Origin of the sequence: Olleya sp. ITB9, from assembly GCF_001315805.1 — a bacterium.
Taxonomy (GTDB): Bacteria; Bacteroidota; Bacteroidia; order Flavobacteriales; family Flavobacteriaceae; genus Olleya; species Olleya sediminilitoris.
In genome coordinates this window covers 1-40,846 of the sequence record NZ_BCBW01000047.1, presented here as the reverse complement: position 1 = coordinate 40,846, position 40,846 = coordinate 1, and the positions used below count along the sequence as shown (strand labels likewise).

General features: G+C 32.4%; 29 protein-coding genes. 1 reads left to right on the top strand and 28 read right to left on the bottom strand.

Annotated elements, in window-relative coordinates; all coding sequences use genetic code 11:
- Positions 1-46 precede the first annotated feature (46 nt).
- Together ITB9_RS15875 and ITB9_RS15870 are read right to left on the bottom strand one after the other, a co-directional pair.
- The gene (locus tag ITB9_RS15875) at positions 47-2,785 is read right to left on the bottom strand and encodes a T9SS type B sorting domain-containing protein (RefSeq protein WP_054852648.1); all 2,739 of its coding nucleotides are present in this window, start codon (positions 2,783-2,785) and stop codon (positions 47-49) included.
- Positions 2,758-6,519, bottom strand: a complete 3,762-nt coding sequence (locus ITB9_RS15870) for a choice-of-anchor L domain-containing protein (protein WP_261975670.1) — start codon at positions 6,517-6,519, stop codon at positions 2,758-2,760. Before ITB9_RS15870 ends, ITB9_RS15875 begins: the two co-directional genes overlap by 28 nt.
- Before the next feature lie 253 nt (positions 6,520-6,772).
- On the opposite strand from ITB9_RS15870, the gene ITB9_RS13475 reads away from it, so the two are divergent.
- Complete coding sequence (locus ITB9_RS13475; protein WP_054852646.1) at positions 6,773-7,585, top strand: mechanosensitive ion channel family protein; 813 nt, start codon at positions 6,773-6,775, stop codon at positions 7,583-7,585.
- Here the strand turns inward: ITB9_RS13475 and tsaB are convergent, their stop codons facing one another.
- From tsaB to ITB9_RS13345, 26 genes are all read right to left on the bottom strand, one after another.
- Positions 7,586-8,263 (bottom strand): tRNA (adenosine(37)-N6)-threonylcarbamoyltransferase complex dimerization subunit type 1 TsaB, encoded by a 678-nt coding sequence (gene tsaB, locus ITB9_RS13470; protein WP_054852645.1) that lies wholly within the window; start codon positions 8,261-8,263, stop codon positions 7,586-7,588.
- A gap of 2 nt (positions 8,264-8,265) precedes the next feature.
- Positions 8,266-9,654: a TolC family protein gene (locus ITB9_RS13465; protein ID WP_261975669.1), complete on the bottom strand. Its 1,389-nt coding sequence runs from the start codon at positions 9,652-9,654 to the stop codon at positions 8,266-8,268.
- Positions 9,644-10,762: an efflux RND transporter periplasmic adaptor subunit gene (locus ITB9_RS13460; RefSeq protein WP_054852643.1), complete on the bottom strand. Its 1,119-nt coding sequence runs from the start codon at positions 10,760-10,762 to the stop codon at positions 9,644-9,646. Before ITB9_RS13460 ends, ITB9_RS13465 begins: the two co-directional genes overlap by 11 nt.
- Positions 10,763-10,818: 56 nt before the next feature.
- Positions 10,819-12,060: an ABC transporter permease gene (locus ITB9_RS13455; protein ID WP_054852642.1), complete on the bottom strand. Its 1,242-nt coding sequence runs from the start codon at positions 12,058-12,060 to the stop codon at positions 10,819-10,821.
- A 3-nt stretch (positions 12,061-12,063) separates the two neighbouring features.
- Positions 12,064-13,293: an ABC transporter permease gene (locus ITB9_RS13450; protein ID WP_054852641.1), complete on the bottom strand. Its 1,230-nt coding sequence runs from the start codon at positions 13,291-13,293 to the stop codon at positions 12,064-12,066.
- Positions 13,286-13,987, bottom strand: coding sequence for an ABC transporter ATP-binding protein (locus ITB9_RS13445; protein WP_028289308.1), 702 nt, complete (start codon positions 13,985-13,987; stop codon positions 13,286-13,288). Before ITB9_RS13445 ends, ITB9_RS13450 begins: the two co-directional genes overlap by 8 nt.
- A 105-nt stretch (positions 13,988-14,092) precedes the next feature.
- Positions 14,093-14,323 (bottom strand): hypothetical protein, encoded by a 231-nt coding sequence (locus ITB9_RS13440; RefSeq protein WP_028606831.1) that lies wholly within the window; start codon positions 14,321-14,323, stop codon positions 14,093-14,095.
- 2 nt (positions 14,324-14,325) lie between these two features.
- A complete protein-coding gene (locus tag ITB9_RS13435; RefSeq protein ID WP_054852640.1) occupies positions 14,326-14,871 on the bottom strand; it encodes a DUF420 domain-containing protein in 546 nt (181 codons plus the stop codon).
- Positions 14,872-14,915: 44 nt separating this feature from the next.
- On the bottom strand, positions 14,916-15,662 hold the full coding sequence (locus ITB9_RS13430) for an SCO family protein (protein ID WP_054852639.1): 747 nt from the start codon (positions 15,660-15,662) through the stop codon (positions 14,916-14,918).
- Between the two features lie 8 nt (positions 15,663-15,670).
- On the bottom strand, positions 15,671-16,387 hold the full coding sequence (locus ITB9_RS13425; RefSeq protein WP_054852638.1) for a hypothetical protein: 717 nt from the start codon (positions 16,385-16,387) through the stop codon (positions 15,671-15,673).
- Positions 16,388-16,475: 88 nt separating this feature from the next.
- Positions 16,476-16,856 (bottom strand): cytochrome C oxidase subunit IV family protein, encoded by a 381-nt coding sequence (locus ITB9_RS13420; protein WP_028289313.1) that lies wholly within the window; start codon positions 16,854-16,856, stop codon positions 16,476-16,478.
- A 23-nt stretch (positions 16,857-16,879) separates the two neighbouring features.
- The gene (locus ITB9_RS13415) at positions 16,880-17,857 is read right to left on the bottom strand and encodes a cytochrome c oxidase subunit 3 (RefSeq protein ID WP_028289314.1); all 978 of its coding nucleotides are present in this window, start codon (positions 17,855-17,857) and stop codon (positions 16,880-16,882) included.
- Between the two features lie 120 nt (positions 17,858-17,977).
- The gene (locus ITB9_RS13410; protein ID WP_054852637.1) at positions 17,978-18,562 is read right to left on the bottom strand and encodes a cytochrome c oxidase subunit 3; all 585 of its coding nucleotides are present in this window, start codon (positions 18,560-18,562) and stop codon (positions 17,978-17,980) included.
- 1 nt (position 18,563) lies between these two features.
- Positions 18,564-19,511 carry a heme o synthase gene (gene cyoE, locus ITB9_RS13405; RefSeq protein ID WP_082396238.1) on the bottom strand — a complete coding sequence of 316 codons (948 nt, stop codon included), beginning with the start codon at positions 19,509-19,511 and terminating at the stop codon, positions 18,564-18,566.
- 43 nt (positions 19,512-19,554) lie between these two features.
- Positions 19,555-21,693: a hypothetical protein gene (locus ITB9_RS13400; RefSeq protein ID WP_054852636.1), complete on the bottom strand. Its 2,139-nt coding sequence runs from the start codon at positions 21,691-21,693 to the stop codon at positions 19,555-19,557.
- Positions 21,694-21,808: 115 nt separating this feature from the next.
- The gene (locus tag ITB9_RS13395) at positions 21,809-22,615 is read right to left on the bottom strand and encodes an energy transducer TonB (RefSeq protein ID WP_054852635.1); all 807 of its coding nucleotides are present in this window, start codon (positions 22,613-22,615) and stop codon (positions 21,809-21,811) included.
- A gap of 110 nt (positions 22,616-22,725) precedes the next feature.
- The gene (locus tag ITB9_RS13390) at positions 22,726-23,454 is read right to left on the bottom strand and encodes an energy transducer TonB (RefSeq protein WP_028289318.1); all 729 of its coding nucleotides are present in this window, start codon (positions 23,452-23,454) and stop codon (positions 22,726-22,728) included.
- A gap of 58 nt (positions 23,455-23,512) precedes the next feature.
- Positions 23,513-23,884, bottom strand: coding sequence for a VanZ family protein (locus ITB9_RS13385; RefSeq protein WP_054852634.1), 372 nt, complete (start codon positions 23,882-23,884; stop codon positions 23,513-23,515).
- Positions 23,877-24,257, bottom strand: coding sequence for a glycine cleavage system protein GcvH (gene gcvH / locus ITB9_RS13380; protein ID WP_054852633.1), 381 nt, complete (start codon positions 24,255-24,257; stop codon positions 23,877-23,879). Before gcvH ends, ITB9_RS13385 begins: the two co-directional genes overlap by 8 nt.
- 60 nt (positions 24,258-24,317) lie before the next feature.
- A complete protein-coding gene (sprA, locus tag ITB9_RS13375; protein ID WP_054852632.1) occupies positions 24,318-31,526 on the bottom strand; it encodes a cell surface protein SprA in 7,209 nt (2,402 codons plus the stop codon).
- Between the two features lie 6 nt (positions 31,527-31,532).
- Positions 31,533-32,114, bottom strand: a complete 582-nt coding sequence (gene ruvA / locus ITB9_RS13370; RefSeq protein WP_028289322.1) for a Holliday junction branch migration protein RuvA — start codon at positions 32,112-32,114, stop codon at positions 31,533-31,535.
- A gap of 48 nt (positions 32,115-32,162) precedes the next feature.
- Positions 32,163-34,460 (bottom strand): NADP-dependent malic enzyme, encoded by a 2,298-nt coding sequence (locus ITB9_RS13365; RefSeq protein WP_054852631.1) that lies wholly within the window; start codon positions 34,458-34,460, stop codon positions 32,163-32,165.
- A gap of 123 nt (positions 34,461-34,583) precedes the next feature.
- Positions 34,584-35,516, bottom strand: a complete 933-nt coding sequence (locus ITB9_RS13360) for a carbohydrate kinase family protein (RefSeq protein ID WP_054852630.1) — start codon at positions 35,514-35,516, stop codon at positions 34,584-34,586.
- A 1-nt stretch (position 35,517) separates the two neighbouring features.
- Positions 35,518-36,693, bottom strand: a complete 1,176-nt coding sequence (locus tag ITB9_RS13355; protein ID WP_054852629.1) for a glycoside hydrolase 100 family protein — start codon at positions 36,691-36,693, stop codon at positions 35,518-35,520.
- Between the two features lie 2 nt (positions 36,694-36,695).
- Positions 36,696-37,994 carry an MFS transporter gene (locus ITB9_RS13350; protein WP_054852628.1) on the bottom strand — a complete coding sequence of 433 codons (1,299 nt, stop codon included), beginning with the start codon at positions 37,992-37,994 and terminating at the stop codon, positions 36,696-36,698.
- A 97-nt stretch (positions 37,995-38,091) separates the two neighbouring features.
- Positions 38,092-40,722 carry a TonB-dependent receptor gene (locus tag ITB9_RS13345; RefSeq protein ID WP_054852627.1) on the bottom strand — a complete coding sequence of 877 codons (2,631 nt, stop codon included), beginning with the start codon at positions 40,720-40,722 and terminating at the stop codon, positions 38,092-38,094.
- Between the last annotated feature and the right edge of the window lie 124 nt (positions 40,723-40,846).

The following is a 40,846-nucleotide window of genomic DNA, read 5'->3' as shown; positions in this document are numbered from 1 at the left end:
CATAACGTTCAGGCTTTTTTTGTATCACTATTAGTTTTAAAGCGTCTTATCGTTTTAAGGTAAAGTGGGCTTTAAATTGTTTTCTGGTGTTATTAGTGTCATTTGGTTCTCTGTAATCTACAGTAAACCAATAATCACTGGTTGGCATTGGGTTACCATTGTAGGTTCCATCCCATCCTGATCCGGTTGGACTTAACTGTTTTATTAGCTTTCCGTAACGATCAAATATGTAAATAACTGCATCTGGTTGATCTGAGATTCCGTAGATGTTCCATGTGTCATTAAACCCATCGTCGTTTGGTGTAAAGAAGTGTGGATAGTCCATGATTGATACTGGTACACTTCGCTCTCCACATCCGTTTATATCTCTTACTGTTATTATATGATCGCCTGCTCCTACATCTGTAAAGGTAAAGCTTCCGTTGTTTGGGATATTACTTTCCCATGGTCCATCGTCTAAACTAAATTCATATAGTGCTACCGTTCCGTTTCCTGTGGCTGTAACTTCTATGTTGTGAACATCTGCAAAGGCTTCTGTTAATAATTCATAGGTTACTGTTGGTGGCTCACTTTCTTCGACTATAGTCGTATCTGAGTTATTACATGTTGTGGTTACATTTGTTACTATAACTTCATAAGTACCTGCTTGGGTTGGCTCTAAACTGCTTCCTGTTTCTCCCGAAAGGGTTACTCCGTCTAATGACCACTCAAAGGTATATTGGGTTTCATCTAATCCTGTGTCTATGATTGGTGCGCTGACTACCTCTGATCCATTGGTATTGATACATAGTAAATAACTATCTTCTAAATCAAATTCTGGTAATGGATCGACTTCCAAGGTGATTTCAGCTGTATCGTAACAGATTGAACTGTCTACCATGGTTCCGGTTCCATCGTCTACCATGGTGTCGTTATCTACTCTTACATAAATTACCTGTGGGTTAACGATGTTTTCATACAATAATGGTAATGGATTGATTCCTGCATCTGCATCTGATTGTGACTCATAATAACTTACAATGTAGTTTAATGGATCTTGTCCGTCTAATACTTCTTCGTTTAAACTTTCTAAATCAAATTGTACACTATCATTGGTGGTGTCTCCATCGGTTTCCATATTATCATCACATTCTGAATAATCTAAGCTTTCCATGTCTGGATTGACTTGTGCTGCTTCTTGAACTTCTATCACAAACGTTGTTGTGGTATCACAACCAGTGATGGTATTAGTGATGTTTACATAAATGGTTTGTGGATTACTAGTATTAGTGTATGGACTAACTAAGTCATTCATTGATTGGTCTGCTTCTGCTTGTGTCTCATGATAAGTGACTGTAAAGAGGGTTGGATCTTGTCCGTTTAGGATTTCGTCCGTTTTACTCTCTAAATCAAATCCATATTGTCCGTCATTAAATAACTCGCAATAAATATAATCTGATATTGGCACTACTGCTGGTAATGGGTTGACCATGATATCAAAACTTACAATAGTGAAACATCCTGTTCCGCCTGTTCCTAAAGCATCTGATCCATTTGTTACACGTACATATATAGTTTGTGGTGTAATGGCTATGCCTGGATTGTTTGGATCTTCATTACTATGCATGGTTGGATCTACAATCTGATTGCTTCCCATTAAGGCATCGTCTAAGTCTGTGTAGTAACTTGCACTAACGTTAGCTTCGCCATTTATGGTTGCTACCTCGTTTGTGGTTAGATCAAAGATTTCAATTAAATCGTTTGGTCCGACTACATCTACATCATCACACAACACGATATTATCTGGGTTTGGTGCTGGTGTTGGGTTGGGTAATACACGTATGGTTAAGGTTGTGAATGAGAAACAACCTGTGTCGCCATCGGTAACACGTACATACACTGTTTGTGGATTGGCTGGATTGGTACCGACCATCATGTTAGTGTATTGCGTTGGGTCTGCTATAGCATTACTGTCTGCGGTAGCATCGGCTTGTGTTTCGTAATACGTCACGATCCAACTAGCATCTCCTGCTGTGATTTCATCATTTTTAACGGTTAAATCAAAAGTGGCTATCTCATCATTGTTTTCGTAATAATTAGCGTCTAACTCATCACAAATTGTTAATGGTGTTGGTTGTACGATTACTGGTGGAAATTCTACACTGATTATAAATTCGCCTGTGCTAACACATCCATTGGTATTGCTTACTAAACGTATATAAATAGTTTGTGGGTTGGTCGCGTTGGTATAGTTACCTGTGTTGACTATTGGACTACTTCCAGTGTCTGCATTGGCTTGTGTGGTGTGGTATGTTAGTGTGAAATCTGATGGGTTTTGAGTCCCTAAGATTTGAGGTGTCATTACCGTATCAAAATCAAATTGATTGAATCCATCGTCATTATCATCACAGACTACGTAATCGTCGATTGCTACTGGTACTACTGGTGAGGGTTGTACGTCTAATGGTAGTATAACGATAGTAAAACATCCTGTATTGTCGTTTTCTGCACGTACATAAACCATTTGGGTATTGGCTACAATGTTGGTGTATGGACTTATTAAAACATTAATGTCGTTGATGGCATCTGATTCTGTTTCGTGGTAGCTAATAGTGACATCTGGTTCTCCGTTTAAAATTGCTGTGGTTTGACTGTCTAAGTCAAAACTTGAGAATCCGTCATTGTCATCGTCACATACTACTAATGTTGCTGGTGTGGCTTGTGGTGATGGTGTTGGGTTTACTCGTAAATCTAAAGTAATGGTACTAACGCAATTAGTTACATTGTCTTCGGCTCTGATATACACGGTTTGTGCATTGGCAACATTGGTGTAAGGACTAAAATTTGGTCTGCTGCTGTTGCATTATCGGCTCCGAATTGTGTGAAGTAGTACGTTAACGTAATACCACTTTGTCCGTTTAAAATCTGTGCATTGGCATCTTCTAAAGTAAATTCTTCTTGGGCTAAAGCGCTAGTTTCTCCTGGTAAATCGGTAGCGTTACATAACTCTAATGCATCAGGTTGTACTAATACTGGTAATGGATTAACTACTAAATCCATTGTTGTTATTGTTGAACATCCATTAGCGTTATCGTCTACTCTTACCCAAATGGTTTGTAAATCTGGTGTGGTGTTTACGTAAGCATTTGGGGTTGCTATTGCATTTTGTGGCACTTCTGCATTGGCTAGAGTCTCGTAAAATGTAATTGTGTAATCTGCTGTTGCTAGATCGTTACTGGTATCTGAATCTAACTGGTTTAAAATCTCTGCATTATTTAATTCTAAATCAAAAACCGCAATACCATCTGTATCGTTATCACAAACTTCTAATGGGCTTGGGTCTGTGATTTGTGGGGTTGGGTAGACGATTAGGGTTAACGTTTCATAACTAGCACAAGCAGTTGATATGGTTGTACTTTCTACTCGTACATAAATAAATTGAGTGTTTTCTACAATGTTATTATATGGACTAGTTAGTGGGTTAACATTTAATTGAGCATCACTTGACGTTTCATGATAGGTTACCGTTAGTCCTGGTGCGCCTGCTGTGATTTCGGCATCTGCATCTGTTAGTGTAAATACTCCAAAACCATCACTATCTGGATCACAAAATGTTAGATCTGATGGAGGAAAGGTTACTGGTGCTTGCTCTACTTCTAATTGTAATGTTGTTGTCGTATAACATGTCGTGTTTACATCTTCTACTCGTACAAATATAATTTGTGGATTACTGACGTTATCATAAGGTATTGGTAATGGATTAACCTCTAAATCTGCGTCTGACTGCGTCAAATAATATGTCACTGAATACGCTGGGTTACCTCCACTAATCTCGTTGTTTTTGATACTTAAATCTATACTGGTTAATCCATCTGGTGTACCATCATCACATACTGATAATGCTGTTGGTGTGACTGCTGTGGGTAATGGATTTACAATTAAATCAAAAGTAGTGCTACCAAAACATGTTGGATTAGCATTTTCGTTTACACGAACATAAATAGTTTGTTGAGATACGACTGTATTTTGATATGCTGTTGGATTTGTAATTGGATTCATTTCTGATGACAAATCAGCCATATTTTCATAAAAAGAAACAGTGTAATCATTAGGATCTTGAACTCCTAAAATTGTCAACTCTTGTGAGGTTAGGTCAAAAACCTCAAATCCATCCTCTGATAGATCATCACATACTATCATATCCATTGGTTGTGTTGCTTCAGCTACAGCATTAACAACTAAAGTAAATTCTCCATTTGGGTCTTGACTAACAGCATAACAAGTTGAGTCTAAAATATTTTCTACTCTAACAAAAATAAATTCACCGTTGCTTCCGTTATACGGACTTGTTAAAGCGTTAGTATTTGAATCTGCATCTGTAAAAGAAGTATGATAAGTTACATCAAAATCCGTAGCAGATTGTGTCCCTAGTATAGAAAGTGTTTGAGATTCTAGATCAAAAAGCTCAAATCCATCATTTGAAGCATCATCACATACTTCCATATCCATAACAGGATTAATACCTGTTATGATAACGTCCAGATTAAATGAGTCTGTATCAAAACAAGTTTGAGACGCAGTATCATCAATTCTAACGTATATTGTTTCAGGATAAGTACCACTACCTATGTAATTTGAAGCATCTACAATTTCATTCACACCATTTTCAGCGTCAGTTAAAAGAGTATAATAACTAACATTTACTTCAGTTGGATCTTGAGTACCTATCACTTCAACATCGTTTAGGGTGAGATCAAATACCTCGTCTCCGGTAGGATTATCACAAACATTTATATCTATAGTATTTTGTATTATGGCGCCTGGAATAAATTCTACAACAACAGAATCAGAAGTTTGACAAGTTCCAGAAAAGACAACATCTACACTGTAAACTCCATCCTCAGTAGCATCTAATGTGGACCCTGTTTCTCCTGCTATAATATTACCATCCAAATACCAAACATGAGTAGCTGAAGGAACATTTGTATCAAGAGGAATTACACCTCCACTACAAATTGCTGTACCTTGAGCTATCGTTACATCTTCACCTAAATCACCACCTAAATCGAAAGAGCCAGCGTCTAAAAACACAGCTGCGTTATATGCTGAATCTCCATCATCAGCTATAACTAATTTTATCTTATAATTATTATTAGGTATGACATTTGCAAAAGCTGTCATTGGACGAGTATAACCTCTAAAATCAATTGGAGAATTTATTGTAGGTTCTCCTCCTGCACCATAATATGAATCAAAGTATCCTGGATTAGCTGAGGCACAAGAGGCATTATAAGCATTATCTCTTACTGTAAAAACAGACACAACATCTGTTGTTCCTGGCACAATTGCTAAATTAGTTACATTTCCAGTGGTAAGATCTGTTAATAAAAAGGCAAATGCATCAGTATAACTACACTGAAAACCTCCATATTCTTCTGAAGCAAATAAGAAATCAAAACTTATGGAATTAGCAATTGGAGCAAAATTAAATTCAATGTAAGTTGCATCGTTAGTATCCCCTAAGTTTAAACCAGGAATTGCGGTTTCTAAATCAGCATCACCTGCCCATCCTCCACTACTTTGGATTCCAGTTTCAGGTCCTTCAGCTTCCATAGCATCACCAGAATTTAAAACAATTCCAGATTCAAAAGCAAAAGCACCAGGAATTGCTGTAAAATATCCTATACCGTTTTCTTGTCCAAAATTAATACCAGTACTAGATCCAATAGAAGAAACAGTAGCACAAGGACTATTAATTAAAACATCCTCTACTAACTCATCTACAGTATATGTTGTTTGATCAACATCAATATATGGGCTTAAAACTTCAACTTCAACAGTGACTGACTCTGAGCATCCTGTTGGATTAATGTCACTTGCAGTAAATGTCACAGTGTAAGTCCCAGTATTATTATAGTCGTGACTAACAGACTGTCCTGTTGCTGTGGTACCATCACCAAAATTCCAACTATAAATAGCACCTATATCATCATCTCCAAAAACAGCACTACCATCAAAACTAACAGTTCCACCCAAAGCAATCTGAATTACTCCTGTACCATCGGCTACTGGATTTGTAGAGTCAATTGTCGGCGTAATATCTTGACAAGACTGTAAACAAGACACGTTTGCAGCCCATCCTAAAGTATTGATACTAGCATCTGATACAAACTCGATTGTTAGGCAACCTGAAGGACTGGTAGAAGACGCAGCAATTGTCCCTGGATTATTAGCTGCTCCTCCTCCTGAAAAAACACCAATAATATTTGCTGTAACATCATCACCATCATAAATAGTCATTACATCAGTACTTAATTGAGTACTAAATAAAGTAAACTGTAATTGGACAAACTGATCAGGTCCATCAGGGCAAATAGTCATTACATAGTTTTCATCATCATTATAATTTGATGTTGTTCCTCCAGAATCATAAAACACCCCAGAACATTGGTTAACTGTTCCGTTTTGCATAATAATATCTTGTGATTTTGCAGTTAGAACAATACTGAGGAAGGTTATAACTAGTAGAAGTTTTTTCATTTTTTATTATAAAAGGGATTAATATAATTACGATTTACAATTATACTAAAATTATGATTAATAAATTTAGCAAAAACACCATTATACGTGTTAAAATCAACAAAATAACTTTCGCTATTTGTAAGAAAAATATAGGTTATTTAAATTAACAACTCATTCTTTTTTAATAAAACAATTTTAATCTATTTATTCCTACCCTAAGAAAAAGATTAGCATTAATAATTATATTTGTTCAAAACAAAAAATATTTATTATGGATTTACAAAAATGGATTGATAAAGGCACTGAGTTAATTATTGAATATACGCCTAAATTAGTAGCTGCTATTGCTATTTGGATTATCGGTAATTTTATAATTAAGCAATTAGTTAAAGGCTTAAAAAAATTAATGGCAACTAGAAGTTATGATGAAAGTCTTCAGAAGTTTTTACTAAACCTTATCAATTGGGTTTTAAAAATTGTTTTAATAATTGTAGTACTAGGTACTTTAGGTGTTGAAACAACTTCTTTTGCTGCGATTATTGCTGCTGCTGGTTTAGCAATTGGTCTAGCATTACAAGGTTCTTTAGGTAATTTTGCTGGTGGAGTTTTAATAATGCTATTTAAACCTTTTAAAATAGGAGATTTAATTGAAGCTCAAGGAGAAGTTGGCGTTGTAAAAGAAATTCAAATATTTACTACAAAACTTACAGGTTTATCAAACAGAGAAATCATTATACCTAATGGTTCATTATCTAACGGAAATATTATTAATTTTTCTACGGAAGGTACACGACGTGTAGATTTAGTTTTTGGTGTAGGATATGATTCTGACATTAAAAAAACAAAAGACGTTTTAATGAAAGTATTAAAAGATCACCCAAAAGTTTTACAATCTCCAGAGCCAACTGTTAATGTTATGGAACTAGCTGATAGCTCTGTTAATTTTGCAGTTAGACCATGGTCTACAACTGAGGACTATTGGACTGTTTACTTTGATGTTACTGAACAAACAAAAGAAGCATTAGATGCTGCTGGAATAGAAATACCTTATCCTCATTCTGTTGAAATACAAAAAGAAGGATAATTATTTTTTAGGTTTTGGCTTTAAAGCAACAAAATCTTTTAAGTAATAAGGCTCAAAATAGGCGACATCTTCGATGTCGCTTTTTTTATACTTATCAAAACTTAATGCACTCATTTGTTCTGCAGAGGGCAACTTATTTTCAATAAAAATTGCGTTAGCGTGAGATAATAATGTTTTAGTTTTAGCAACACCATCACCAATAAAAAAGACTTTACCTATGTTTAATTGTTCTTCAAAAGAATTTTCGTCTAATATTTGAGCTTCAATCTTCCTAAGCAATCTATTGTTTATATCAAAAATAGCAGAATAAACTTCTAAGCGTCTTGCATCTAACATTGGCACAATAAGACCAGAATCTGCTTCAACTTGTTTTGCTAAAGCTTGTAAGGTAGATACAGAGATTAAAGGTATATTTAAAGCGTAAGCTAAACCTTTTGCTGCAGAAACACCAATACGTAGTCCTGTATAAGAACCAGGACCTTTACTTACTGCAATTGCTTGTAATTGTTCTGAATTTATTTTAGCTTCTTTTAAAACCTCCTCAATATAGACATGGAGTTTTTCTGCATGAGAATATCCATTTCCATAATCTTCTTTTAACACCAAAGTCTCTCCTTGGTTAGAAAGAGAGACTGAACAGTTTGTTGTTGATGTTTCTATATTTAATATATATGCCACTTTTATTCTGTTATTGGTTTGTCAAGATAAAAATCTAAAACTTTAGTCTTAAATACATAGTTATATTTTGCATTTAAAAAAGAGGACTGCGCATTTATTAGCCTATTTCTAACTTGTTCTAGTTGAAACGAAGTGCTAACACCTAAATCAAACTTATCCTGTTCATTTTGAAATGCTAATTCTTGAGATTCTAATGATATTTTTGAAGCTTCATATTGTGTTAATGAAGCTTTAGCATCTGCAAATGCTTGTTCAACATTAGACGTTAATGTTTGCTTTTCTTGCTCTAAAGCCAAAACGACGCGTTCTTTTGTAATTTCAGCACGTTTTACACTAGCATCTGTTCTAAAACCATTAAAAATTGGCACATTTAAACTAAAACCAACATTGTAACCAAGGTTGTTTTTAATTTGCTCTGCAAAACCATTTTTTTGTAATTCAATTATTGCTTCTCCCGAAGTTGCGTCAAATCCTGTAACAATGGGTAAAACATCGTCCTGTCCTTGTAAATGTTGATAAGAAGTACTTGCGCCTATACCAAAACTTAAAGTAGGTAGATATGCACTTCTAGCTATTTCATAGTTTAATTCTGCATTGTCTATACTTAGTTGAGCGCCTTTGATTTCAGGTCTATTATCTAAGGCGTAAGACAATATTTCGTTTGAGTTATTATATGCTAAAACTGCTTCAGTTAAATCAATATTAACATTTTCTACATCAAAACCTTGAGCAGGAACTTGTAAAAGTTGAGACAGGTTTAATAAAGATAATACGACATTATTTTCTGCATTGACTAAACGCTCATTATCTGATGCTAATTGAGACTTAGACACTAACAAATCTGCTCTTGCTCTTGCTCCTGCATCCACAAGTTCTTGCACTTGCTCTAAACTTTTTTGGCTAATTGCTACTTGCTCTTGGGCCTGCTTTACAGCTTCACGATTAAATAGAATGTTTAAATAAGCGTTAACTACATTTAATGATATATTATTTTTTAAAATATCCAACTGTACTTTACTACTTTCAATTCCTAATTCAGCTTGTTTTTGAAGGTTTGTATTTCTAAAACCATTAAACAAAGTAACACCAGTATTTAAACCAAACCCATTACCTCTTGAATCTCTAGAAATTCTGCTTCCATTTTGATCTATAAAGGAACCAAAATTCCAGTTTTGAGAAGCGCTACCGCTAACCGTTGGCAAAAAATTACCTTTTGCAGATTTTAAATCCTGCTCTGCTATTTGCTGATCTAATATAGATTGTTTTACCGAAATATTATTTTGCAAAGCATAGTCTACACTTTCTTTTAACGTCCATTTTTTTTCTTGAGCTACTGCTATTATAGTTATAAAAAATGCTAATGTAAATTGTAATATATTTTTAGTCTTCATCTTCATCGTTATCTTCTTTTGATGCTTTGTTCCACACTTTAATTTTATCTCCTTCTTTAACACCATCTGTAATTTCAACATTTATACCGTCAGATAATCCTAATTCTACATTTTGTTTTTCAAACTTACCAGCTTCTTTTTCAATTTCAACAAAAGGCTTTTCTGTAATTCTGTTAAACTGAAGTAAAGATTCTTTGATTACTAAAGTACTATCTCTACTTTCCATTTCTATTTCTGCATTAGCACTATAACCAGCTCTAATTTTAGTTGAAGGCTCTACAGTTACATCTGCTTTGATTGTAAACTGAACTGCTCCATTTTCTTCCATACCTTTAGGAGCTACAAAAGTTAATTTTGCTGGAAATTCTTTTTCGTTTATTGCTCCAAGGATGACTTTAATATCTTTTCCTTCTTCTAATTTTCCTACTTCAGCTTCATCAACTTTTCCTTCAAAAATCATTTTACTCATATCTGCAATTGTTGCGATAGTTGTACCTGCATTAAAGTTATTACTCTCAATAACTTGATCACCTTCACGTACAGGAATTTCTAGAATAGTACCAGGTATTAAAGCTACAATATTTGTATTTGCAGATCCACCACCAGATAAAGAACCACGTTTTATAATCTGATAATTATTTTGTGCTTGATTTAATGTTTCTTGTGCTTGATTTAAAGATAATTGACTGTTTTCAAAATCTTGTTTAGAAATTACACCTTTGTCAAATAATGTCTTATTACGATCGTACAATGTTTTTGCATTATTAAAGGATAATTTTGCTGTGGATATTTGACCACTTGCTCCAACTAAGCTTTGCTCGTTTGGTACTACTCTAATTTTAGCTATTACATCTCCTTTTTTAACTATATCACCTTCTTCTACAAGAATTTTATCGATAATACCTGAAATTTGAGGCTTAAGTTCTACCTCTTCCTCTGGGTTTAACTTACCTGTTGCAACAGTTTTGGTTTGCATAGATGTGTAAAAAGGAACTGCTGTTTTAAAATCTTCAACAGATTTTGAATTAGAATCTTTAAAGTATTTTAACACCATAACTAGTGCTGCTACCAAAGCTACTATTACAATTATTTTGATTATTTTTTTCATTTTTATACAGTTTACTCAGTTGATTTTATTGGTTTTAGTCTATATTTTGATTGATTCTATTCTTCTCTTAAAGCATCAATAGGCTTTATACTTGTTGCTTTAAAAGCAGGTATTAACCCTATTAAAGTTCCTAAAAACACTAATATTAATAAGGCTATAAATACTACAGCAATAGATACTGATGCGTTGACAATAACAGCTTCTGTACCTTGTCCAAAAGCAGCATCAAGCGCTATTAATATCCAGCCTCCACTAATTATTCCTAAAAGTCCAGCTAATAGCGTTATAAAAACAGCTTCTACTACTATTTGTCTTTTAATTTCATATGGTGTTGCACCTAAAGCACGTCTTACACCAATCTCTTTAGTACGTTCTTTAACCGTAATTAGTAAGATATTACCAATAGCAAATACTCCTGCAATTAAAGTTGCTATACCTACAAACCATGTTAGAAACTGCATACCAGTTAAAAAACCTGTGATTTTTGCAAATTCTTTACCCAAATTAAAACTTCCAAAAGCACGCTTATCATCAGGATGTATGTTGTTTAAGTTTTTTAAAATTAGTTTAGCATCTGCTTCAATTTGAGAAATGTCATAATCTGCTTTTCCTGTAATCATCATCCATCTAATCTCGTCTCCCATATTATAAATTTGCTGAAAGGTTGTAAAAGGAATATGCATGTCACTTGATGGTCCCATATTAGCGTTACCTGTTTCAAACATACCAACAACTTTAAAATTCATTCCGTTTAACTGAATGTACTCTCCTATCATTTCAGCATCTTTTTCAAAAAGTTGTTTGTAAATTTCTTCTGAAATAACGACTACTTTTCGATTTTGATCTATATCTGTTTGGTTAATAAATCGACCTTGTATCATTTTCTTTTTTTGGACTTGATCCAAAATTGGGTAATCACCATTGATACTAAAATTTCCTGATAAAAAATCGTGAACTACTAATGCCGAATTTACGTTTCTTGGAACCACAAACTCTATTCCCTCAACGTTTTCTTCAATTTTTTTAGCATCACTAACCGTTAAGTTTACTTGTCTACCTTCTTGAAAACCTTTAAAAGGCTTACTAGTACTCTGTGCCCAAACAAAAACACTATTTGTAGCAAAGTCACCAAATAATCGATTAAAAGAATTTTCTAATCCCTTTGCAGATCCTAATAATCCGATAAGCAGTAAAATTCCCCACCAAACACCAACCATAGTTAATGCAGAGCGTAGTTTATTTTTACTTAAACTATCGTAAACTTCTTGCCATGTATCTCTTTCGAATAAAAACATTATAATTTAATCATTTCTAAGTGCAACAATTGGTTTAATTCTAGAGGCTTTTTTTGCAGGTAAATAGCCTGCAATCCCTCCAGCAACTATAAGTGTTATTGATGCAGCAACTACTACACTTAAACTGACAGATGGGTCTTTAATAAAATATTTTTCAAGCATTGGACCTGCTAACTCTACAACTCCCATACCTATGAGCAAACCTACAAATCCAGCTATTAAAGTAACTAAAATAGATTCTAACAATATGATAAGCACAATGGATTTAGGTGAAGCACCTAAGGCTTTTCTAATACCAATTTCTTTAGTACGCTCTTTAACAATAAATATCATCATGTTACTAATACCAACTATTCCTGCTATTAATGTTCCAAAACCAATAACTAAAACCATAACACCTAAACCTCCTGTCATTTGGTTAATAGCCTTAGACTCGTTTGCCAAATTTCTTACTCTAATGGCACGTTGATCGTTTTGAGATACTAAAAATCTATCTTTTAGCTTTTTTGTAAGTTGGTTACTAAACCCTATGGCTTGATCAAAATTTAAATTAGGATTATAAGTCAAGTTAATTTGGTCTATATAATCGTTATTACCATATACTTGCTGCGCTGTTGAAATTGGCATGTAGATTAAACGCTCTTCATTGTCTCCTCCATCATCACTAAAAATTCCAACTACTTTGTATTGTATTCCGTTAAGGTTAATGTATTTTCCTAAGGCAGTTGTTTTTAAAAACAAATCCTCTTCAACTAATCGACCAATGACCACTACTTTTATTTTGTTATCCACATCTAACTGGTTGATGTAGCGACCATATTCCACTTTAGTGTTTTCTAAAAACTGATGATCAGGATGAACTGCTCTAATATTATAACTGCTTTGTTCGTTTCTAAAAGAAGCTATACCACCTCTGTAAACTCTTGCAGTTATAAATTGAACTTTATCTCCAAACTCATCTTTGATATATTGGTAATCTTCATTTTTAAATTGAATTTGACGACCAGCTTGCAATCCTTTATTGGCTTTTGAGGTACGTCCAGATTGTATAAAAATAGAGTTAGCTGCATCATCAGCAAATGCATTATCAAAAGTATTAACAAGACCGTTAACTACTCCAAATAGTATTGCAAATAAAGAAATAGCAAATGCTACGGTAAAACCAGACAGTAAACTTCTGGTCCTATTCATGTTTATACTTTGAAAAATTTCGCGCCAAAGATCTCTATCAAACATGTGCAGAAGCTCTTTCTTGATTAACAAATACATCTTCCATAATCACACCATCTTTGAGACGCACAATACGTTTACACATATTTGCAATATCCTCTTCATGAGTCACCATTAAGATGGTTTTACCTTCATCGTTTAACGATTGGATAAAATCCATAATCTCATAAGATGTTTTAGTATCTAATGCTCCTGTTGGCTCATCTGCCAACAATAATTTTGGATTTGCTGCTAAAGCTCTTGCAATGGCTACACGTTGTTTTTGACCACCTGATAATTCGTTAGGCAAATGGTTTGCCCAATTTGCCAATCCCACTTTTTCAAGATGAAATAACGATTTTTCTAAACGCTCTTTACGTTTTAGTCCTTGATAATATAGTGGTAGCGCAACATTTTCGATTGCATTTTTATAGTTTATTAAGTTGAATGATTGAAAAATGAATCCTAAAAACTTATTCCTATAAATTGCAGCTTTTTTTTCGGTAAGATTTACTATTGGTACACCATCTAAAATGTATTCGCCTTCATCAGCTTCATCTAACATCCCTATAATATTAAGTAATGTTGATTTACCAGAACCTGAAGATCCCATAATAGCAACCATTTCTCCTTCTTCTACAGAAAGATCAATTCCTTTTAAAACATGTAGGCTAGAATCGCCTATTGGGTAAGACTTATGAAGCTTGCTTATTTTGAGCATAGTGATGGTTTTTTTTGATTGATAAATGACTCAATACAAATAAGACTACTAAGCTTATAAAATGTTACATAATTATGTAACTATTTTTTAAAATAAATATATTTTTTAAATAGTCTTATTCTTTTTTACTTTAAAATATTTCCAATAAATAAAAAATCCTAATCCAAAAACTAGGATATAAGGGATTGACATTAGGTACACGATACCATTGTTTATTCCTTTAGCAGCAGTTTGTCCTTCTTCGTTTTCTAAAACTGCACGACACATTGCACATTGTGCATTGCTATGGATTGTAAACAACACTGAAATCACTAAAAATGAAATTTTATTTTTCATACTTAAACGTAATAAGGCGAAATCATTAAATACACAATAACACCTGTTACTGCAACATACAACCATATAGGGAAAGTTATTTTCGCTATTTTTTTATGACGTTGAAAATTATTTGTAATACCTCTTACATAAGTAATTAACACAAAAGGAATAACTACAATTGATAGTAAAATATGTGTTATTAAAATAAAATAATACACATATTTAATCATGCCTTCTCCTCCAAACTTAGTTGAATCACTAGTCATGTGATAAGCAACATACATTAATAAAAATAAAACCGATAGACTTATAGCAAACTTCATTAAGTTTTCATGTAGTTTTTGGTTATTATTTTTAATTGCCCAAACAGCAATTATTAATATCAATGCTGTTAAAGCATTAACACCTGCATAAATTGGAGGTAAAAAAGTTAATGGTTCTATATTAAAACCAAAATCTTTTAATTTTATAGTAAATAGTATTGCAACTGCAACAGGAATTACAACAGATAAAATGATAATCCACTTATTGTATTTTTCCTCTCCATTTAGTTTTCTAGTACTCATAATAGTTATTAATAAATCTGACGGTTATCAGAATAATGTTTTCTTTACTCTTGCAATAATTTGGCAATATCTTCTTTCAAGATAGTAATTTCTTGATCATTTCCATCTTCATCTACTTTTTCCTGCTCACTAATAACGCCTTTGTAAAATATTTTAGGGTTACCAAAGTCATCTTGTCTAGATCTTAAATAACCTTCTTTATCCACTAAAGCAAAATCACCAGAATGCTCAAAATTGTCTGTATCAACAAAAATATTAAACCCTATGTTTGCTAGTTTGTAAATGTCTTCTTTTGCACCAGTCATTAAATGCCAATTGGGATTAGTAACACCATAATCTTCTGCATATGCTTTTAAGACCTCTGGAGTGTCATTATCTGGCATAATACTAAAAGAGGCAATACCAAAGCCTTTATGGTCTTTAAAATTGTTTTGAATAACTGTTAGGTTAGAACTCATCCTTGGGCAAATTGTTGGACATGTCGTAAAAAAGAAATCTACGACATAAACCTGACCTAAGTAATCTTTGTTAGTTATCGTTTTACCGTTTTGATCTGTAAAATTAAACTCTGGTACTTTTTTACGCTTACCATCAATAACTAAATAGTCTAACCCACTTGTTTTAGTAGACTCTGTATTAGTATTAACAAGTATACCTTCACTTCTGCTTTCGGCAGCACGATTAATATCTTTGTTATTTATACGATCTATTATTTTTGGAATAAAAATAATACCAAATAATAAAATTATAAATGAAACACCTATGTAAGAATAATTTGCCTTTTTGCTCATGATACTTATTAATTTAAATCCCCTTTTAAATCGTCAGCACGTCTTGAAGTAGAGTTAAATTCTCCTTTACGCTTTTGTCTATACTCAGTAAATAAAACACGCAAATCATCTGCTCCCATCACATTTTTAAGTTGTGCAACTTCGGCAGCATTATAAGCTGTTAAAGGATAAGCTTCACGCTTGTTTTCTATTTCTTTTTTAGTACGATTATCTAAACGACCACGTTGATCTAATGCCTTATCTATAATAAACACTTTGTTTGTAGAAAGATTAAAATCCAATACATCACTTGATCTTAAACTATTAAACATTTTTTTTATATCCGAATCATTTAAATACACAAACTTCCAGTATTTAAGTTCACCATATTTAGTAAGCTCCTGTTTTAATCTGCCTGCTGCTACTTTTGCTTCTTCAGAAACCAAAGTCACAACTTGAAACTTTTTAAAACCTTGAAACTTATCGTAAATTAATTCTTTAAGGTTAGACATCTCGACAACTCTAGCTTCTGGATCTTTACCTAAAAAGCCTAATACAGTAATGTAGTCTTTAAATTGAGCTTCAGTGTTTGCTGATGATAAATTTTGAAGATCTAAGACTTCTGTCTTAACAACTTCTAAAGGATTATAGTTATTTGTTGAAGGATATAAAAACAATAAAAATATAACTGGAAGAAAAAATAAAGCGCTTAGGGTAACTACTTTTTTGATATTTTTTTTATCCATTTTTATTGTATTTGTAATGAGATTACAAAAATAAAAAAGGTGGCTTTAAAAAACCACCTTTTAACTATAATTTATATTGATAACTGTATTAAAAATCTCTTTTAATAAAACCTTTGTCATAAACGTTAAACACATAACCTCCTTCTTGTAACAAAATAAATATTATGTAGCAAATTAAAAAGATACCTGTCCAAACTACAGCACGTCTTAAACCAGGCACTTCATCTCGCATGTGCATAAAGTCCCAAGTAATGTAATATGCTTTTACTATAGTTAAGATTATAAAAATCCAGTTTAAAAGTTTCATACCTAATACCATATTAGTTCCCCAAGATGGCTTGTATATACCTAATAAAACTTCAACTGCTGTAATAATAGAAAGTAAGATTAAAACTCCCCAAATTTTTTGAGTATTAGATTTAAACTTTACTAATCCTCTAAATATTTCTAATTTATGTGCGTCTGCCATGATATATTGTTTCTAAAAAATTATTAAACTAGGTAGAAGAATGTAAATACAAATACCCAAACTAAATCTACAAAGTGCCAGTAAAGACCTACTTTTTCAACCATTTCGTAACTTTTACGTCTTTCATACGTACCAAGAACAACATTGAAGAAAATAATAATATTAAGCACTATACCAGAGAATACGTGAAAACCGTGAAAACCAGTAATAAAGAAAAAGAAGTCTGCAAATAATGGAGATCCATATTCATTTACGTGAAGATTAGCACCTTCTACAACAGTTTTACCATTCTCTTTTAAAGCTTTTAATGACTCTGTTCTAGATAATACTGTTTTATGTCCTTCTTCATTTAATGTTTGCGTTCTTACTAAAATATTTGAATTGGCTTCAAAACCAGTTACTACATCATTAATTTGATAAGGCGGTAAAGCATCTTCATCAACAAACCAAAGTCCTTTGCTACGCTCGTGCACTTCTCTTTCAGTAGGTGTAACTGCAACAAAATCTCTAACTGCAACACGATTACCATCAGTATCTACAAACTGAAGTATATTACCTCCTTTTGTTTGTACTGCACCAAAATCTCCTTTTATAAATGTATTCCATTCCCAAGCTTGAGAACCAACAAAGATGATACCACCAATGATGGTTAAAAACATGTACCAAGTCACTTTTTTCTTATTTAAATGATGTCCAGCATCTACGGCTAATACCATTGTAACTGAAGACATGATTAATACAAACGTCATAAACGCTACATAAATCATTGGATAGTTACCATGAAAAAATGGAATGTGTGTAAAAACTTCGTCAGCAATTGGCCAAGCATCTATAAATTTGAATCTTGAAAAACCGTAGGCTGCTAAAAACCCAGAGAAAGTTAATGCATCTGATAGGATAAAAAACCACATCATCATCTTACCATAACTTGCCTTTAGTGGTTGGTTACCACCTTCCCAAGTCTTTCCTTCTGTATCAGTAGTTGCAACTGTAGTATTCATAGTGTTAAATTAGTTGTTAAAATGTGGCACAAAAATAATCATTTTATTCAGTTAAAAAAATAGCAAAGTCTAATTTTATACTATCTAAATAAGCTTTTTGTGCTTAATGTTTGTTTTTCTTTAGTTAAGAAAAAAGTATAAGAAGAAAAATAAGTATAACCAAAGTAGGTCTACAAAATGCCAAAACGTTTCGGCTAACTCAAATCCAACTATATTTTTTTCAGAATATTTTCCACGTAAGTGATTGATTAACACAACAAAAACAGGAACTAAACCTATAACAACATGAACTATATGCACCACTGCTATAAGGTAAATATAAGTAACGGTTATATTACTTGTTGGTCCTGTAAAGTTATAACCTTCGCCAATTATTTGATTAAATCCTACAAATTGATTGTAAATAAAAATTAATCCTAAAACAAAAGTAACTACCAACATTGCTGTCGTTAATTTAGTATTACCTTGTTTTAATGCTTTTTTTGCCACCATAAAGGTAATACTACTAATTATCATAATGATAATACTGATCCAAAATGGTTGTGGCATTTGAAAATTTTGAAGCCAATCTGGCCTAGAACTACTCACTATAAAGGCACTGGTCCAACCAGCAAAAGACATGATTAGAGACGCAATACCAAAGTACAGCATCATCTTTCTAGCACGTCCTGTTTTTTCTTCTAAGGTTCCTTGAGTTAAATCCATTTTATCTTATAAATTTATCGATAACGTATACTATTTGTATTAAGGTTATATACAATACACTTGATAGCATTAATTGTTTTGCAGCTTTTTCGGTTCTATTTTTATAGAGTTTAATAGCATAAGTCAACATCATAATACCTAAACCAAAAACTACAACTGCTGCGACAATAGATAGTTTTAATCGTCCTGTCACACCAAATACTGGCACAATAGATACAAGAATGGTCCAAATGGTATATAATAACACTTGTATGGCTGTCCCTTTATCTTGTTTACCTGTAGGCAACATAAAAAAGCCACCACGTTTATAGTCGTCAAATAAAAACCAACCTATTGCCCAAAAATGAGGGAATTGCCAAAAAAATTGCAATGCAAATAATGTTCCTGGCTCAATACCAAAATTATCTGTAGCAGCAACCCAACCTAACATAAATGGAATAGCTCCTGGAATAGCTCCAACAAAAACAGATAATGGTGTTTTTGTCTTTAAAGGCGTATAAACGCTAGTATATAAAAATATAGAAATAGCTCCAAACATAGCTGTTTGAGCATTAATAGTATATAAAATTGTAATCCCTAGAACAGTAAACAAACATGCAATTAAAAATGCTGTATTAACTGTCATACGACCTGATGGGACAGGTCTGTGCTTTGTACGATGCATTAAAGCGTCTAAATCTTTTTCGATTATCTGGTTAAAAGCATTACTTGCTCCTACCATAAAATAACCTCCTAATGCTAGTAATAAAACAATTTTTAGGCTAATAGTTTCTGCTCCTAAAAAATAACCAGCAACTGACGAAAACACAACACTTAATGACAAACGCATTTTAGTGATCTCTTTAAAATCTGATATTACTGTATGTTTTATTGTAGTTGTTGCTGTTGTACTCAAACCAACGTTATTTTTTTGCTTGTGCAAAGATACTGCTAAAAAGGAATTTGGCATAAAAAAACCTTAAGGTTTTTAGTTTGTGATATTTGCTAGGTGTTTACATATCAAAATACCAATTAAACAAATCGGTTCTGACACCAAAATTTATCCAAACTGTACTATTGTTTAAAACTGAAATGGTCTCGGCTTCAGGATCAAAATTACGGTAACTTAAATTAACAAATGCTTTTAAGTTAGATGCTGGATTAACTAAATAACCAAATTGCGTACTAGCGTTTACAGTTGTAGTTTTTATACCTTGACCAATGGTCACACCTGTGTCAAATGGTCTATCGTTATAATTGCGATAAATATCACCACCATAACTAAAATTATCTGTTCCATCATTAATATCAAATCCTCTAATACCTGCAATCAATTTGGCTTCTGCAAACCAACGGTCTTTTTGGTAACGACCAATTAAGACTAACTCTTTAAAATTTGCTCCCCAAAGGTGTGCCATAGGTTGGTTGTTGTGAGCATAATTTAACACAATTGTATTATGAGAATAAGTATATGGTCGCACTTGATTATATTCCGCTTGAAGCATTAAATTTTTCACTTTAAAAGCATTGTAATACTTAGCTCCTAACTGAAAACCATATTTATTTTTCCAACTTTTATTTCCTCCTGTGACATCACTTAATGAAAATTCATCTAAAATAAACTGTCCATAAACGTTAGCATTATCGCTTAATTTATATTTACCTGAAGCACCTAAAATAGCATTTCCTGCACCTTGTCCAGTTTCAAACTCAATAGCTCTAAAAAATATTAATGGATTTAAATAGTTTATATCAAAACCACGATCGTTACTATTTTCCCAAATAACAGATTCAAAAAAACCTAAGTTTAAGCGTTTGTTGACGTTCCAACTTAAATAATGATTTGCAATATATTTTGTTTTAAAAGCTTTGTCTTCTTCTACTTCATCACGCACATCTTTTAACCAAGTCCAAGTATTAGTATATTTAATTTTCCAAAACTTAGTATTAAGTTTTAGAAAAGGATATGAACTTGCAACATCACTCTGTAATAAACTACGGTAACCATCTCCTATAAATTGTTTTCCGTGACCAAATTGTATATTCATAAACTTAGCAGGAGAATAAGACATGTAGGCTTCTGCAACAGGATAATCATAAGCATCGTCCTTAAATCTTTTAGCAATACCACGACCAGGTATTATGGCTGGATCAGGACCAAATGCTTTTAAAGTTTCTGCATACTGGTTAAAATATTGTGCAAATCGACCTTGACTTTCATAAACAGAGGCCGAAAAACTAAATTTACCACCTAAACCACCTTGTATATATACACCACGAGTATTATTATACGTGTAATTAAAATCTGCATCAGTATCCTTACCCAATTGTAAATCAAAAATAGGATCTAAAGTAAACCAGTAATCTTTACTTTGAAGTTGTACTAAATGTTCATTCCATAATTTACGACCAGACCAAGTTGAAGATTCTTTTTTTAAAGCCTTATTTTCATCTGAAAAACTATAATAATCATCAACATCTTCATACATAAAAGGCTTTGAAGCTGTATGGCTATTTGTACCTATTCTGTTTATATCTTGATCGAATCTAAAATAATTTTCATGAGAAAACGGAATATTAACTTGACTTGAATACGCTTTATCAGTATAATCAGTAACCGATTTTTGAACACTGTCAAATTCCTGTTTAGCTTTAAGTTGTAAAGCGGTTAATTGTTCTATTTTGTTTACTGTACTGTTTTTATTGTCATCATAAACTAAAGCAGTATTAGATGAATTTACAGGTGAATTATTTTCGTTTAACGGAAAATACAGCGTGATACTGTACTGTTTAAATGTAGGATTACCATTATAGGTGGCTGGCTTTACCACAGGAAATTCTGCAAACACACGTTTAACTTCTTCTTTTAATTGATTAAACTGTGCATCAATATAAATAGTCTTAAACTCTCCTGATTTAGAAACTTCAAAAACCACAGCGACTTCTCCTTCATAATCAGGTTTAACTGTTTCAGGTTGCTGAAAATTAGTGTAAAAATTTTTATACACTTCTTGATTAAAACAAACATCAAGCTGTTTTAAATCAGTAGTGTCACAAACTTCAAATCTAGGAGACACCTGATAGACAGTAGTATCTTGTGAAAAAGCAATGGTATTACAAATTAATATTAGTCCTAAAATGAAAGTTTTCATATTTAGTTTTTAAGGGTTTAATTAAGGCGAAAGATACTGCTTTTTATTAACGCTATAAAATAGAAAAGTCGCCACCTGATTAAGATAGCGACTTAAAACTTAATAATTAATTGTATTAATATTTTACTTGAAATATTATTGGTAAACTATATAAAACCGAAACAGGTTGACCACCTTGTTTTCCTGGTGTCATTTGTGGTACTTTATCTACTACTCTGTTAGCTTCTTCTTCAAGATCTTTGTGTGTAGCTCTTGTATTTATAATTTCGACTAATCCATCTTTATTAATTCTGAAATTAACATAAATACGTTGTATCCCTTCCTTTAAACCTAAATCAGCACCTAAATCTCTATCAAATTTTTTCTGAACTAAATTTGACAGTTTTTCTGACATACATTTTCTGCGCTGATCATTATTACTTGCACTTTCGCAACCTGGATAAACAGGCACTAAATCCACAAAATTAACATGTACTTCTTCTGGAATTTTATAAACCTCAAGATCTCCAGGATTAACTGTTGGTTTTGAATTTTCAGGTTTAGTCGGTGTAAATATATCAGACTCTAACTTTTTACTAGTTTCTTTCTCAGGCGTATCATCAGGAATTATCTCTGGATCAATCACAGGTTGTGGCTGCTTCTTAACAGGTTCCGAGGTTTCTACAGCATCTGGCTGTATTGCAATTGTTGGCGCAAACATATAATCTTCATCTAAAGCTATTGTGGCTGTATCAGGAAGCTTAAAATCGTGCTCTTCAAATTTCATTTCTAAAGCACCATATGCTGCTAAAAGGCACATAATTAAGCCAATCTGAAAGTACAGTGCAGAATTTTTAGATAAATTAGCTTCTTTTTTTTTAGGTTTTCTGAATGATTCTTCGTTTTTACGATTACATTCTTTGTGTTTGATAGAGTTTTTCATAATAAATACAGTTTAAAGATTAATATTATGAATATTTCACAATAAACGTACCAAAAACAAAAATCCCGCTACTAAAAGTAACGGGATTTAATATTTATATGGAATATGTTTTACTCTACTTTGAAAGTAATAGGTAATCCGTAAGGTACATTTACAGGTTTACCTCTTTGTTTACCAGGTTTCATTTTTGGTAATTTAGCAATAATACGTTTTGCTTCAGCTTCTAACTTTGGGTGAGGTGCTCTAGCTTGTATATTTACAATTTTACCTGTCTTGTCAATTTTAAAACCAACATTAATTCTTTTAATACCACTATCAAGCCCTAAATCTTGTGCTAAGTCTGCATTAAAGTTTTTTCTAACGAATTTTCCAATTTTTTCAGACATACACTTCTTTTTAGCGTCGTTATTTCCAGCACTTTCACATCCTGGATAAATTGGCACGTTTTCAATAATTGAAAATGGTACATCTATATCTTCTTCAACTTCTGCAACTTCTTCAACTTCTGCAATTTCAATTTCAACTACTTCTTCTTGAGTTGTTTCAGTTGATTCTATAATAGTTTCTTCTATTTCTTCTTCATCTTCTACCACTTCAATTACTTCAGGAGCAGCTGGTGGTGGTGGTGGTGGTGGTGGAGTGTTCTGGATTTCAGTAATTGGCACATCCTCATCATCAGTATCATCAAAAACTAACATACCTATATCTATATCAGATTTTTCTGTTGTTGTGTAATTGATTGTTACATAAGACAAAAACAGCATTAATGCTAGTCCTACCGCAACATAAAGAGAACTGTTACGTCCTACATTTGCTTTTGTATTTTTTTTAGATTCCATATCTTTTGATGTTTACTGACTGCTAAAATAACTATTTATTTGTTAAAAAAACAAGCTATTAGTTGTTTTTAACTTTCCAGTATGTTATTAAATTTATAATTATAACTGCTATTAGAGCACCTATTACATTGGCTATAACATCTTTATAATCGGCTTGCCTATGCTCTGTTAATACTTTTTGTAATACTTCAATTATTATACCAAATACTATGGCAAAGATAAATGAACCTGTTAAAGCTTGTTTTTTTGTTTTTTTTTGAAAACCATAAAAAAACAAAAACCAAACACTAGTAAACAAAAAATAAGCTATTAAGTGTGTTAACTTATCATTATAACTTGATATTTCTACAACCTCATTTACATTTACAAGGCATACATATAATAACAATAAGCTGTAACTAAAGCTAATTATTGGTAACGTTTTACGCACCAATTAATGCTTTATAGTCGTCTGCTGATAATAAATTATCTAATTGAGAGGCATCAGACACCTTAACTTTTACCATCCAACCATCACCATAAGGGTCTGTGTTTACTTTTTCTGGTTCGTCTTCTAAATCTTCGTTAAAAGCAACTATTTCTCCAGATACTGGTAAAAATAAATCTGAAACTGTTTTTACTGCTTCAACAGTACCAAATACTTCGTCTGCCTTTAAGGTTTCGTCTAAAGTTTCAACTTCTACATAAACGATATCACCTAATTCACTTTGTGCAAAATCTGTAATTCCAACTGTAATTTGGTCACCTTCTACTTTAACCCACTCGTGATCTTTAGTATATTTTAATTCTGATGGTATATTCATTATTTTATTTTTTGAATTACAAATGTAACTTAATGACGATTAATTTCAAACAATGACCTACTAATTTCCGAAATTATATCTTAAGGTTAATCCAGAACGTATTGTTGTTTGTGGAAATGCTGTTGATATTGCGTATTCTGAGAATGTATAATCAAAGTAAAACACTCCTGTTAGGTTTTTACTAAAAGCGTATTCTGCGTTGTATTTTAAGCCCCAAATTGTTTGTCCATTTGTGATTTGATTATTATCTAAATCTAGATATCTAATAATTGTTTTATTATCTCTTACAGATACATCTGCAGACATAACTAAATCAGATACTATTGACTTTTTAGGTCCTGCTAAATTGGATTTGATACGTACATCTTTTATACGGTATCCTAAACCTACTACATATTCGTTTCCTGAAATTTCAGTCATTAAATTATTATCAAAACTTAAAGATAACATACGATCTTTACGCATTTCTAACAATACTCTAACCGAGTTTTTCATTTCCATATCAAACCTAAATAGAGGACTAAACATTTCTGTTAAAGTCACACTACTATACAATTCTTCACTTTTAAAGTTTCCTGCTTGATCAAGGTCTTCTGTTGGTTGGTTATCGTAATCTAGAGTATAATCAATTCCATCATAGTCCAAGTTAGTTCTAAACTGACCAATGTTATAGCTAGAACGGTATCCATGGGTTAATGAGAAACGTTTAAAATTCTTTTTAAACCATTTCATTTTCATAAATCCAGAATACTTAATATCCCAGTTTGGTATGGGTACATTACGTAAAGCTCCTAATTTAGTTTTACTAGCATCTTGACCTGTATATGCACTAACAAAAGCTGGTAATAAAACTTGTTGACTTGTCTTACCAAACCCTTTAGGGTAACCGTCTTCATCTACATCGTTAGGATCTGATCCATTTTGTATTGCTAGACGTCTTGCTATTGCTAATCTATTTTCTCTAAAATCATCAAATGCTTGTGATCCATTTTCATCACTTTTACCAAATGCGGTTGGTAATGTAAATGCAGAAATACTAAAATTACCATATGTATTTGGTGTTAATGATAAATAGTCACCATTTTCAATCCTGTAGTTCTCAGTATAGTTTTCAGCATAAGTTCTAAACCCAACTAAGTCAATTTTAAAATCATTAAAAGGTTCTAGATTTGCAGATACATCTAATTGTTTCGTTTGATTGGTAGTATATTGTTGGTTAAAGTCCTGAAAGGTTGTTAACCATCCATTTCTTGCAGCCAACTCTCTAACATCACTTTGGCTACCAAAAGTGTAACCAATAGTCGGTTTTACGGTCCCTAAAAACCCTGGTGTTTGTAAATATCCTGGCAAATAAGTACCATTAGTTTCACTATAAACTGCTTGTATACGTTTTACAGAAGTTAATAAACCAAGACCTATGTTACCTAATTTAGCACCAAAACCATCTCCTTTCTTTTTGGTTTCAGTTTTCTTTTTACCTTTTTCTGCAATTGGTGGTCCACTTGTTCTTGATCCTCGAGCAACTTTATTACCTCTACTTGTTTTTCTCTTTTTAGCTATACCTAAAAATTTATACAACTTATTCATGTCTAAAGTTGAATTAATATTATGGGTATTTCCGTTAGAAATAGAGTTACCTAAATCATAGGTGTTTCCATCATCAGCTAATAAGCTTCCGTATAGATCAGAACCTTTTTCCCATTGAAATAAACCAGAATAGGAATAGGTTGCTTGCAAAAAGCTTAAAGCCGGAATTTTATTTAATGGTAATTCATAATTAACACCTATTTGTTGTTGTTGTCTGTTTGGATCACCAAAATCAAAAAAGCCATCCCAAACATCTAATAAAGGATCAGGTTCTCCGTTAATGATATTATCTTTAAAGTAATTACGAACAATATTATTATTTGATGATGAATAATTGACTTGTACAGACTTAGTTAAATTCCAATTAACATTATACTGATAGTCAAAGGTATAATTACGTCTATATAATTCTTCTAATCCAATATTATCACCAGTTAGATCAATATCTCTAAACTTTTGACGGTTGAATTGTCTATTTAAATCTGTATTAACTGTGAAACTTGCAGGAAGTACATTAACGTTTAAGTCTTTAATAATTTTCCAGTATTTACCAGTAAACAACGAATCGTTTTTCTTGAATGGTTCAATAATTTTAGGTTCAAAGTTATAAGCGTAGTTAACACCAGCTCTTACTTGTTTATCTACAGATCTTTCTATTTCAAAATCACGATGTTCTAATTTGTTGTACGAATAGTTTAATGTTACATTTTCGACATCATAAAAACGAGGTTTACTGTCTCCAACCCTGTTTTTCTTAACACCAATAAAGTTGATACTTTTACGTTTGGTATATTCTTCGGACTGTTCTAATATTCTATCTCTTTCATCAGAATCTGCAGCTTCATCTAACCTTGTATCTAATTCTAAATCTTCATATTGTTGATCGTATTTAGGAGTAATAAGTTCAACCCCTTGACCATAACTAAACGGAATTTGAATACCCCATTTTTTAGGTAATAATTGTCCAACATTTACATTTGTAACAACATCATATTGTTTACTATCCTCTAAACTACGTTCGCTAGGACCTTGATTAACATTTCCAAAGCCAGCAGTACTCATTCTTCCTGATGCACTAACGCTTGCAAAATCTGCTAACTGTGTATCAACAGTTACAATTGCAGCCCAACCACCTTCATTATCCATTTCGGACAACCTAAGTTCATTAAACCAAACTTCACCACATTGCACATTATTGGTTCCGTTTTTAACACCAACCATTAAAGTTCTGATATCTCCAAAATTTGGGTTTCCTTTAATAGCGACACGTTGTTGACCTGTAACATAACCTGCAAACTGATCTACAACTGGTACCAAATCTGAGCCTACAACGTCATAGAAGTTAGCTGAACCATCCGTTAACGTTTGATTACTAATACCTAACGATTTAATTCGTTGTAAAACTTCTAACTCTATATTAATTTCATTTACATCTGGCCAAAAGGCTTCAGCTGAAGATCCACCACTATAAACACTTAAAGGAACTTCTATTTGGTAATAATTTTGAGTTAAGTCATTACCCATTCTTATAAAACCTACAAGCTCATTATCTGATAATCCAGGAGTTTCGCCATCTCTAGCATGCATAAACATCCTTAGCTTTTTATACTGACGCATGTCTAAACTTATATTTTTAAACACAGCTCTTGCGTCTTTTGCTTTTAAATCACAAACATCAACTACTAAAGCCTGTTCGTTTTGCCTAACTATAGTATTGTTATTATTTAACTGTTCTGGCACTACACTAGGTGGTGATACATAACTTCCATCATTTTCTTGGGTACTAACTGCACCAACGGTAAAATCTGTATCGTCAAAATCTAAAGGCGTAGCTCCTCCATCTAAAGCCAACTGAAAACGTCTCCAATCACTACGTACCAACTCTAAAGTACCAAAACGTAAGGTTGTGTTTTGCTGAAACTCGTTTAGATATAATCTTGTAAATCTTATAGAACGTAAATCCGTAATACCATTAACTACAAATTCATCATCTGTACGAATAGGAATTCTAAACTGATACCATTTTGGATAAGCAGTATCTCCGTTTGGCAAGACTCTAGGATTGTTATTATCCGTAACGTTTTTAGTGTCAACTATATATTCGTTATCAATATTAAGAGATGCAGGAGTGATTTCTACTTCATACTCAAAATAACTATCAATAGTATTCATTGTATTGTCTCTGTTTACATCCTCAACATCTGGTTGTGTTGTTGACCCTCTGTCTGTATCACTAAACGTATCTGGAGAGTTACCATCTACTCCATTATATAACTTATATCTATCAAAAATATCACCTTCTGCATTAAGATAGTAGTTATAATTATCTTTAGCTGGATCTGTTAATCCTGCGAAACCCGAAGGAAAACTTGTTGCTTCTTCTACATCATCATAACCATCAAAACCTACGTCTTGATTTGTACGCTCTTCTCCTGTTGTATCAAATGCATAAATTAATGCTTGATTTTGAGGAACTACAGATTGAAAAGCTGTTTGTGGTAACAAACTAACATTACCATCTTGAGGCAATCCGTTTTCATATTGTTTACGTCCATCTTTTAGTACATCTTCAGATATGTTACCTAAATTGATATAAAGTTTACCTCCTGGATTACTGGTATCTTCTTGAAAAGGATCTTGTAACCAAAACTCAATATACTCGACATTGGCTTGTTCAAAATCTGTAGAAGTTATTTGTCTAGTAATACCAGCCCAACTGGCTGCTGGATTTGCTATGGTTTCATTTTCAGTACCAGGTTCAAAATTATAAGGACCACGCTCTTGTGGATAATACGATAAATCTAATGTGTTTAACACTGTTGTTTGTCCTTGTGCTATATCTTGTTCTGGAAATAATTCGTTTACAAAAACTCGACTAGTATATAAGCTAGACATATCATCGTCAGAAATACCACTCGGACGTTGACTACCATAAAATATAGGATCAATCGTGTACCAGTTAAGCATTGCTCTACCATAACCGTTTTCTATACCATTATCGTCAAAAGTCGTAACATTATTAACATTTAATGGTCTACTTGACAAACTCCATGACTGAGCAGATTTTAAATCTATCCCATTTTGTGTGCCTTCAAAATCATCTATGTAAGCAGTAGCTTCACCATTAAAATCTGTACCTTTTGGAGCACCTGGTAACAGATATGCAAAATCACCTCTAACAGAAATATTAGAAGGTGCATCTGTATCTATATTTGGTAATTTATTTACTAATCTTGATAAGAATGGTACTTCAGATGAAAAGTTTGCATTAAAACCAAGTATGGTGTTATTTATTGGCTCATTAGCATAATTTGCTTTTTGAGTAATAGGTCTTTCGTTTAGATTAATATATGTCGCACCAATAACAAAGTCTTCGTTAAATTGATGCTCTATATTTAATCCTGTATACCTCTTAGTTTGTTGTCCAAAAATAGAATTGTTTTCTGTTGAAACTTCTATTGGAATATTTGATGCTTTTAAACCTTCGTCAATAATATAAACACGTCCTAATTGATAGTTAACTGTATAATCTTGACCTTCTACTAAAACACGACCTCCAGCTGTTACTTGAACAGATCCTCTTGGGACATTAAACCCACCAATTGGTATACCATCTCCTCCTGAAGATTTGTAACGTCCTTTAATTTGGAATTTATTTTTTTCACTTTCATCTAAAGCAGCAGTCTTTGTCGCTTTATAAAGTAAATCGTACACGTATTTTTCTTGATTGGCATTGGTATAAGTATCTGCTTCATAGTCTGAAGCGTTGTTACCAGTGTTACCATCGTTATCTAAAATATCAAATAAGTAACGTCCAAAAGGCTCTACTTTTGTAAAAACAATTTTACCATTTGCTGGTATAACAGTTATACCTGAGACAAAATCAAAAAATCCGTCTCCATTAGTTTGCGGATCATTATTATAATTTAATTTATCAAAATTAAATAGTTTTAATAATGTAGTTTGCTCTATTGGTTCTCCATTAAAATCAACTCCAAAAGGGGTACCTTCAACTGGAGTTATATAGTTTAGCGCAGCAGCTTCGTTATAAAATATATTAAGTGTAAAATCTTCTTGTGTTAATTGGTATGCTCCTGTATCGTAGACGTTTTTCATCATTAAGTCCCAAATAGGCTGAGAAACGCTAGTAATACTACTTTTTAATAATTTTAAAATTAATGCGTTATTGGTGACATTGGTGACTTGTCCATCTGTATTGACATCAACATCTGTTGCTCCAATACCATCATTGGCAAATTCACCAACTTGAAACACTTGACCTCCTACTGTGTATTGGTAGGCAACAGCTAAGACTTCGTCATTATTTAAACGTTGATTTAAGGATATATAACCTAATTGTGTGTTTAATGTATATTCTTGACCTTCGGTAAGTTTTCTTGTATTTTCTTGTTTAGCAAAATCAAATCCTTCATTAAAACTAGGTATTGAAATACCATTCTGAACCGTTGCAATATCTCTTACTGCATCATTTAATTGCGATCCAGCATTACCAATATTAGTTGGATCAAGTCCATTGTTTCCGTTATCAGGGAAGGCATTGGGACCACCAGAGACTGCAACACCAGAGTTACCGATAACATCTGTTTCTCCTAAATCTTGAAATGCAACAAAGTTTCTAACATTTTCAGTTGAATTACTTCGGTTGGTTACCCAAACTTCAATTCTAGTAATTTGAATATTATTATTTATAAATGGGTAATTTAATAGTGCATCATCATAATTATTGCGAAAGTATTGTGCTAAGAAAAAGTGACGATTTTCGTCATAATCACGAATAAAAAAATCAAACTCGTCCAAAGTACCTCCACCTTGAGCTGTTACAGATTTTGCATCTGATCTTTGGTCAGAAAACACAGCAGTAACTGTTGTTTTACCAAATCTTAATTGTGTTTTTACACCAAATAAACTTTGCGCACCTGTAATTAAAGAGCTGTTAAGTGGCATGCTGACATTACCAACTTCAATTTTTTGGATAATATCGTCCTCTGTTGGTGTGTATTCTAATTTTATTAAATTTTGAAAGTCAAAGGTAGATTGTGTGTCATAATTAGCATTAACTTGTAATCTTGACCCTACTTTACCTAACATACTTAAGCTAATACGCTGATCAAAATCAAAAGAAAAGTTTTGTCTATTTCTTGGTGAAAATGATGGGTTGTCTTGTTTAGTAAATAATACTCCTAAATCCATTTCAACCGTACCTTGAGGCACAATTGATATTGGTCCTTCACCAAATATACTTTCAAAAAAACTAGAGTTAACATAAAACTCAGGAATTAGATTTTTTTGAGCTTCTTCTGAGTTACCTTTTTTACCTTCATAAGCATCAATTTTATCTTTATAATAAGATTTCAAATTTTGCTGAGATACTAAATCCTGATATTCTTGTGGTGTTAATATTACAGGGTAATTTATATTAAATGCACCAACTGACTCAGTATAAATATAACGATCTGTTACAGGATCATAGGTATATTTGGACTCTATGCTGTTGGGATTTGGCATATTAATAGTCCCTAAATTAAAACCAGTTTTGGTACTATCTTGCTCCACTGCACCATCATCTTCTTGAGCAAAAGATAAAGTTGTAGTCAATAATGCAAATACTGTTAATAAAAAATATTTAAGGGATTTATAAAAAGTATGTTGACGTGTATTCAAAATAAATTATAAATTTTTTAAGGCTAGTTTGATAATTGTTTCTACGTTAGCTTCAGGTTCTACTTTAACAATTTTGTCAATCACTTTTTCTGCTTGCTTTTTAGCAAAACCAAGAACTTCTAAAGCAGATAACGCTTCATCTTTATTAGTATTGCTTTGTGTTACAGAAACTTCATCAATATCATAAATTTTAAGAATTTTATCCTTTAAATCAATAATAACACGTTGTGCTGTTTTAATACCTATACCTTTTATAGATTTTATTAAAGCTACATCTTCAGTAGCAATTCCTTCTCTAATTTGTTTAGGAGTTAGAGAAGACAACATGGTTCTAGCGGTATTGGCTCCGATACCACTTACCGAAATTAATAATCTAAATAATTCTCTTTCGGTAGTTGATGCAAAACCATATAATGTATGCGCATCTTCTCTGACTTGAAGATGCGTATACAATTTTAAAAATTCTTGATCGGGAATTTGAGAAAAGGTGTGTAAAGATATATTAAGCATGTATCCAACACCATTGCAATCGATGACTACATCTGTTGGATTTTTCTCTACTAATTTTCCTTGAATATGTGTAATCATAAATTTATGTTAATCCACCAAATGTAAGAAATTTATTGGTAGAATAAATTAGTTACTATTTTTTATACTTTGCTCTTGCTTTTCTTTTTGCTGAGCATCAATAACTGCAATAGCTGCCATGTTTACAATTTCGTCTACACTTGCGTGTAATTGTAAAATGTGTGCAGGCTTACGCATACCCATCATTATTGGTCCAATAGATTCTGCTTTATTAAGTTCTTTAAGTAACTTATAAGTGATATTTGCAGATTCTAAATTTGGAAAAATTAAAGTGTTTACTTTTTTACCTGCTAGTTTAGAAAACGGAAAACTATCCGATAATAACTGACTATTTAAAGCAAAATCTGTTTGTAACTCACCATCTACTAATAAATCTGGATGTCTTTTATGTAAATATGAAACTGCTTCTCTAACCTTTGTTGCGGTTTGGTCTTTTGATGATCCAAAGTTTGAAAAAGAAGTCATTGCCATAACGGGTTCCATACCAAACATTTTAACCACTTTTGCTGTCATTTGTGCAATTTTAGTCAAATCTTGAGCAGATGGGTTTATATTTATAGCTGTATCACTTAAAAACATTGGTCCACGTTGTGTCATCATCACGTTAGTAGTTGCCACTCTTGTAGATCCTGGAGCTAAACCAATAAGCTCTAACATTGGTTTTACAACCGAAGGATAACTACGTGTATAACCAGATATTAATGCATCTGCATCACCTTCATTAACCATCATAGCTGCATAGTAATTACGCTCTCTCATTAGTTTTTCAGCTAATAACTGAGTAACACCCTTACGCTTACCTTGATCCCAAAACACTTTTGCATATTTGTTTTTTTGTTCTAATTGCTCGTCCGATTTTGGATCTATAATTAATACATCTGCATCAAACTCTAGTTCTTCTTTTAAACGTTCGATTTCATCTTTTCTTCCTAATAAAATAGGGATTGCAACACCTTCCTCATAAACAATCTGAGCTGCTTTTAAAACATCCAATGAGTCTGCCTCTGTAAACACCACACGTTTTGGGTTTAATTTAGCTCTGTTTAATAGTAGTCTTACAATTTTATTATCACTACCTAGACGGTCTAATAACTCATCTTCATATTTTTGCCAATCTGTTATTGGTTCTTTAGCAACACCACTATACATAGCAGCTTTAGCTACTGCAAGAGGCACAGTACTTATTAATCTTGGGTCAAATGGTTTAGGAATTATGTAATCTTTACCAAATGCTAATCTTGTCTCTCCATAAGCAATGTTGACTTGTTCTGGCACAGACTCTTTAGCTAATTTAGCCAATGCTTTAACTGCAGCCATTTTCATTTCTTCATTTATCTTAGTCGCACGTACATCTAATGCACCACGAAATATAAAAGGAAACCCTAAAACGTTATTAACTTGGTTAGGATGGTCACTACGTCCAGTAGCCATAATAATATCTTCTCTGGCATCTATTGCTAGCTCGTAGCTAATTTCTGGGTCTGGATTAGCCATAGCAAAAACAATAGGATTTTTAGCCATAGATTTTAACATATCTTGAGATACTAAATCACCAACAGACAGTCCTAAAAAGACATCGCTATCGACCATAGCTTCTGCTAAGCTATTAAACTTTTTATCTGAAGCAAATTTAAGTTGACTATCTAGTAAATCAGTCCTATCCTTATGTAAAATACCATCTTTATCAAACATGGTAATATTCTCTGGTTTAACACCTAAAGCAGCATATAAATTTACACAAGCCATAGCTGCGGATCCAGCTCCAGAGATTACCACTTTTACAGTTTTAATGTCTTTTTCTGCAATTTCTAATGCATTTATTAATGCTGCAGATGAGATGATTGCTGTACCGTGTTGATCATCGTGCATAACAGGAATATCCAATTCTTCTTTTAAACGTCTTTCTATTTCAAAAGCTTCTGGAGCTTTGATATCTTCTAGGTTTATACCTCCAAAAGTTGGAGCTATATTTTTTACAGTTTCAATAAACTCTTCAATATTTTCCGTATTAACTTCAATATCAAAAACGTCAATATCAGCAAATATTTTAAATAGTAAGCCTTTACCTTCCATTACTGGTTTTGATGCCTCAGGTCCAATATTACCTAATCCTAAAACAGCAGTACCATTAGAGATGACTGCAACTAAGTTTCCTTTGGCTGTATATTTATAAACGTTATTAACGTCTTTTTTAATTTCTAAACAAGGTTCTGCAACACCTGGAGAATAAGCTAAAGCCAAATCTCTTTGTGATGCATATTTTTTTGTTGGAACAACTTTTATTTTTCCAGGAGTTGGCTTTGCATGATATACTAAAGCCTCACGTCTTCTACTTTGTTTGCTCATAATTTAGTTTTTATAGAACACACAAATTTAAGAATACTCATTCGTTTAAACTCACATTTTTTTGAATGATTTAGTTTAAAAGTTTAAACAGGAAAAATGATAGAAATAAAACTTTAAAAAAATCTAACTTATAAGTTTGGATAAAATATTAATATTATCTGGAAGTCTACCTACATTTTGCAGTTTAAGCGCTGCCAATTTTAAAGCAATTTTTAAACTATCTTCCATGGATTTTTTTTTTATATAGGCGAATAGGAAACCTGACCAAAAAGCATCTCCTGCTCCTGTAGTGTCCATTACCTTTTTAATATCTATTGCTGGAAGTGAAATTTCTGATTTTCCTTTTTGCGAAAGCACTACTCCTTTTTCTCCTAATGTTAGGCACACTATTTCAACACCTGATTTATGGAAGAAATCAAAAATTTCTTTATGTGATTTCTTTGTATTAAATAACCTTTCCATATCATCTTCACTAATTTTAACTAAAGGATTATAGCTACAATACTCTTTGATTACTTCTACAGCTAATGCTCTATCTGGCCATATTTTTTCAGAAAAATTTACATCGATACTAAGTTTACAACCAGCATTTACTGCTTCTTTAGCTTTTTTAAGTATAGTGTCTCGTGCTGGATTTTTACTTAACGCAAAACATGTAGTATGAAATATTTTGGTTTGCTGGAGTGTTTTTAACTCTATTTGTTTTTCTGTTATTATAAAATCTGACTTACGGTATGCCACAAAATCTGGCGTATCTGTAGATCTTGAAACAAAAATTGTACTCGTTGGCTCTGTTTCTAGTGCTAGAATATTATTTACGTTAATATTAACTTCTTTTAATCTTTGTAGTATATATTCTCCAAAACCATCTTTTCCTATTGTTGCTACTAAGGCTGATTTTAAACCTAAACGAGACGTATTCATTGCTACATTAGTAGGAGAACCTCCTAAATACCTATGATAATCTCTTGTTTGGTTGATATTAACACCTTGTTGGTGACCTATAAAATCTACTAATGCTTCACCTACGCAAAGTATATCTATTTCTCTTTCCATTTTAAGCTAATAATCTTTTTCCTAAAATATATTGTTGTAAAGCAACCTCACCAGCTGCGCTCCATGTACAATATTCTACTCCTGTAGGATTTCCTGTTTTACTGTTAAAGTTTTCGTAGAATTTAAATTGCTCTACGCTATTTATTTTTTTTATTTGATGTAATACATCTTCAGCTTTTTCTGCATGGTTTTTAACCAAACTCATACCATAAAAACCATTTACCATTTGCCATGTTCCACCATTATGAAACTCGTAAGGAATGTTTCTAAATTCATACTTACAGTTGTTTTCTAGAAGTTTCCAATCTTCATGATTTTCTTTTATGGGTTCCCAAAATGCAGGTAACAACTTTAATGGTAAAGTTGCTCTCAAATTTTCGGAATAATTAATAATTTCTTCTTGAAAATCTATGGCTCCCAACCCAATTAAAAGCGCTATACTATTTCCTAAAGCATCGAACATCGTTTGATAACCAGAAGGATTTATTGAAGCCATCCAAAACTTTTCTTTTTTTAGTTTTTTATAAGCATTAGGATGAAAAGGATTACTATAATTTGTTTTACGATAATTTCCTGTAAGTTTTTCTGTAACAATATCTATTTTGGTTTGATATTCTTTATTAGGAAACAAACTATTTACACATTTTAGCGCCCATAATCTTAATACTTGATCGTAAAAAATATGGCCTTCGGTAATATACTCATCTGCCCAGTTTCCAGATCTTGGCACATAAATAAGGTGATTATTATTAAACTCCCAAGCTTCTAAGAGCTTTAAACCTTTATCCATTTTAGCTTTTAATTTTTCGGCAAAACTTAGGTTATTTGTTAAGTGTGCATAATTACAAATTCCAATAATAAACCATGAAATAGTATCTACTCTTCCTGCTAAACCTCCAAAACTAACTTCAACTTTATCTTTTTCGATAAAAAAAACATTAGATGGAATATGACCTAATTCATGTTGATTTTCTGCAAGAGTCGTTAATGTATTTTTAAATGTTTCTGTTAAACTTAAATCACCATCTAATAATGCTGCTAAGCCGCAAATTACACCATCTCGCGCCCAAACTCTTTTATAATTTGTTATGTCGCTTGCGCTTGCTAAAAAACCTTTATCTGTTCTTGCTCTAGATAATAAGTTAACTGCTTTTTTATATGATTGTTCTTGTGTCATTGTTATAATTGAGGCTGTTTATTTTGTTTTATAAATAGTGTACAAATTGTTGCTATTAACAGTAATACGCCTGCAAAAGTTATAGCGTTTCTTGGATCGTTATTTAAAAAAGTTTTTAAAATAAACCCAAAGGATAATGTTTGAATAATCATTGGAATAACAATCATCATATTTATAATACCCATATAAACACCATATCTTTCTTTAGGAATATCTGCAACTACCATTAAATAAGGAATTCCCATCATACTTGCCCAACCAATTCCGAAACCAGTAATAGCGAAAAACAATAGATTTTTATTTTCAATATGCGGAAACGCTAAAAATCCAATAGCTGCAATAATTAAACATACTGCATGTACTTTTTTAGCACTGTATTTTTTAGCGAAACCTACTAGTGCAAAAGCAATTAAAAAGGTAACAACATTATACCAACCGTTTACTAAACCTGTCCAACTTACAGCTTCACTATACGCTTGTGTGTTTTCTGGAGTTGCATTCCAAACAGATAAAGCAACACTTTTAGAAGAGTTTTGCCAATAACAAAATAGTGCATACCATTGAAATAGATAAACTAATGCTAATTGCCACATAACTTTTGGCATATCTTTTATTGCTGAAAAGATTTCTTTAAGTGGTTCTAGAACACTTCCTTTTTCTCTAATTTTTATTAATTCTTCTTTTGTTGGTGGTATTTCTTTAGTTTTACTCATACTCCATAAAATAGAACCAATTGAGCAAATAGCACCGAGAAAAAATGATGCATATACCCAAGTTGGTAATGCGCCTGTTGTGCCTATAAATATTAATGGAAATACGAATAGTGAAACATTAGCCAATACTTGACCAAGTCCTGTAAAAAAACTTTGCATTTGAAAACCTAAAGGTTGCTGCTCTTCCTCTAATTGGTCTGCAATTAATGCTCTATAAGGTTCCATTGCTGTGTTATTTCCTGCATCCAAAATCCATAACAATCCTGCAGCCATCCATAACGAACTACTAAACGGGAAAGCTATTAATGTTAAACTACATAAAATTGCACCTATTAAAAAATAGGGTTTTCGTCTACCTAATTTTGGATTCCAAGTTTTATCACTTAATGCGCCAATTATTGGTTGCACTAGCAATCCTGTTACTGGTCCAGCGAGGTGTAAAATTGGAATTTGATCTGGACTTGCACCTAAGAAATCATAGATTGGAGTTACTGCACTTTGCTGTAAACCAAAACTATATTGAATACCAAAAAATCCAACATTCATATTTAGTATTTGCCAAAAAGACAATTTTGGTTTTTTTAACATCGTAAATTATTTTTTAGTTAATTGAAAAGAGCCAACATTAATTTGTTAATATTGACTCTATGCAAATTCAAATCAAAAAAACTAACACTTGTTTAAATTAAAAGCTATAATTAATACCTAAAGAAATAGAACGTCCAGGAACAGGTCTTACTCTTAAGTAATTTACTTGACCTTCTGTTATGCTTCCTTCTTCAGACTCTGTAATACCTAAGGTATCGAAAATATTATTTGCAGATATGTTTGCCTTTAAATTTTCTGTAACTCCAATATTTATAAAACTATTTATAATTACAAATCCTGGTAAAACTAATTCGTTTGAGTCTTGTGCATACGCTTTACTTTGTCCTACAAAACTTAAACCTACACTGTTTTGCTTTGCATTACCAAAGTTATAAGATGGAATAAGGTTATAAATAAAATCTGGTTGTCTTCTTGGCGTATTACCTTCGTTATCTCCAGAATCTATTTCGGCATCTGTAAATGTTAAACCACCACGAACATCAAAATCATTAAATCTATAAGATCCTTCTAATTCTACACCTAAAGACTTGTAATCGTTCTCGATTATAGAATTTGAAGTTGCTTCAAAACCACCTTCTTCTGTTGTTTTAGCATAAAATACAGTTGCATATAAAGATCCATTTTCAAAACCTCTTTTATAACCAACTTCTGCTTGATTAATAAAATCTAATGCATTAATTCTATCACTATCTGTATAATCTAATCCTGCAAATAAAATTCTATCTGCTTTAGCCGAAGCACCTCTACTATATCTAGCAAACACTGCTTGATTATCTTGAATTTTATAATTTAAACCTAAAGAATACGAAACGTAATCGTAGTCATAATCTACAACTGTAGGATTTGATAAATCTATAGATTGTACAGTTTGTTCTGGCTGAGAGATTGTACCATCATTATTAATATCATAAGCAGAAGTTACTGGCCCAGCAAAAGAACCATCTACTTTACCATTATCAAAACGAATACTTGCATCTACATTTAACTTCTCTGAAGCTTCTAAAGCTACAGATAAGTATGGTGCAGAAACATTGTAACGTGTATCGTAACTACGTTGGCAACAGTTTCCAAAAAAAGCTGCTCCATAACCTACTAAACCATTAGATGTTATATCATTTCCTCCAGCATCTACTCCATTAATCAATCTAGCATTTTCACCAGAAGCTTCTAATAAATATGAGTTCCATAACCAAGACATAGATACATTTTGGATGCCTTTAAAATAACCAACAGTTACATCTAAGTTTCCAAAGTCTTTTGTTAAACGAATATCATTCATGAAATTATTAAAGTTATTTAACTGCGTGTCAAATAACACTACAGGTGCAATTACTGTATTATCACTCACTGCGCCATCACCATTTGCATAACTTAAAGAACTGTAACCATTACCTGTTGCAAAATCTCCTGCAAGAAAATCTGATGCTGTTAAAACACTTGCTGGAAATGGAGAGTTAAACCCACCTTTATTAGAAGAGAATCTACCTTTGTTTGTAATATTAAATTCGTTACCTAAATCGAAAGCTGCTTCCATACCTATTGATGTTGAAATTGGATTCATACCATCACTAACATTAGATCGTCTTAACGCACCACTTTCACCTAAACCAACGTTTTGAGATAAGTATGGAGTATGTAATGTTTCACTATTAGCGTCAAAATTAGTAAGATCTTGAAAATCTGGATCATCATTTGTACCTGTTACTTGTATTGGGTTTGGTAAGTATCCAATAGCTCTATCATTTAAATATTTAGCATATACACGAACATAACCTTTATCAAATTCTTTAGTTAAGTTTAATTTAAATTGGCCTCCATTATTAGCTGTATAACCAGCATCTCTAATACCTTCACCTACACGATAAAAACCTCCCATGTGAAAATATAAATCGTTTCCTAATGGTGCTCCGTATTCAAAATCTGTTCTAAAATTACTATAATCTAAACCAAAAGAAGTACCTATAGAACCACCTTCTACTTTACCAGTTTTGCTAATTAAATTAATAATTGCACCTGGTGAATTAGATGATAATGTTGAAGCAGACCCACCTCTTATAGCTTCTATTCGTGATATATTAGAATCGTATCGCGTAAAAATATCTGCTGTAGCAAAAGACATATCACCAAATAACAAAACAGGTAAACCGTCTTCTTGTAATTGTACATATTTTGAACCTCCTGAAGATACAGGAACACCTCTTACTGCAATATTAGAGTTACCTTCACCACCTGAAGATTCTGAACGAATTCCTGGAATAGTTCTAAATATCTCGGCAGTTGATCTAGGCGCAGACTGCTCTATCAATTTAGGTTTCATTGTTGTTACAGATACACTTGATTCTATTTTAGACCTTGGGTTTGTTACACCTGTTATTATAACCTGATCTAAAGATTCTGCATTTACAATCATTGTAAACCCAATAACTAAATTTTCAGAATTTACAGAAACATTTTTTGAATATTTTGTATACCCCAAATAAGTTGCTTCAAGAGTGTAGTTACCATCACTTACTCTTTCAATAGAATAATTCCCTTCAAAATCTGAAGTTGCACCTTGTGAAGTGCCTTTTAAAATAACATTTACACCTGGTAGCGGCATACCTGCTTCGTCATTAATTTTACCAGAGATTACAGATTGTGCAAATAAGGAAATACCCGAGAATAAACACAATAGGAACAAACTCCATTTTTTGATTAGTGTATTCATTTTTGATAATTTTTAGTTAATTAATAATATTTATAGCTATTACATAACAAATCTACAATTAAAGATACCTAAAATTATTTAATTATTAATCAAGTTACGTATTCGAAACGTTTCGATATATTTA

Coding starts and splice junctions, on each gene's coding strand:
- ITB9_RS13450 (WP_054852641.1), bottom strand. CDS start 13,293: ATGTTTGATAGAGATCTTTGGCGCGAAATTTTTCAAAGTATAAACATG.
- ITB9_RS13425 (WP_054852638.1), bottom strand. CDS start 16,387: ATGGATAAAAAAAATATCAAAAAAGTAGTTACCCTAAGCGCTTTATTT.
- ITB9_RS13410 (WP_054852637.1), bottom strand. CDS start 18,562: ATGGATTTAACTCAAGGAACCTTAGAAGAAAAAACAGGACGTGCTAGA.
- ITB9_RS13400 (WP_054852636.1), bottom strand. CDS start 21,693: ATGAAAACTTTCATTTTAGGACTAATATTAATTTGTAATACCATTGCT.
- ITB9_RS13350 (WP_054852628.1), bottom strand. CDS start 37,994: ATGTTAAAAAAACCAAAATTGTCTTTTTGGCAAATACTAAATATGAAT.
- ITB9_RS13440 (WP_028606831.1), bottom strand. CDS start 14,323: ATGAAAAATAAAATTTCATTTTTAGTGATTTCAGTGTTGTTTACAATC.
- ITB9_RS13360 (WP_054852630.1), bottom strand. CDS start 35,516: ATGGAAAGAGAAATAGATATACTTTGCGTAGGTGAAGCATTAGTAGAT.
- ITB9_RS13415 (WP_028289314.1), bottom strand. CDS start 17,857: ATGAATACTACAGTTGCAACTACTGATACAGAAGGAAAGACTTGGGAA.
- ruvA (WP_028289322.1), bottom strand. CDS start 32,114: ATGATTACACATATTCAAGGAAAATTAGTAGAGAAAAATCCAACAGAT.
- ITB9_RS13355 (WP_054852629.1), bottom strand. CDS start 36,693: ATGACACAAGAACAATCATATAAAAAAGCAGTTAACTTATTATCTAGA.
- ITB9_RS13465 (WP_261975669.1), bottom strand. CDS start 9,654: ATGAAGACTAAAAATATATTACAATTTACATTAGCATTTTTTATAACT.
- ITB9_RS13365 (WP_054852631.1), bottom strand. CDS start 34,460: ATGAGCAAACAAAGTAGAAGACGTGAGGCTTTAGTATATCATGCAAAG.
- gcvH (WP_054852633.1), bottom strand. CDS start 24,257: ATGAATATACCATCAGAATTAAAATATACTAAAGATCACGAGTGGGTT.
- ITB9_RS13430 (WP_054852639.1), bottom strand. CDS start 15,662: ATGAGCAAAAAGGCAAATTATTCTTACATAGGTGTTTCATTTATAATT.
- ITB9_RS13435 (WP_054852640.1), bottom strand. CDS start 14,871: ATGAGTACTAGAAAACTAAATGGAGAGGAAAAATACAATAAGTGGATT.
- ITB9_RS13395 (WP_054852635.1), bottom strand. CDS start 22,615: ATGAAAAACTCTATCAAACACAAAGAATGTAATCGTAAAAACGAAGAA.
- ITB9_RS13460 (WP_054852643.1), bottom strand. CDS start 10,762: ATGAAAAAAATAATCAAAATAATTGTAATAGTAGCTTTGGTAGCAGCA.
- ITB9_RS13420 (WP_028289313.1), bottom strand. CDS start 16,856: ATGGCAGACGCACATAAATTAGAAATATTTAGAGGATTAGTAAAGTTT.
- ITB9_RS13445 (WP_028289308.1), bottom strand. CDS start 13,987: ATGCTCAAAATAAGCAAGCTTCATAAGTCTTACCCAATAGGCGATTCT.
- ITB9_RS13475 (WP_054852646.1), top strand. CDS start 6,773: ATGGATTTACAAAAATGGATTGATAAAGGCACTGAGTTAATTATTGAA.
- ITB9_RS13345 (WP_054852627.1), bottom strand. CDS start 40,722: ATGAATACACTAATCAAAAAATGGAGTTTGTTCCTATTGTGTTTATTC.
- cyoE (WP_082396238.1), bottom strand. CDS start 19,511: ATGCCAAATTCCTTTTTAGCAGTATCTTTGCACAAGCAAAAAAATAAC.
- ITB9_RS15870 (WP_261975670.1), bottom strand. CDS start 6,519: ATGAAAAAACTTCTACTAGTTATAACCTTCCTCAGTATTGTTCTAACT.
- ITB9_RS13390 (WP_028289318.1), bottom strand. CDS start 23,454: ATGGAATCTAAAAAAAATACAAAAGCAAATGTAGGACGTAACAGTTCT.